Below are 56,676 nucleotides of genomic sequence, written 5' to 3'. Positions count from 1 at the left end.
TATTCACAAATATAGCATTTTTATGTTTAACTAAGTTCTTCATTGATTCTATATACGCAAGGAGCGAGAGATGGCCTTTAATCTTCGCAATCGTAACTTTCTAAAACTTCTCGACTTTACTCCTAAAGAGATTCAGTTTTTACTCGACCTGTCTGCTGACCTAAAAAAAGCTAAGTATGCAGGCACTGAGCAGAAGAAACTCAACGGCAAAAACATTGCTTTGATCTTCGAGAAAGCATCAACTCGAACACGATGTGCGTTTGAAGTGGCCGCCTTTGATCAAGGTGCTCAAGTCTCTTACCTTGGCCCTTCTGGTTCTCAGATTGGTCAAAAAGAATCAATGAAAGATACGGCGCGTGTATTGGGACGCATGTACGATGGCATTGAATATCGTGGCTTTGGCCAAAGTATCGTTGAAGACTTAGGCGCTTATGCGGGCGTGCCGGTTTGGAATGGTTTAACCGATGAGTTCCACCCTACTCAGATTTTGGCTGATTTCCTCACTATGCTTGAGCATGGTCGCGGAAAACATCTGCACCAAATCAGCTTTGCTTACCTAGGCGATGCACGCAATAACATGGGTAACTCTCTGTTAGTCGGAGCCGCGAAGATGGGCATGGATATTCGCCTTGTCGCGCCTAAAGCATTCTGGCCAGAAGAGCAGCTTGTTGAAGAGTGCCAAGCTATCGCGCAAAGCACAGGTGCCAACATCACGCTGACAGAAGACGTTGCTGAAGGTGTTCAAGGCTGTGATTTCCTTTATACCGATGTTTGGGTTTCAATGGGCGAGGCCCCTGAAGCTTGGGACGAACGTGTAGCGGTAATGAAACCATACCAAGTGAATATGGATGTCATTAAGCTCACTGGCAATCCTCAAGTGAAATTCATGCACTGCCTACCCGCTTTCCATAACAATGAAACCGTGATCGGCCAGCAAGTCGCAGATAAGTATGGAATGAACGGTTTAGAAGTTACTGATGAAGTGTTTGAATCGGATTACTCAATTGTGTTTGATGAAGCTGAAAATCGCATGCACACCATCAAGGCGGTGATGGTCGCGACGCTTGGTCAATAGACAATAATGAAAGTAAACAAAAGCTTGATGTAATCGCTTGCGCTCACAAATTGAAAGCGTATAATTCTCGGCAATTTGTCTGAGAGTAGTGAAAATGACGCCAACCAATATTGTGATAACACATAGTAATATTGTGAAAACACCAAATATTGCTCGTAAGCTAAGATGCTTACCAGGCCGTCTATTCTGCTTTTCAGCACTTTTTTAAAGCCTCCCATTATGGGGGGCTTTTTTATGGCCAATACATTATTGTGGAGAAGAAGATCATGGCGAATTCGCTCTATCAAAAGCACATCATCTCAATTCCAGAGCTTTCTCGTGAAGAGCTAGAATTAATTGTTCAAACGGCAGGTCAGCTAAAGGCTGAGCCAAACCCAGAACTCATCAAGAACAAAGTTGTTGCCAGCTGCTTCTTCGAACCTTCTACGCGAACTCGTCTCTCTTTTGAAACTGCGATTCAACGCATCGGTGGTGATGTGATTGGTTTCGACAGTGGTGGTAACACTTCTTTGGCAAAGAAAGGCGAAACGCTAGCGGACTCGGTACAGGTTATCTCTTCATACGTTGACGCTTACGTGATGCGTCACCCTCAAGAAGGCGCAGCGCGTCTGGCTTCTGAGTTCTCAAACGGTGTACCTGTTATTAACGCAGGTGACGGCGCAAACCAACACCCAACACAAACGTTACTAGACCTATTCTCTATCGCTGAGACACAAGGCCGCCTCGACAACCTAAACGTTGCATTCGTTGGTGACCTTAAGTACGGCCGTACGGTTCACTCATTGACTCAAGCACTAGCGAAGTTCGACAACATCTGTTTCTACTTCGTGGCTCCAGAAGCTCTAGCGATGCCAGACTACATTTGCGAAGAGCTTGATGAAGCGGGCATCAAGTACCAACTATTGACGGACATGGAAGATGTGATTCCTGAGCTCGATGTCTTGTACATGACTCGAGTTCAAAAAGAGCGCTTCGATGAGTCAGAATACGCGCACATAAAATCCGCATACATCCTGACCGCTTCGATGCTGGAAAATGCACGCGATAACCTGAAGGTTCTGCACCCTCTTCCTCGCGTTGATGAAATTACTGTCGATGTCGATAAAACACCTTACGCTTACTACTTCCAGCAAGCAGAGAATGGTGTTTACGCCCGTGAAGCATTGCTAGCCCTTGTTCTTAACGAAACGCTGTAGAGGAGAGATATAATGTCTAAAGAGACTCAATTAAAAGTTGAAGCAATCAGAAACGGTACTGTTATCGACCATATCCCAGCCAATATCGGGATCAAGGTTCTAAAACTGTTCGACATGCACAATTCTCATCAGCGCGTGACGATTGGCCTGAATCTACCGTCTTCTGCACTAGGCGGAAAAGACCTGCTCAAGATTGAGAATGTGTTTATCACAGAAGAACAGGCGAGCAAGCTGGCACTTTATGCGCCTCACGCAACAGTGAATCAAATCGAAGATTACGAAGTGGTTAAGAAACTACCACTAGAACTTCCTGAGCAAATCAACGATGTGTTCGAGTGTCCAAACACCAACTGTATTACTCACAATGAACCGGTTGAAAGTAGCTTTAAGATCTTTGAAAAGAAAGAAGATATTCGATTGAAGTGTAAGTATTGCGAAAAAGTCTTCTCTCGCGAGATCGTAACAGAAAGATAACGTCATACGGCAAAGCAGACCGAATGTAAAAACTATCAAATACCTCGCCTGTGCGGGGTATTTTGCGCTTTACCTATCCAAAGTTTGAAGGCACACTGAAAATTGATTTTTATCTAATAACTGATGGAATAAACCAATGACTAAAGTACTTCACACAGAATCTGCTCCAGCTGCAATCGGCCCATACGTACAAGGCGTTGACCTTGGCAACATGGTACTGACTTCTGGTCAAATCCCAGTAAACCCAGCAACTGGTGAAGTATCTGCTGATATCGCAGAGCAAGCTCGCCAATCTCTAGACAACGTTCAAGCGGTTGTTGAAGCTTCAGGCCTGACTGTAAAAGACATCGTAAAACTAACGGTATTCGTTAAAGACCTAAACGACTTCGGCACAGTAAACGAGGTTTACGGCAAATTCTTCGATGAGCACGGCGTTGCAAACTACCCTGCACGTTCATGTGTTGAAGTAGCTCGTCTACCAAAAGATGTAGGTATCGAGATCGAAGCTATTGCGGTTCGCAAATAGCTTTTAATCTCTAGATTAAACACCTTCGGATAAACGACTTAGCGTAATGCTGAGTGTTTATTAGATACAAAAAAGGTTGCCCCGTTGGCAACCTTTTTTATTGTTCATCGTTTCGCTTAGATAATTACTTTTTATTAAGCTCAACCACTTCTTTGTCTAACTCTTCAAGTTTCGCAGCCATCTGCTCACGAGCTAGGTTAGCCAGTTCACGAACATTAGACTTGTCGTAGCCTTCAGTGCTGATTGGTGGCAGCATTTCAACAATCACGTGACCATTGTTCCAACGGTTTAGCTTCACGCCACCTGTTGAGCTACACACGATAGGGATGATAGGCAAGCCAGCACCAATCGCAGCATGGAATGCACCTGTTTTGAATGGCAGCAGACCACGGCCACGAGAACGAGTGCCTTCAGGGAACATCCAAACTGAAACATCGCTCTCTTTTAGACTCGTCACGACCTGATCAATCGTACCTACCGCTTTGCTACGGTTAGCACGGTCAATTAGGATGTTACCCGTCAACCAGTAAAGCTGACCAAATAGAGGCATCCACACTAGGCTTTTCTTACCAACAGTTACCACTTTTGGCGTTACCGCTGATGAAATCGTGAATAGATCCCAGCTGTTTTGGTGGTTCGCCACATAAACATGTTGGCCGCGAGAGTAGGCATCTTCTGGGATGCGAAGCTCTAACTTCATGCCGAAGATCTTCGACATGCGACCGAAATAACGGCCAAAGGTAAATACGTGTTTCGGGTTGCGTGGACTTAATAGGCAGTAACCACAACCAAATACAAACATAAGAATCGCAAATATCGCCACTGCGAAAATACGTAATATTGCTATCATTTTGTTCCTCACCGACCGCCAAGTTGATTCATCTATTCGCGCAAAAATGAGCAATAGATTTACTCGCGGTAAATACAACTATAAAAAAGCCGAAACCAAGGTTCCGACTTTTATGTTTTCATCTTACTGATTCATGAATCCACTAACCTAGGTTAGTTCGACTCACTAAATCGTGTAATGTTTGCGCCTAAGGCTGACAATTTATCTTCAATCTTATCGTAGCCACGATCGATGTGATAAATACGGTCAACGATGGTTTCACCTTGAGCAATACAGCCAGCAATAACAAGGCTCGCAGATGCGCGAAGGTCCGTTGCCATTACTTGAGCTCCGCTCAGTTTTTCCGTTTCACCACAGATAGCCGTGTTACCTTCGATTTCCGCTTTTGCACCCATTCGCTGTAACTCAGGAATGTGCATAAAACGGTTTTCAAAGATAGTCTCAGTGATAACACCACTGCCCTTCGCCATCATGTTAAGCAGAGTAAACTGTGCTTGCATGTCGGTTGGGAAACCAGGGTGAGGTGCCGTTACGATTTTCACCGCTTTCAGTTCACGACCCGTCATATCAAGACTGATCCAGTCTTCGCCCGTTTCAACCTTCGCACCCGCTTCTTCAAGCTTCGCTAAGGCAGCTTCAAGAAGATGAGCGTTGGTGTTGCGACAAACCACTTTACCGCCAGAAACAGCAGCAGCAACCAGAAAAGTACCTGTTTCAATACGGTCAGCAACCACAGAGTGTTGGCCACCACCAAGACGTTCAACGCCTTCGATAGTAATCGTATCTGTACCTGCGCCAGAAATTTTAGCACCCAGTTTGTTTAGGAAGTCAGCCGTATCAACAATCTCAGGCTCACGCGCTGAGTTATCGAGTACTGTTGTTCCTTCCGCTAGCGTTGCTGCACACATGATAGTAATGGTGGCACCCACACTTACTTTATCCATCACGATGTGCGCGCCTTTCAGACGGCCATCAACACTTGCTTTCACATAACCATCTTCCAACTTAATGGTCGCACCTAGTTGCTCTAGGCCGTGGATATGCAGATCAACAGGTCGAGCACCAATTGCACAACCGCCTGGAAGTGACACTTGGCCTTCACCAAAACGAGCGACTAGAGGACCTAAAGCCCAGATAGAAGCACGCATTGTTTTCACTAAATCGTAAGGCGCACAAAATTCATTAATTTCGCTGCCATCAACATGAACACTACCATTACGCGATACTTTTGCGCCTAAACGCTTAAGCAGTTCCATCGTAGTATCGATGTCACGTAGGTGAGGAACGTTACTTACTTCCACTGGCTCTTCAGCAAGAATTGAAGCAAATAAGATAGGTAGCGCTGCATTTTTTGCGCCTGAGATCGTCACTTCACCGCTTAGCGGCTTATCCGATCCAATAACTCGAAACTTTTCCATCATAAACCTTAAAGTGACATCAGTTTCTTATCACGTTCCCACTCTTCCGGCGTGAAAGCCTTAATAGAAAGAGCATGGATGTCATTGCGTTGAATGTATTCCATTAGTGGGCCGTAGATTAGTTGCTGCTTCTTAACTCGATTCATGCCGTCAAAACATGGATCAACCGCAACAACTTCGTAATGACTGCCTTCCCCTTTCACGAAAATTTCCTGAAGGTTCAGTGCTTCTGCTAATAATTCTTGTACTTTTGTGCTGTCCACAAATAGCTCCTGCCTAATTTTTTATGTGTTCTGCCATCATTGGCTGGATATTGCTCAATTGGAACAACGTTCGTAATTGTTCTGGCACGAAACTGAGCATTATATGACAGTTTTGATTTTTTGCATGCTCTAATAAGTGAATTAGCATCACCATTCCTGCTGAATCGACTCGATTTATATGGCTAAGGTCAATTTCAACGCTCGATTCCGTCGTTTGCCACTTTTCCAATATACGCCAGATTGCAGGGACACTGTCTCGGTCTAAATCACCGAACAGTTGATACTCTTTAGAGCTTAGTGCTTGCCATTGAGAATGGCTCATTATTTGTTACTCTCAAAACGAATCGGTTGTGCGGCTAATTTCTCTAGTTCGTCTGCAACTTGTAAGATGCCTTCTTGACGAATCTTAGTATTCCACTCCGATTGCTTGCTCGACAACAAGCTAATACCTTCGGCAACCATATCAAATGCTTTCCACTCGCCAGATTTCTTGTCTTTGCGAAGCTTAAATTCAAGCTTAATGTTTGGTCGCGGCGTATCGATGATGTCGACCTTGATACTGGTAATGCGGCTATCCGCTTTGATTTTTGGTTCTGGACCAAATTCAATCGTCTGATCTGTGTATTGAGTCAGCACTTGGGCATAAGAAGAAACAAGGTATTTACGGAATGAATCGATAAACACGCCCACGTCTTTTCTATCCGCGCCTTTCAAGTTTGGTCCAAGTAACTTAAGAGCTGCATATTGTGCATTCACATAAGGCATCAACTCTTCTTCCACGATGACCTTCAATAACTCTGGATCTTGGTGGATGTTGTCTTGTTCACTCTTCAAACGCTCAAATGCCACTTCGGCAACTTGAGTCATCATCTGGTAAGGCTGAGTACGGTCAATCGATTCTGCAGCAAAGGCTTGGGTAGAAATAAGCAACGCCATTGCCGCCATAAACATTGATTTCAAGTAACCAATAGCTTTTAAATAACTAATAGTTTTCAACATTATCTTATTCCTTAGCTTCGCTGTCATTAGAACCACCAACGCTATACAGCACTTGGCCAATCAAATCTTCTAGTACCAATGCTGACTTAGTGTCTTCAATTGAATCACCATCGACCAACATCTCTTCATCATCAAAAATGAAGCCTGGAACCAGACTAATGTACTGCTCACCAATTAAGCCAGATGTTAAAATTTGAGCACTAGAGGTATCTGGAAATTGTGAGTACTTCCCGTCAATAGACAGTTCAACGACAGGAAGGTAGCTCTCGGTATCAAGCTCAATGCTTTTAACTCGTCCAACAACGACGCCACCCACTTTCACTGGAGAACGAACTTTTAGGCTGCCAATGTTGTCAAAGGTCGCTTTTAGATTGTAAGTATGGTTCGAACCTATGCCTTTTACGTCAGCGACTTGAAAGATCATGATTAAGATTGCGCAAATTCCGGCAATAACAAAGGTGCCGACCCATAATTCTAATTTTCGAGTTTGTTGCATGATTAATTCCCAAACATCAATGCGGTAAGAACAAAATCTAGCCCTAGTACCGCTAGAGAAGAGTGCACTACAGTGCGTGTGGTTGCCTGACTGATACCTTCTGAAGTCGGTACTGCGTCATAACCATTGAAAAGTGCGATCCAAGTTACGGTGATAGCGAAGACCATGCATTTGATCATGCTGTTACCAATATCTCGGCCAAGTTCTACTGAAGACTGCATCGCAGACCAGAAACTGCCGTGATCAATGCCTTTCCAATCAACACCAACCAGTTGACCGCCCCAAATACCTACCGCCATAAAAATCATAGCAAGCAATGGCATTGAGATAAGCCCGGCCCAAAGACGTGGTGCAATAATGCGTTTAAGAGGGTCAACGGCCATCATCTCAAGGCTTGAGATCTGCTCTGTTGCCTTCATTAACCCAATCTCTGCCGTGAGTGCTGAACCGGCTCGACCTGCAAATAATAACGCAGTCACCACAGGCCCCAACTCACGCAACAGTGAAAGCGCGACCATTTGACCAAGGTTTCCCTCAGCGCCGTAGTCAATTAACACGACATAGCCCTGCAGGCTGAGCACCATGCCGATAAACAGACCCGAAACTAAAATAATAGCCAATGACTGAACGCCAACGCTATAAAGTTGTTTTACTAATAAGGGGAAGTTTTTTAGTCGCGGGATGCCAAACAAAGCCCCAAATAACATCAGGCTTGCTCGACCAAATGACTCACAGCTCGCAAGTGTACGCTTACCGACACCCGCAATAGTTTTAACAATCATATTAAAACAAATCCTTTTCTAAGCTCTTCGCAGGGAATCTAAATGGTACTGGACCATCGGCTTCGCCTTGCAAAAATTGCTGCACTCTCGGATCGCTATTGTTGTACAACTCATCAGGTGTTCCAGCGGCAATAATCTTGCTATCTGCCATGAGGTAAACCCAATCAGCAATACTCATCACCTCTGGCACATCGTGAGAAACAACAATCGAGGTTAAGCCCAAGGCTTGATTGAGATTTCGTATCAATTCAACCAATACGCCCATGGTGATGGGATCTTGGCCAACAAACGGCTCATCGTACATGATAAGTTCTGGATCCAGTGCGATTGCGCGCGCCAGTGCGGCACGCCTAGCCATTCCGCCAGACAACTCACTCGGCATCAATTGCGCAGCACCACGTAATCCTACCGCTTCAAGCTTAAGTAATACGATGGTACGAATGAATTTTTCATTAAGTTCAGTGTGCTCTCGCAGCGGAAACGCCACATTATCAAAGACATTGAGATCCGTAAAAAGCGCACCCGATTGGAATAGCATGCTCATTTTCTTACGTGCTTGATATAGCTTTCGACGTGATAATGCAGGGATATTGTCACCATCAAACCAAACTTCGCCTTCATCTGGCGGCAGTTGCCCACCGATCAAACGCAGTAAAGTCGTTTTGCCGATCCCAGACGGCCCCATGATGGCGGTTATCTTGCCTTGAGGCACCTCTAAACTGATGTCATCAAAGATAACGCGGTCACCGCGTGAGAAGCTGAGGTTCTTAACTTTCACAAGCTCAGTGTTCAACATATTTTTGTTGTTTCCTTGCTTTAAAAAACGCCAATTATGGCTGCAATAATAATGAGTCTACTTTAGAATTAAAAGCACTGTTCAATTAATTCATATTAAACAGGAATCTATGCAGGGATTTGAAAGCATTAGGAAATTATCTATTGATCTCTCTTTCTTGCCTGCTAACTGGTAATTAATTTGCCGAGTGACTTCCCTTTTATCTAGCAACAGGTCAAAATTAGCGGTTAATTCTCCGTTTTTATTAATTTTTTAGGAATCATCATGCTTGAAGCGATTGCGTTTCTTATTATCGGTCTAGGTTTTTTGGTGTGGAGTGCAGATAAGCTGGTTTACGGTGCCGCTGCTCTTGCTCGCAACTTCGGTATTTCACCACTAGTTATCGGTATGACGATCTTAGCAATGGGGTCTTCGGCTCCTGAAATGATGGTTTCTGCGACAGCAGCCCTTGATGGCAAAACAGATACAGCTGTAGGCAACGTACTGGGCTCTAACATCGCCAACATCGCGCTGATTTTAGGTATTACAGCCCTTATCAAGCCGTTATCGATTAGCTCAGGCGTGATTCGTCGTGAACTACCATTAATGATCGGTGTCACTCTGCTAGCGGGCGCCCTATTGTGGGATAACCATTTAGGCTTCTATGAAGGCGTGTTGTTGTTTGTTCTTTTTGCCGCGTTTTTGTTTGCTATGTTGCAAATCAGCCGCAGCGAGAAAAAGAACGGCGATGCTTTCCTTGATGAGCAAGAATCAGAGATCCCTGAAGGCGTAAGTAACCCTAAGGCTGCAATGTGGGTCGTGATTGGTCTAATCGTCCTACCTTTAGCTGCTGATATGCTGGTAGATAACGCTGTGATCATCGCGAAGTTCTTCGGCATGAGCGACCTTGTCATTGGTTTAACCATCATTGCTGTTGGTACTAGCCTTCCTGAACTTGCAGCATCACTAGCCGGCGTTATGAAGGGTGAAGATGATATGGCTGTAGGTAATATCATTGGTTCAAACGTATTCAACATCCTTGCTGTTATGGGTATCCCGGGCATCCTAAACCCTTCGATCTTGAGCGAGTTCGCTATGGGTCGTGACTTCTGGGTAATGCTAGGCGTATCGCTACTACTTGTTGTGATGGCACTAGGAAAATCTCGTAGTGTGAATCGTATTGAAGGCGGCGTGTTAATTGTGACGTTCGTGGCCTACCAAAGTTACCTATTAATGAACATGTCGGCTTAATTGTTGATTTAACTTCCCGTACTTGGAGTATTTGATGTCTCAGCCATTTGATTACCGCAGCGTTGCAAAACAAGTTTTGGAAACCGAAGTTGCAGGTCTCACTCAATTAGACCAATATTTTAATGATGATTTTTGTAAAGCTTGCGACCTTATCCTGAACAACAAAGGCAAAGTCGTTGTGATGGGCATGGGTAAATCAGGCCACATTGGCAACAAAATCGCAGCAACATTGGCAAGTACCGGGACATCGGCTTTCTTTGTTCACCCAGGCGAAGCGGCGCATGGCGACTTAGGCATGATCGAACCTGGTGATATTGTGATTGCAATATCCAACTCCGGCGAATCGGGAGAAATCCTCAGCCTATTTCCTGTGTTAAAGCGTCTGAGCATCAAGATCATCAGCATGACAGGCAAGCCAGCATCAAACATGGCAACCCTGTCTGATATCCATTTACAAATTTCAGTACCGGAAGAAGCTTGTCCGCTGGGCTTAGCACCAACAACAAGCACCACGGCGACTTTGGTCATGGGTGATGCATTAGCCGTTGCACTTTTGCAGGCTCGAGGCTTCACCGCTCAAGACTTTGCCCTGTCTCATCCTGGTGGCGCTTTAGGTCGTCAGTTGCTGTTGAAGCTCGACGACATCATGCACACAGGCGATTCACTTCCTGTTGTAGCACCCGACGCACTAGTAAGAGACGCTCTACTAGAGATATCTCAGAAAGGCTTAGGCATGACAGCAATCGTTGGTGAAGATGGCCAAATGGCCGGTATTTTTACCGATGGTGATTTACGCCGTATCTTAGACAAACGCGTTGATATCCATAACACGCAGATCGGTGATGTGATGACGCTAAACCCGACGGTAGCCGAGCCAAACATGCTCGCGGTTGAGGGCTTAAACTTGATGCAAGCGAAGAGCATCAATGGCCTGATGTTATGCCAAGAAGGTAAATTAGTCGGAGCGTTAAACATGCATGACTTACTGAAAGCAGGAGTAATGTAATGACACAGACAGTCGAAACTCTATACGGCACTGTTAATTCAGATGTATTTGCAATTGCAAAAGAGATCAAACTGCTGATTTGCGATGTCGATGGTGTCTTCTCTGATGGTCGCATCTACATGGGCAACAACGGTGAAGAGCTGAAAACCTTCCACACTCGTGACGGTTACGGTATCAAATCACTGATGAACGCAGGCATTGAAATCGCGATCATCACGGGTCGCAAATCTCAAATTGTTGAGAATCGTATGACCGCTCTAGGCATTAAGCTGATTTATCAAGGTCAAGACGATAAAGTTAAGGCATACCAAGATATTTGCGATAAGCTTTCTGTAAACCCTGAAAATACAGGTTACATCGGAGACGATCTGATTGACTGGCCTGTAATGGAAAAAGTTGGCTTGAAGGTCTGTGTGGCAGATGGGCACCCGCTACTTGCAAAGCGTGCAAACTACGTGACAACCATTAACGGTGGTCATGGCGCGGTACGTGAAGTCTGTGACCTTATTTTACAAGCAAGAAATGAACTCGACGTGCATAAAGGTTTAAGCATATGAGTTTTACTCGTATTATCTATTTAATACTCATATTTATTGCCTCTTGGTCGACCTATTACTTGTACGACAAAGAGCAAACATCAACGATACAAGTGGCTCCAAATTTGGAGCTGCCCGCGTTTAGTGGCAAAAGCCTGAACAACATTAGCTACGACGAAAGCGGTATTCGCAGCTATCAGGTTGAATCGACGTATTTAGAACACTACTCAGTAGTTGGCGATACGCACTTTCAAAACCCAGTTCTTTCGGTATTCCGTGAAGGGCACACGATTGAATGGCAAGTCACCGCTGATCGCGCGATTATGGATGAGAATCAAGTTGTCACGTTTTATGACAACGTCGTGGCAAAGAACCTGTTGCCAGAAGCCAGCTTCGATACAATGACCACAGATAAAATGGTTGTTGAGCTGCCTAGCCGAGATTTTTATTCAGAGACTCCGGTCCATATGATCGGTACATTTTTTGAAACTGAGGGACAAGCAATGAAAGGTAACTTCGGTACCAACAATGCAACCCTCTTTAATTCTGTTCAAGGTAGATATGAAACTCTTACACCTTAGTTTATTCGCTTTGACCCTTGCGGCACCTAATGTCTATGCTCTGTCTTCGGATAGTGAGCAACCTGTCTACATTGACTCAGACAGCCAGCAATTGGATATGAAAAGTAACCAAGTGACTTTCCTTGGTGATGTGAACCTTAAACAAGGCAGCATCAATATCAATGCCGATAAGGTTATTGTTACTCGTAACGCCGTAAACGGTGAGATTGAAGAAATTCAAGGCTTCGGTAAGCCAGCAACCTTCTCTCAGCTTACTGACGACGGTAAGACACTCTACGGTGAAGCTGACGACCTGCACTACCAGCTTGTTGCCGACCGACTGATCATGACTAAGAATGCGATGTTATCTCAAGATGGCAGCATCATTCGCGGTTCTAAGATCACTTACCAGATCGGTTCTCAGAAATTAGTCGCTGACAGTGGTGAAAACAAACGAGTGTCAACGGTTTTACAACCAACGGAAGTGAATAAGTAACGATGGCTGTTCTTAAAGCAAAAAACCTAGCGAAAACCTACAGTAAACGTAAGGTTGTTACCGATGTAAGCTTACAGGTAGAGTCAGGCCAGATCGTCGGTCTGCTTGGGCCTAACGGTGCAGGTAAAACCACATCTTTCTATATGATTGTTGGTTTGGTGGCGCGTGATGAAGGTACCATCAGCATTGATGACCGAGACATCAGTATCTTACCAATGCACAGCCGCTCTCGTCTTGGTATCGGTTACCTGCCTCAAGAAGCATCGATTTTCCGTAAGTTGTCCGTAGAGAACAACATCATGGCGGTTTTACAAACCCGTGATGAAATGACCAACGAACAACGCCAAGATAAGCTGGAAGACCTGCTAGAAGAGTTCCACATCCAACATATCCGCACCAGCAATGGTATGGCTCTGTCGGGTGGTGAGCGTCGTCGTGTAGAGATTGCTCGTGCACTAGCAGCAAACCCGCAGTTCATTCTATTGGATGAACCATTCGCCGGTGTTGACCCGATCTCAGTAATCGATATCAAAAAAATCATTGTTCACCTGCGTGATCGCGGCTTGGGCGTTTTGATTACCGACCACAACGTTCGTGAAACATTAGACGTGTGTGAAAAAGCTTACATCGTAAGCCAAGGACACCTGATCGCTGAGGGTACTCCTGAAGATGTTCTCAATAACGAACAAGTTAAACAAGTTTATCTAGGCGAACAATTCCGTCTATGATTATATAGAGAGTATCGAGAGTTCTAAGAATAATAACTAGGTAAGTCACACTGAATGAAACCCTCATTACAACTTAAGCTAGGCCAACAGTTAGCAATGACTCCTCAATTGCAGCAAGCGATTCGTTTGTTGCAATTGTCTACTTTAGATTTGCAGCAAGAGATTCAAGAAGCACTTGAATCTAACCCACTACTCGATGTCGAAGAAGGCAATGAAGATACGCCAACATCGGAAGAAAAACCTAGCAGTGACGAAAAAGAAACTGTTGAAGCCACAGAGCAAGACTTACCTGATAGCTCAGACTTAATCGAAAAATCAGAGATTGGCAACGAACTAGAAATCGACACAACTTGGGAAGACGTCTACAGCGCGAACACCGGTAACACGGGTATTGCGATTGATGACGACATGCCGGTTTATCAAGGCGAAACCACTCAAAGCCTGCACGATTACCTACTTTGGCAACTCGACTTAACGCCATTCACTGACACCGACCGAAGCATCGCTTTTGCATTAATCGATGCCATCGACGACTACGGCTACCTCACTGTAACTTGTGAAGACATCCTTGAAAACTTCGACAATGAAGAGATCGAGCTTGATGAAATTGAAGCGGTACGTAAACGAATTCAGCAGTTTGATCCGCTAGGTGTCGGTTCAGTCAACCTGCAAGATTGCTTGTTACTGCAACTGGCAACCTTTCCCCAAGATACGCCTTGGCTTAACGAAGCTAAGTTAGTACTTACTAGCCATATCGACCAACTCGGCAATCGCGATTACAAACTGGTTATCAAAGAGACCAAGTTGAAAGAAGCAGAACTACGTGAAGTTTTGCAACTGATTCAACAGCTGGACCCTCGTCCTGGCAGTAAGATTACTCCGGATGAAACTGAGTATGTGGTTCCAGATGTATCTGTCTTCAAAGACCTTGGCAAATGGTTAGTGACCATTAACCCTGATAGCGTGCCTAAGTTGAAAGTGAATCAGCAGTACGCTGATCTGGGCAGTAAAGGCAACAGCGCCGACAATCAATACATCCGCTCAAATTTGCAAGAAGCAAAGTGGTTAATTAAAAGCCTAGAGAGCCGAAATGAGACGCTACTCAAAGTTGCGCGATGCATTGTTGAACATCAGCGTGATTTCTTCGAACATGGCGAAGAAGCGATGAAGCCAATGGTTCTTAATGATGTTGCGTTAGCTGTTGATATGCACGAATCCACGATCTCTCGTGTGACGACTCAAAAATTCATGCATACGCCACGTGGCATCTTCGAGCTCAAATACTTTTTCTCAAGCCATGTCAGCACTGACAATGGCGGTGAATGTTCATCTACAGCAATTCGCGCACTCATCAAGAAGCTTGTCGCAGCGGAAAATACCGCGAAGCCTCTAAGTGATAGTAAGATTGCTGCTTTACTGGCTGACCAAGGAATTCAGGTAGCTAGACGTACCATAGCGAAATACCGTGAGTCTCTGGGCATTGCCCCATCGAGTCAGCGTAAACGCCTGCTATAAGCTCATTTAGTCGCTAGTTACTTAGCAACTATGATCAGGCAACCAACTGAAAAGGAAAGTCTATGCAAATCAATATTCAAGGCCATCACGTTGATCTTACCGATTCAATGCAAGACTATGTTCACACCAAATTCGACAAACTTGAGCGCTTCTTTGATCATATCAATAGCGTTCAGGTTGTTTTAAAAGTTGAGAAAATCAATCAAATCGCAGAAGCTACCCTGCATATAAATCAGGGGGAAATCCATGCGACAGCAACAGATGAAAGCATGTATGCCGCGATTGATTCATTGGTTGATAAACTCGTCCGCCAACTCAACAAGCACAAAGAAAAGCTAAGTAGTCACTAACATGCAATTAAGCGAAGTACTTTCATTGGACTGCACCAAAAGTGCAGTCCAATGCACAAGCAAAAAAAGAGCCCTTGAGCTCATCAGCCAGATAGCAGCTGAGAGCTGCGGTCAAGATTCAACAGAGCTATTTGAGTGTATGTTGAGCCGTGAGAAGATGGGCAGTACCGGTATTGGTAATGGTATCGCGATTCCCCATGCTCGTATGAATGTCAGTGATAAAGCGATAGCTGTATTACTGCAATGCCAAGATCCTATCGAATTTGATGCGATTGATAATCGTCCTGTCGACCTACTATTTGCCCTGCTTGTTCCTAGCGAACAATGCAAAGAGCATCTAAAAACCCTTTCTTGTATGGCAGAACGACTAAACGACAAGCAGACTCTTAAACAGCTGCGTAATGCTCAGAGCGATCAAGAGCTTTACGACATCATGATTCAAGTGCCAACTTGCGAGCAATAACATGCGATTAATCGTGGTTAGTGGCCAATCAGGGGCCGGTAAAAGTGTTGCGTTACGAGTCCTAGAAGACTTGGGGTATTACTGTGTCGATAATCTACCAGTAAACCTGCTCAACAACTTTGTCGAATCGGTACGCGAAAGCAACCAAAACGTTGCGGTAAGTATTGATATACGTAACCTACCGAAAGAGCCTCAGTTAGTCACCGACACGCTCGAGCAACTCGAGTCAGCTACAAACATCGATGTTGATGTATTGTTCCTCGATGCCAGCAAGCAGACACTCCTTAAGCGCTACAGCGAAACCCGCAGAATCCACCCTTTATCAATTGGCCAAGAAAAGCTATCTCTTGAGCAAGCGATTGATTTAGAGAAGACACTTCTGACACCTCTCGCAGAGCACGCCAGCATTGTGATCGACAGCAGTGACTGCAACCTCTACGAATTGAGTGAAAAGGTTCGATTTAAAGTTGAAGGCAAAGAGAAGCAAGAGCTGATCATCGTCTTTCAATCTTTCGGTTTTAAGTATGGCTTGCCAAGTGATGCCGACTACGTGTTTGATGTTCGCTTTTTGCCGAACCCTCACTGGGAACCTGCACTACGACCACTAACCGGGCTAGATGCACCAATTCACTCCTTTCTAGAAGAACACTCAGAAGTTCTGGAACTCAAGCAACAGATCCAAGGCTTTGTTGAACAGTGGTTACCAATGTTAGAGAAGAACAATCGCAGTTACCTAACGGTCGCGATTGGCTGTACTGGCGGCAAACACCGCTCGGTTTATCTAACCCAGAAAATTGGTGAGTACTTTGAGCAACTTGGCCATCAAGTTCAAATCAGACACGCCTCCCTAGAGAAGCACCAACAGGGCTAACCATGGAATTAACTCGAACTGTACTGATCCAAAATCGCTTGGGTCTTCACGCTAGAGCAGCCGTAAAGTTGGTTGAGCTTGCACAAAGCTTTGATGCAACCATCACTATCCATAGCGAAGAAGATAAAACAGCAACAGCAGACAGCGTAATGGGGTTACTTATGCTGGAATCAGCGCAAGGGCAACATATTACGATTCAAGCTGCAGGTACCGATTCACAGCAAGCACTGGATGCCGTCTGTCATCTCATTGAAGACAAGTTTGATGAGGGTGAGTAGCGAAAACGCTTCACTCACAACGCCTAAGACTCAAACAACGAACCAACCAATATTAAATCTTAGTTCTATCTAAGTTTATGATTTAAATAAGCCCCAGAATTAAGTTACTATTCCAACCATTGTTAGAATAATGAGATAGGAGGAAAATATGGCAGAGCAATTAGAATTCGACCAAGCTCACCAAACCCTCCAAGAAGTCAGCGAAGCCCTAGAAAACGGCCGATTTGTTCACGTACGCCGACAACTTCAGGACATGGAGCCTGAAGATATTGCACACCTTTTAGAAGCCTCCCCTCGCAAAAGTCGTGACGTACTCTGGCAACTCACCGATCCTGAAGACTACGGTGAAATTCTTGATGAACTAAACGAAGACGTCAAAGATGCTCTTGTGTCGAAAATGGCACCTGAGACCTTGGCAGAAGCAACCGAAGGTATGGAAACCGATGACGTCGCGTACGTACTTCGAAGCCTACCCGACGATGTTTCTCGCGAAGTCCTTTCTCAAATGGACTCCGTCGATCGTGCATTAGTTGAAACTGCCCTGTCGTACCCTGAAGATTCAGCGGGTGCGATCATGAACACCGACGTAATCACGATTCGTGGTGATGTCGATGTTGACGTTGTATTGCGCTACATGCGTATGCGTGGCGAACTGCCGGATGCAACTGATGCTCTGTATGTTATTGATGAAGAAGAACGTCTTATCGGTAACCTATCACTTACCACGCTAGTAACGACTCAACCTGATGTCCCTGTTTCAGAAGTGATGGATGATGCCGACGAAGCGATCGCGGTAGAAACCAGTGCGTCAGATATCGCGAGCCTGTTTGAACGTCGTAACTGGGTTTCTGCGCCTGTCATCGATAGTAACCAGCACCTTGTTGGTCGTATCACCATCGATGACGTGGTTGATGTTATCCGTGAAGATGCCGAACACTCAATGATGAGTATGGCGGGTATGGACGATGACGAAGATACCTTCGCACCGGTCGTAAAATCTGCTCGTCGTCGTAGTGTGTGGCTTGGTGCTAACGTACTCGCAGCACTGGCGGCAGCATCTGTATCAAACATGTTTGAAGCAACGCTCGATCAAATGGCAGCGATTGCGGTTCTGATGACTATCGTGCCTTCGATGGGGGGTGTTGCGGGTAACCAAACCGTTGCTCTGGTGATTCGTGGTTTGGCACTCGGTCATATCGGTGACAGTAACAAACGCGAACTGCTACTCAAAGAGGCAGCCATCGGCTTCCTAAACGGCGTTCTATGGGCCGTTATCATTGGTGGTATCGTGGTGGCTTGGAAAGGTAACTGGATACTGGGAGGCATCATCTCAGCGGCGATGATGACCAACTTGATTGTCGCAGGTATTGCTGGTGTAACTATCCCAGTGATGTTGAAGAAGATGAATATCGATCCAGCCCTTGCTGGCGGTATGGCACTGACCACAGTAACCGATGTTATTGGCCTATCGGTGTTCCTAGGCTTAGCGACCATACTGATCTAGTTAGCATAAGCAGTTAGCCAATTTTTGGCGAAATACAGAAAACAAAAAGGGAGCCACGGCTCCCTTTTTTAATTCATCAGATTCGCTTTAATTGAATTACTCACCCGCGACTTTCATCGACTCAAGCAGGATAGAACCCGTTTGAATTTGCGAACGTGTTTCTACGTCGTTACCCACAGCAACAATCTGAGTAAACATGTCTTTTAGGTTACCTGCGATTGTTACTTCTGATACTGGGTATTGGATCTCTCCGTTTTCAACCCAGAAACCTGCAGCGCCACGTGAATAATCACCCGTTACGGTGTTTACGCCTTGGCCCATCACTTCAGTGACTAGGAAGCCAGTACCCAACTCTTTTAGCATCTGCTCAAAGTTTTGACCGGTCGATTTAACGAACCAGTTATGAATACCACCAGCATGACCGGTTGGCGTCATATCCATCTTACGTGCGGCATAGCTCGTTAGTAGGTAAGTTGCTAGCACACCGTCAGTGATGATTTCACGATCTTGAGTGAACACACCTTCGCTATCGAATGGGCTTGAAGCCAAACCACGCAAGATATGTGGTCGCTCAGAAATGTTAAACCAGTCAGGTAGGATTTTCTGACCGAGATGATCCAATAGGAATGACGACTTGCGGTAAAGGTTACCGCCACTGATCGCCATAACAAGGTGACCAATCAAGCCAGTTGCCACATCATTAGCGAACATAATTGGGTACTGGCCTGTTGGTAGCTTTTTCGCATCCAAACGGCTAATGGTCTTTTCTGCAGCTTCTTGACCTACACGCTCAGGCGTCCACAGCTCGTCACGGTGACGTGCAACGGTGTAGCTGTAGTCACGTTCCATTTCACCGTTAGCGCCTTGCCCAATCACGCAGCAGCTCGTGCTATGGCGACTTGAAGCGTAGCTTGCTAGTAAGCCATGGCTGTTACCATAAACCTTAACGCCATAGTGGCTATCGTAGCTTGCGCCATCACTCTGTTTGATCTTGTCGCTATAAGCTAACGCTTGCTTCTCAGCAGCAATCGCAATCTCAGCGGCATAGTCAGGGTTTGGTTCATCAGGGTGAAAAAGATCCAAGTCTGGAATTTCTTTTACCATGTATTCTTTTGCTGCAGGACCTGCAAATGGGTCTTCAGACGTGTACTGAGCGATATCAAGCGCAGCCGCGACTGTTTGAGCAATAGCCTTTTCACTCAGATCAGATGTAGATGCGCTGCCTTTTTTCTGGCCGCGATAAACAGTAATACCTAGCGCACCATCACTATTAAATTCAACGTTTTCCACTTCACACATACGTGTTGAAACACTTAAACCCGTTGACTTAGTAATAGCGACCTCAGCTGCGTCTGCACTCACTGATGCCATATCCAACGCTTTAGCTACTGCGGCTTCTAGCTCAACTCTTTGCTGGGCGACTTGCTGTTTTACATCCATATCTATTCTAATTTTTTAGGTCAATATTACGTAGGATAACAAGAATTTCGCTTTCTCCCCAAGATTCTTGCTAAAATAGGCAATATATTCGTTTGAGATAGTGACATAGGCAGAAAAGATGGCTCGCAAAAACCAAAAAGCCCCATGGGAACCAGAAGAAGAAATCATCTGGGTAAGTAAGACAGAAATGAAAACCGACATGGATGCCCTGCAAAAGCTGGGAGAAGAGCTTGTTGGTCTAAAGCCTTCTGTATTAGACAAATTTCCGCTGTCTGAAGATTTGGCACAAGCGATTAAAGATGCACAACGCTTTAAAAATGAAGCGAAGCGTCGTCAACTTCAATACATTGGTAAAGTAATGCGCAATGTCGATCCTGAGCCAATTCAAGCGGCTTTGGATAAAGTACGTAACAAACACTCACAAGCAACAGCTGAGCTACACAAGCTTGAGCAACTGCGTGATCGTGTTGTTGCTGAAGGTGATGCGGCTATTTCAGAAGTAATGGAAATGTACCCTGAAGCAGACCGTCAGCGTCTTCGTCAGCTAGCTCGCCAAGCTAACAAAGAGAAATCAGCGAACAAGCCTGCAAAGTCTTCTCGTGAGATCTTCCAAATCTTAAAAGAGCTAAAGCTAGAAGACTAATCGTTATCTCGCTTTACTCATAGAGTGAATAAAAGACCTAGCGCATGCTAGGTCTTTTTGTTTTCTACGTACTCAATATCAGAGAGATTAAACAAAAGTGATGAGTCGTCACTCACCCGCTTTAACAAATGAGCTTAATTCTACCTGTGGATGATCCGCCGTCAGTGCCTCTATCGAGTCTTCAACCAACACCTGACCTAGCGCCACAAACACAAACTTATTCGCGATACTGCGTGCGTCACCTAAATGGTGAGTCACCATCAAGACCGTAATATTTCGCTCTGCCGCTAATCGCTTCACTAAGCTAAGCATCTCTTCGCGAAGCAAAGGGTCAAGCGCAGAGAAAGGTTCATCAAGCAGCCAAATGTCATGTGGCTGAACAAAACAACGCGCTAACGCGACACGCTGGCGTTGACCACCGGATAAGTGCTCAGGCAATCTATCCAAATACTCTGCAACACCTACTTGTGCGGCTGCTTGCTCAACTTTGAGCTTTTGGGTTGCAGTAAGCTTTAAACCTGGATGCAGACCTAAACCAATATTTTCTCGCACCGTAAGGTGAGCAAACAGGTTGTGCTCTTGAAACAACATCGCCAACGGACGCTGATGTGCTTCTTTACCAATAAGCGACTGCCCAGCCACTGATATCTCACCCGATGTAGGCTCGATGAAACCAGCAACTAGCGCCAACAGTGTAGACTTACCCGCACCACTCGGCCCCATAAGCGCAACAATATCGCCCTGCTCAGCTTGAAAATCAAAGCTAAACAACTCTCTGTGATAGTGGTAATCCACATCTTTCATCACTAACATCATCGGTTCCTTAATTCTTTAGCATCGAGCTTAGATCTTCGAGTAAATAAGAATTCTATTAAGCTAAAGCTGCCGACACTCAATAACAGTAAGCTCACAGAAACTACCGCCGCCGCTTCCATTTGATAGCTGCCTAACAATTGGAATAGGTACAAAGGCAGAGTTCTAAAATCTTGGCTACCAAACAAAGCAATCGCGCTTAAATCACCCATCGCCAACATAAAGCTGATCGAGAAGGCTTGCGCCATCGGCTTACGCAATGCGCGCCATTCCACGAGCCTGAATCGAGTGAAGCCAGTCATCCCTAAACTCGCACACACATACTGATACTGCTGAGACAGGTGCAGCATAGGTTGAGCCAAGGTTTTAATTACGTAAGGCAGCGCCATTAAACTGTTGACGGCAATCACGACAAAGAAAGCTAAACTGAATACATCGGTGAATGAACGCAGTAATAAGAAGATACCCGTACTGATCACCAGCCCCGGAGTCACTAAGATAATAGTGCCAATCAGCTCGATTTTATCGGCTCGAAAATTCTTGTTCTGTAAACGCCATGCTCGGCTAGTCAGCAGTATGGCGATACCAATACCAACTGCGATAACACTTGCTAATGACGCGACTTTAACCGAGGTCATTAACGCCGCCCAAAACGGCTCGCTGCTGAGTACGGTTAATGCCTGTGAGTTAATTCCACTGACGATAACCATAGCTAATGGCGGCAATACCAGCATTGAGACTATGATGATCCAAAAGCTATCCCAAGCTTTTGACCACCAGCTGTCCTTAACCAAATATTTCTCTTCCGACAGCTGACTGGCCGTCACTGAAATAGGCTTCGATAGGCGTTGAATGCTCACCGCTAGCACACCACACAGCAGCATTTGCCATATCGCGAGCAAGGCACCAGCTTGAAGGTCAAAGTCGAATTTAATCGCCTGATAAATAGCGAGCTCGATAGTGGTTGATTTAGGTCCACCGCCTAGCGCCATCACGGTAGCAAAGCTGGTAAAACACAACATGAAGACTAAGCCACACACATGTGGTAATTGCTGCCTTAAGCGAGGCCATTCAACCCATCTGAATTTGTTCCAATGACTCATACCCAAGTGAGCACAAAGCTTGTGTTGCTCGGCAGGCACGGTATCTAACGCTTGCAGAAGTAAGCGACTGGCATAAGGCAAGTTGAAGAAAACGTGCGCCAGCAAAATACCATTCAATCCGTATATGGAAAATGGCAATTCAATATCGAAGTTCGCCAAAAACTTAGCTAACCAACCACTATTGCCATAGATCGCAAGTAAGCCAAATACACCCACTAACACTGGCAGGACTAAGGTCGACGCGAACAGCCTTAACAACAAAGCGCGTCCAAAAAATTGTCTACGACACAGCGCATGAGCAATAGGTATAGCAAAGCCAACACTCAGCACCGTTGAGAGTGTCGCCTGATAAAAACTGAATTTCGTTACATGCCAATAGTAGGGATCGGACCATACTTGGCTGATATCAAGAGAAGGGGCATTGCTAAGCAATGCCCCAACTGCTGAAACCACGAAGGCGGTAATGAGTATCGCTACCCAAATCCCAACCTTAGGTGTTTTCTTTATCATAGATTGATTTTTTACCGTAAATGATTCGCTCAGTTAACATCGAACAAACCTTTAAATACAGAAAGTTAGAAAGCTAATTTTTTAAAAGCAAATTAAAAAGTAAGTGCACTCTGCCATTCACGAATCCATGGCTTACGCTTAGCTGCAATTTCTTCGGGCGTAAAGCTTAGCGCTTTCTGAGGAACCGTAAGTTGCTCGAACCCTTTTGGAAGCTCAATATCGGTCACTGGGTACATCCAGTTGCCTGTTGGCATCGCCGATTGGAATTCATCACTTAGGATAAACGCCATAAACTCATCAGCAAGCTTTTCGTTCTTGCTGCCTTTAACCTTAGCGGCCACTTCCACTTGAGTGTAATGCCCTTCTTCGAAGCTTGCTGCTGCATACTTAGAATCGCTTTCAGCAATAATGTGGTAAGCCGGAGACGTTGTATAAGACAACACTAAATCCGACTCGCCTTCTAGGAACATAGAGTAAGCTTCAGACCAGCCTTTGGTTACAGTCACTGTTTTCTGAGCAAGCTTCTTCCATGCTGCTGTCGCTTCATCACCGTATACTGATTTCATCCAAAGCATCATGCCTTGGCCTGGTGTTGATGTACGTGGATCTTGGTAGATGACCTTAAGTTCATCACGCTGCTCAACCAGTTCTTTCAAGCTCTTCGGCGGGTTTTCCAGTTTCTCTTTATTGTAAACAAAAGCAAAGTAGCCAAAGTCATAGGGTACAAAAGTGCTGTCGTTCCAACCATTAGGAAGCGTTACCGATGACGTATCAACATTATGCTCAGCCAATAAGCCCGTCGCTTTCGCTTCAGCCATCAGGTTGTTGTCGAGACCTAGCAAGATATCGGCTTTGCTGTTGCCGCCCTCAAGACGTAAACGGTTCAGAATAGACACGCCATCTTCTAGAGCGACAAAATTCACATCACAACCACACTTCTCTTCGAATGCTTTTTCAACGGCAGGACGAGGGCCCCAATCCGCAGCAAAAGAGTCATAGGTGTATACAGTCAAAGTGTTGTCTGCAGCAAAGGCAGAAAAAGAAATAGCTGTAGTAACAGCAAGGGTAGTTAATGTGAATTTCACTGGACGCTCTCCATGGTCTGAGCGGCACAGGTTTGAGGGAGGAGAACGGTAGAGGTTGTTCCTAACTCAATTCCTACGCCAGCATTATCTGGTTCAGGTTTACGGGTCCCAAGCACCTGCTTGATCTCAGCTCGCATTCATTATTTGAATGGTTCGCTCCCCGATGAGTGTTCAGAATTGTAATTTGATTTTTAACAATAAGCTATCAAGTTTGGATCAATTACGTTGATCGTAACCCCAACGTGGCACTAAACCTTGTTCGATACCAAGGTGATCTAGAATACGCGCCACCATAAAGTCGACCAGATCTTCAATTGACTTGGGTTGATGATAAAAACCCGGAGCTGCAGGCATGATCGTTACGCCCATGGTCGAAAGTTTGTGCATGTTCTCGAGATGAAGCGTCGAAAATGGCGTCTCGCGAACCACCAACAACAATTGGCCTCGCTCTTTCATGACTACGTCTGCTGCTCGCTCAATCAGGTTATCTGATAGACCATGAGCAATCGAAGCCAAGCTTCCCGCTGAACATGGACAAACGACCATCTGTTTAGGTGCTGCTGAACCAGAGGCAACCGGCGAGAACCAATCATCTTTGCCACACACCACCAGCTTTTCAGGGTCGCAGCCAAGATGTTTAACCAAAGCTTGTTTCGCCGCATCTGGCCCAGCAGGTAACTTAAGTTCATGCTCGGTCGCCAATACCACTCGCGCTGCCGATGAAATCAGCAAGTAGACCTGATAGTCGGCTGCCAAAAGGCATTCAAGTAAACGCAGGCCATAAGGCGCACCAGATGCGCCAGTGAAAGCAAGGGTTATCGCTTTATCGTGTTTTGTCATGTTCTCAATTACTTCAAATTATAAGGTCGTGGATGCCGTTAGCCTTTGAGTGCCAATCCATCCAACAGTTTTTGATGAATGCCACCAAAGCCACCATTACTCATTACCAAAATTTGGTCGCCAGCTTGTGCCTCTGAGACAATTTTAGCAACGAATGCATCCATGTCATCACTCACGTGTGCCGGTTGGTGACAAGCGTCTGCAACATCTTGAACTGACCAATCAATGTTATCCGGTTGGAATAAGTAGGTAGAATCCGCCTGCTTCAACGAATCAGCCAGTATTTCTTTGTGCACACCACGTTTCATGGTGGCAGAACGAGGCTCTAAAACGGCAATGATTTTCTTAGTGTCGACCTTATTACGTAATCCCCCGAGCGTAAGTTCAATCGCCGTTGGATGATGAGCAAAATCGTCATAAACAGACACACCTGCCACCTCGCCTTTAAACTCCAAACGGCGCTTAGTATTAATAAAGGTAGCTAGTGATTCACAAGCAAGGTCAGGTGTCACGCCCACATGACGTGCAGCTGCAATCGCCATCAAAGCATTATTTACGTTGTGGTCGCCCACTAAATCCCAATTTACGGTTCCAACACATTCATTTTGGAAGTAAACCTCAAATTGAGAGCCATCTTTGACCAGTTTCTTGGCATCCCAGTCGCCTTGCTCGCCACTCGATTCAGTTTCACTCCAGCAACCGCGAGCTAGAACATCTTCAATAGCGCTGTCTTGCTTAGGTGAGAAAATGCGACCATTGCTTGGCACAGTACGCACCAAATGATGAAATTGTCGCTTAATCGCTTCAAGATCGTCAAAGATGTCCGCATGATCAAACTCTAGGTTATTCATCACTAAGGTTCTTGGGTGGTAATGAACGAACTTAGATCGTTTATCGAAAAAAGCACTGTCGTATTCGTCGGCTTCTACCACGAAGAACATGCTTTCACCAAGGCGAGCAGAGATACCAAAGTTACCCAACACTCCGCCAACTAAGAAGCCCGGTGCATAGCCACAGTCTTCCAAGATCCAAGCCAACATGCTTGATGTCGTGGTCTTACCGTGCGTTCCCGATACCGCTAACACCCAACGGTCATGCAGTAAGAACTCTTGCAACCACTGAGGACCAGAGGTGTATCTAAGGTTGTTATCCAACACATACTCAACACACGGATTACCGCGGCTCATTGCGTTACCGATAACCACGAGATCTGGCCTTGGTTCTAATTGGCTAGGGTCGAACCCTTCAATAATTTCAATCCCTTGTGATTCCAACAAGGTGCTCATTGGTGGGTAAACATTCGCGTCACTACCCGTAACCTTGTGACCTAATTGACGAGCCAATACCGCAGCACCACCCATGAAGGTGCCACAAATTCCTAAGATATGAATATGCATAAATTGCTTCCAAACGCTTGGCTAAATAAACAGTGCCTAATTAAAACGGCTTGCACTCATTATCATTAAATGGCGATTAAAAGCGAGCGGCAATGCAAAACAAATTGAGTCGACATAGTAAGTGAGATCTGTGTCGCTTAGTTCATTACCATTAAAAAGATCTAACCTTTAGAATTTAGGTAAGCGTCTAGATGAATAAAGCCCACTCAAGAGGCCGAATCTACAGTGCTCAAATCCCCCCTAATATTGAGAGAAGTTTAAGGAAATAACATGTCTGAGATGCGCACCCTTGGTGAGTTCATTGTTGAGAAACAGAGTGACTTCCCCCATGCAAGCGGTGATCTATCATCCCTTTTGTCGTCTATTCGACTTGCTGCAAAAATTGTTAACCGTGAGATCAACAAGGCTGGCCTAGTCGACATCACTGGCGCTGTTGGTACAGACAACGTGCAAGGTGAAGAGCAGCAAAAGCTAGACCTTTACGCGAACGACAAATTTAAAGCGGCTCTAGAAGCCCGTGACCAAGTTTGTGGTGTTGCAAGTGAAGAAGAAGACGAAGCTGTCGCCTTCAATAAAGAGCTCAACAAAAACGCAAAATACGTTGTACTGATGGATCCACTAGATGGCTCATCAAACATCGATGTAAATGTATCGGTTGGTACAATTTTCTCTATCTACCGTCGAGTATCACCGATCGGTACACCACCAACACAAGAAGATTTCTTACAGCCCGGACACAAGCAAGTAGCCGCGGGTTACGTGATTTACGGTTCTTCAACCATGCTTGTATACACAACTGGTGCTGGCGTAAATGGTTTCACCTACGATCCATCTCTGGGTACTTTCTGTCTATCTCATGAAAACATGATGATTCCAGACGAAGGCAAGATCTACTCGATCAACGAAGGTAACTACATCCGCTTCCCAACCGGTGTTAAGAAGTACATCAAATACTGTCAGGAAAGCGAGCCAAGCGATAACCGCCCTTACACGTCACGTTACATTGGTTCTCTTGTGTCTGATTTCCACCGTAACTTGCTAAAAGGCGGCATCTACTTATACCCAAGTACAGAGAGCCACCCTCAAGGTAAATTGCGTTTGCTTTATGAATGCAACCCTATTGCTTTCCTTATGGAGCAAGCTGGCGGTATTGCATCAGACGGTGCACAGCGTATCATGGATATCAAACCAACTGAGCTACACCAACGTGTGCCTTTCTTCGTTGGTTCAACAAAAATGGTACGTAAAGTAGAAGAGTTTCTTGAGCTGAACCCTGAGTAACCCTCTCATTTCATTCTCAAACTAACGCTATTAAAAAGCCAGCACCTCAGTGCTGGCTTTTTGTTGTCTCGTAAGGTGATTAACTAGTTAGGAATCATTGTTCCGCTGACACCAGTTACCCGAAAGTATTTCTTTATTAGCTGTTAGATCAAGCTGATACAAATATACCCATGCTAATCCAAATATAGTCTCTATTTGCTCGCGACGATACTCAACAGGAACATCTTCTAGCCGATCGAGCGACTCTAAAATTTCGTCGTTAATGATATAGACCTCACCAGCGACACTTTTCTTTCCCAAAATCATCGCCGGATAGGCACCTAAATCAAAAAGTGCGTATTCCTTAGGTGTATCAAACTGCCCTAATAAATCGCAGCCCTGCAAATAATGGTGATTGGACTGACCTTGCCTCAAGGTTCCATAGACAAAAACAAGATGCTGCATATGCCCTCCCATACGGCTCTACTCGAACTCAAATTGATAGAGAAGATCCACAGCACTGTCTAGGCCAGAAACAGCTTCAACATAGAGATCCTGCATCAATCTATAACGAACGGTAAACTCACCTAACGAGTTAAAGATACCCACACCATACTTCACCTGTAAGCCAGGCAGGATGTAACCACTTACCGTCACTTGAGAGTCATCGCCAGAGCCTGCAGTATCCAGTTGCAAGTCCTTTACACCAAAGGCTTCACCGATTTCACCAACAACCTTACCACTCTTCGCTAAACTCAAACCGATTAAAGTCGTTGTCATCGAACCGCTCGACTCACCGTCGATATCTTGGCCACGCAAAATATAAGACAGTGCGTTCGCTTGTGGCATCGCTGGGTCAGAATAAATCTCGATGGTAGGCTCTGTCGCAGGGCCAGTCACTCGAATACCAGCGGTCACGTCATCCTGAGTATTATCAGGATTACGAATCGCGTTGATGGCTACGTATGGCTGATCCGGTGGTCCATTCATTAGGATCTTACCCTCTTCGATCAAGAGGTCTTGCCCGAATGATTGATAAGTACCATCGACGATGTTCACTTCACCTGTAATAAATGGACCTTGGTCTTTTTGAGCCACGTTGAGCTTACCGACCAAATCACCTTCAAGACCGAAGGCAGACAGTTTAAAGTCATCACCAATGGAGATATTAATATTCGTCATCACATTGAATGGAATCGTATCTTCGTTTTCTGGCTCTAGATCTTTATTCAAAATAACCTGATCAGAAGAGACGCCAACCGCTGACGGTGGTAAATCTTCAACAACAATTCGTCCCCATGGTAATGCAATATCACCGGTGATTTTCGCCAGATCTGGTGTGACATCAATAGTCATATCAGGTACGACCTTCACCTTAACCATCGGTGGGATATCAACCATCAACTCATCAGCGAAAACTCTAACGTTCGAATGCCATGCTTTAAGATCTTGCCAATCTCCGGTTCCCTCAATATCAAGGTGACCATCAGGTGTTTCGACATTCGCATCCAGTTTTGCACTATAACCATCAAAGTCGAGGTCGATGCGGCCATCTTTCACATCAACAGGCGTAACATCGCCTTTGACTTGAATACCATCAACAGAGAATTGACCAAAGACTTGAGGGTGCATCAGAGAGCCTTTAACTTGAAGATCACTCTCAAGGTCGGCTTTCAATAAGCTGTATTCACCTAGAATTGGTTGTAAGAAATCAAGATGGAACGTGGTCAGCTTAATTGCCGCATCGACCATTTTGTCTTCGGCAAGAATATCCGGTAACGACACCGTGCCAGACAGGTCACCATTGTCGGAAACATCCAACTTAAAATCGGCATCCAGTTTGTTGTCTTTCAGTTGGGCATTCAATGCAACGCTTTCCCAACCCAGTGTGATTGGCTCACCCACTTGTTGAACAACCTGACCTTTCGGCATATCAACGCTTACCGTGACTTCAGGCTCATCTTGTTCAGACCACTTTGCATGAGCAGTCGCATTGACTAAGCCCTGTAATTGCGTCTCTTTAGGCACAAAGGCTTTAATCTGCTCGAAATCGAATTGATTGATGGCTACCTTGGCCTCACCCGATTTTCCGACACGAACGTCTTCATCCAAACACACGCTCGAACCCGATTGTTTCCAACAGTGCGCTTGAACATCGGCAAACTGTTTATCAACATCCGCATTTATCGCGACAGGTTGATCTAACACCCAAGGACCTTGCTGAGTGGTGATTTTGACTCTGTCTAACGATCCATACCAAATAAGAGAAGGCTTTTGAATCAACTCTCCGGAAATAGCTAAGCTTGTAGACACGATGTCGGATATCACATCAAGTGTCACTGTGTGTTTCTTCTCACCACCACTCACCGTGAGATCAATGCTTTTTACGCTCTGATCTTGATAGGTTAGGTTGTTAGCTTTTAATTCAAGATCAGCTTGAGCTTCAGGCAATGGCAGAGGAACCACAGAACCATTAAGCGACAAGGATTCTAGTGTTGCTTCGTTATTCCAATCTACCTTATCCACATTTAGAGCGAGATCGACTTCAGGCTTTTTCGTTGGACCACTGAGCTGGATGTTACCAATCACTTTACCTTTCAAATCAGGGACGCTTTTTACAAGCTCAGGGAAGTGAATCTCAACACCCATGTCCCATTTCTTATCAAGCTCACCCTGAGCCTTAATCGAGTTAACACCGTGAGCTAAGCTCAAACCACTGGTTTTCAGTTTTGGTTCACCGCTCGCGCTGCGATCCGACGCTGACAACTGACCTTCGATATCCAGAGGGTATTCTCGCAAGATCCCTTCAATATCCAATTTAGGCAGTTCAATCGCCCAGCCGCCCGCTTCCGTCAACTCACCTGAGGTGACGATGTTTCCACTAATGTTGCCCTCAGCTTCTGGCCACTGCAGACCCGGTTGAATATCTTTGAGTGTCACGTCAGCTTGCCAGTTAACGAGACTCTTCCAGTTCGCTTTAACGACACCGTTAAGCTCACCGCCTAGCGTGTTGAGCTTTAGACGCTCGAGAACAATTTGTTCCGTCGTGCCTTTACCCTGTAGATCGATGGCTAATTCAGGGATTTCCTTACCATCGGCTTCACCTTTAAGAAGAACATTAAAACCATCTAGTGAGCCATCAGCTTTAAATTGCTCAATTGTCGCTTGGTAATCGCTTTTTCCGGTAAGGGGCCACTGTGCTTGTCCGCCCTCTAAAAGAAGGTCAAATGGCAGAGTCGGTTCTAAGGGTTGAATATCCCCAGACAACTTTGCCTCAATCAGCTCAGAAAATTGGGAGTCTAGGTTTAGCTTAGCCACGCTGCCTTGTGCTTTCAGGGACAACTTCTGCCCAACAAGGTCGGTTTCTTTCACCAACGCATCCAAAGAAAGTTCTAGCGGGTAACCGCCCTTGAGCTCAACCTTCGTGGTTAGATTGGCGCTTGCTTGTGGCATATCGAGTTCGAGAGTTGAAACATCAACCGTGTGTTTGCCCGCGCGAGCTTCTAGCCCAAGGTGGTTAACAACGATTGGTGTTTCTTGTTCTAAGGTGAAACGGTTGAGGTCAAAACGCTCCAATACAACCTGCAGAGGAATCCAGACTTCCGGCAATTCGATAGCCGTTTTAACGGCAGCTTTTGGCTCAACCTTTTCTGCTTGCGGTTCTTCTGTCGACTCCGCGAGTTTAACCTTAAGATCATTGAATAAGGTTGGCGATACAGTTAGCTTTTCGCCCTGCATACTCAAAGCCGTAGAGAACAAGCTCCATTCAATTTCATGCCCTAAGATATTCAACTTGATATCAGACAAAGCGATACGGTTGATTACGATTGGCAACGGTGTTTTTACCGATGTTACGGGCGGAGTAGGTTCTGTTTCTTCTGTAGAGGCCGGAGGCAGTTCAGTAAATGCGAAGTCCAATCCTTGAATCGCTAAACGATCGACACACAACTTAGGGTCGAGCAGACAGCGAGGATTAATCGCCAAGTTCAGCTTTTGAACTTTGGTGTCTATATGCAGGCTGTCATCTTTAAACTGAACATTATTAAGCGTAAAGCTCGGGAACAGAGCCCCTTTAGTGCTTTCCACTTTAAGCTGTGGCAACGCTTTTTCAGCGCCCCACAACACAGTGTTCAACCCTGGATTGGTGAACAAAACAAAACCTAGCAAGGCTATCAACAACAGCAAAATAGACGTCAATGAGATCGACGTCCACTTGATGTACTTGCCCATCACTTTGATCATAATTCTGGCCCTAAACTAAAGTGTAACTGGAACTCATCACCTTTTTCTGCATCTAGACCCCAAGCAAAATCTAAACTCACTGGACCAACAGGTGACGCCCAACGAACACCGACGCCGGTGCCGTGTTTCCATTCGGGTTTGTCATTAAATGCATCACCAATGTCGTAGAATGCTGCGCCCCACCAGTTTCCAACCAAGCGGTATTGGTATTCAAACGAGCTGGTTGCAATGAATTTGGCACCCGTTAGTGCGCCACTTTCATCTCGAGGAGAGATCGACTCATAACCATAACCACGAATGCTATTGTCACCACCAGCAAAGAATCTTAGGGAGGGAGATAGCTTATCAAACTCGTCGGCAAAGTTGCCGCCAAATTGAAGTCGAGTTAAGCCTCGGTGATTGTCGCCAATGCTTCGAATCCAAGCGGTTTGACCTTGAAAACGAACAACCTTAGTTTCAGATAACAAGGTATCATCACCCGCTTCAACCATAATGGTTTGTTTATCGCCCCACATCGGCATCGAACCGCCTCGCGTTCGAGTGCGTGAGAAAGAGATACCCGGCAGCACAAATTGCGCTAAATCATCCTGCAAACCTTGCTCATAGTTTTCGACCAAGTATCGAATGAAGACCGTGCGTTGCCAACCGTTATCCAGTCGCCAATATCTTTCTAGCGCTAAGTTTGACTCCAAACTCTTGGTATCACGATTATCCAAGTTTTTCATACCGTACTTAACTTGATAGTAGTCGTTCAGCACGTCATCCAGAGGGATTTTATAGGTAGCGGTAATCGTCTGTTCAGGTTTAGAAATCGACAGGCTGCTATTGAAGCTATGGCCTTGTTCATTAACCCAAGGTTTTTTCCACTTCAGAGTGCCTTTTACGCCAAGGTCGGTGGATACACCGATACCCGTTTCGATTTGGTTACGAGCTTGCGGAGCAAGGCTAACCTTCATCGGGATCTCTCGGCCTTCGCCTAACTGGCTTAAATCTGGTTCAACAAATACCGAGGAGAACCAATCCGTATTGGACAGGTTTTGGTTGTACTCACCGACTTTGGTGATTGAGTAAGGTTCGCCATCCTCAAATGGTTTAAGTGACTGCACCTTATCTTCTTCTATCTGGCTACCAGTAACCTGAGTAGTACCAAAGTGATAGCGGATACCACTGTTATAATGAAGACGAACATAAGCGCGGTTCAATTCAGGAACGACTTCTAGCTTACTAAGATCATAAGCACCATCGAAGTAGCCTTTCGCTAAGCCAAGGTTGCGGATCGACGATTTCAAAGAGTCATAATTACCATGATTCAGAGTCGAACCTTTAGACAAGCTACTCTTCGCTATCAAGGCTAAAAAGTCTGGGTCATCCTTGGCTTCACCAGTTAGAACGATATCTGAAGTATAAATAACAACAGGCTCTCCCGGCTCAACCGTAACGGTCATTTCGGTATCATCTTCGGAGTGAGTAAATGTGATTTTAGGGTGGTAGTAGCCTAACGCATTCAGGGCTTCTTTAATCATAGATTCCAAGCGGGATTGGAATCTTAGTGAAACCGAATACTCTTCTTCAGGGATCGCACTCAGATAAGCATCAACATTATCCTCAAGCGCTCCATCTAGCCCTTTGATTTCAAGGGAAACGTCAGCGAAAGCAAGCGTCGATGACAATAGAGTGCCAATCAGAACTGGTAAAGTTTTTCTTATCATGTTTAATTGGTGAAGAAGTTATCAATACGTTAATAAGTGAAAAGAAATAATACCGCTAAATAGGCATTGAGTCTGTAATAAATCCTGGAATAACACGGTCTAATTTAAAGACTTATTCAATATTGACCAACAGTTAATATGAACCCACGTTAAATAAAAGCCAGCGCGGTAAACGTATGCGAAAAGGAATATAACATGCTAAACAAACAACAACTGGTTTCTGCAGCAACCGCACTACCGGGAAATGCTGACCCAATTCGAATCACTGAGCGCCATTTCGTCAATCAAACCGACCTGCTCGATGCACCCACGGGCTCTCAACAAGAAGTCCTGTTTGGTATGGGGTGCTTCTGGGGAGCTGAGCGTTTGTTTTGGCAATTGGATGGCGTTATTTCAACATCCGTTGGTTACGCTGGCGGATACACAGTTAATCCCACTTATGAACAAGTATGTACTGGGCAAACCGGCCATACCGAGGTCGTTCGTGTCATATTTGATAGTGAACAAACCTCTCTAGCTCGAATACTTGAAACCTTTTGGGAGCGTCATGACCCAACTCAAGGGATGCGCCAAGGCAACGATTTAGGGACTCAGTACCGTTCTGCGATTTACACCTTCAGTGAAGAACAACAATCTATCGCTGAGCACTCTAAACGTGAATATCAACGAGCAATGACTGAATCTTTAGGCAACGAGATCACGACGGAAGTTCTGCCTGCTGGAAAATATTTTTTCGCAGAAACCTACCACCAGCAATACCTAGCTAAAAATCCGAATGGGTATTGCGGGTTGGGCGGTACGGGTGTCTGCTTCCCTCCGCAATAATGTGCGTTAGGCATACAAGCTAGAACAACATCCATTAAAAAAAGGGCTTCCATCAGGAAGCCCTTTTCATTGTTAATCTATTCGGTGCAAGACAAATCGATAAAGCTCAGTTACACCGGCAACGCTGCAATGGTGCCGTTAACTTCTTTAAAAATAGTGAGCTTTTGTTTGTCTGAAACTTCAGGAAGTAGCACCTTGCCTTGGTCGAAGCGAAACTCTCCAACACCTTCAATAGCAAATTGGCCTTTGAACAGGACTTTAACGAAACGCGCCACCTGACGTGGACGGTAAGTAGAAAATTTTCTTAACATAATACAACCTCAATTCCATTTGAGTACTACAGTCACATACCTGAACAGCGTCGCTGTTCAAAGCACATTTAATCGCTAATTCCTTTAGCAAACAGCAAGATAATCTATTGTTCATCTTGATATTGATGCATTATACCTTTTGGTAACAAGCCTGCAACTTCTTTCTACGTCGTACGATAAAAAAGTTAAAGAGGCATTTTTCAAATTTCATATTATACTTCCTGTGCAAACCAATAAGCGGAACAAAAATATAATGAAAAACAAAACTCTACTGGCTTTTCTAGCCGCAGCCTCTCCACTCTTCGCCAATGCTCACAACCTATCAGTAGGCGCTACCCTGCCTGCCGTCGATGTAAGTAACTATGGTGAGATTGTTCTAAACGACGGAAATACTGGATATCAAGCTTGGGCAACCAATGATCTTCTAGGTAAAGTTCGCGTCGTTCAAGCTATCGCTGGCCGCAGCAGCTCTAAAGAGCTCAACGCACCACTGATGGCAGCCATTACCGCATCGAAATTCTCAGAAGACAGCTACCAAACCACCACTATCATCAACCAAGATGATGCGATTTGGGGTACTGGGTCTTTTGTTAAGTCCTCTGCCGAAAGCAGCAAAGAAGAATTTCCATGGTCTTCTATGGTCCTAGATGAAGACGGCGCCGTTGCGTCAACATGGGCTCTAAAAGAAGAAAGCTCTGCGATTATCGTTCAAGACAAGCAAGGTAAAATCTTGTTTGTAAAAGAAGGTGCATTAAACGAATCAGAAGTCACTCAAGTCATTGAGTTGATTAAAGCGAGCCTTTAATAAGATATTCGCGTCTTTTTCGAGACCTAACCAAAGGATATTGTTATATTATAACAGTATCCTTTTTTTAATTCTGTGGTTAATCATCCTGATGTGGCAAAACACACCCAACAATGTGAAACGCAAAACAGGCTTCTTGCTTGGGCTTATGCTCATGTTAAGCGTGTTAGCCGCAACACACATTGTGGATATCGCACCAGAGCACCACACTTCACACCATTGTGAGCTGTTTTCGCTTAATCAGTTCATCACAGCGCACTCACTACCACAGATTCCAGAGTTCCATTCGGAATTTACTGTCGCTATTACAGAGTCAGTAACTTCACTACAGCGGCTATATTTCGCTTATTTGGCACGCTCACCTCCTGTAAATATCGCTTAATTACCACTACTTTTTAATTAACCTTTATTCAGGAAAAAACATGAAACCTACTTTTTTAGCCGTTGTTATCGGCATGACTGTCTCTACAAATGCTCTAGCTAACGAAGAATTCCGCTCTCATGATGCACACGTACATGGCCAAGTTGAAGTAAACATCGCGCAAGATGGGCAAGAATTGCTTGTTGAAGTAACAGCTCCAGGCGCAGATGTGGTTGGGTTTGAACATGCTCCAAAAACTGCAGAACAGAAGAAAGTGTTTGAACAGGCTATCGCACAATTAAACAAGCCAGAAGAGCTGTTTAGTTTTAACAATGCGAGTTGTACTCTGAAGTTCAAGTCAGTAGCAAACACCTTAGAAGGCGGTCATGACGACCATGAAGGCCATGACCATGCGGAACACGGTTATGGCGACCACAAAGACCATGATCACGCTGAACACGATCATGACGACCACAAAGACCATGACCACGCTGAACACGATCATGATGACCACAAAGACCATGACCACGAAGGTCACGACCACCACGATCACTCAGAAGGTGGCCACGGTGAGTTCACTGTTGAGTACCACTATGAATGTTCAGATGTTGCTAAGCTAGACACAGTTAGCACTCAGTGGTTCTCTAAGTTCAGCAACACTGAAAAAATGACGGTGAACCTACTAACAGACACAGCTCAAGTACAAGAAGTGCTTAACGCAGAGCGTATTAGTTTCCGATTCTAATCACTCCTAGATCGGATTAAACGTAAAATAAACAGCCAGGTAAGTCATCGCTTACTTGGCTGTTCAAATCGGTGTGTTCCTGGGAATTTATGTTTCAAATTACTGTCCAGTAGATACACCGCTTTAATTATTGGAGCTAGCATGTCTTCTGACAGTTCATCACTTGTGGTCAAACTCGAAAATATCAGCTTTCGTTGGAAGCCTGAATTACCACCAACGCTAGAGATCCCCTCTCTTCACATCCAAGCCCAAGAGCACCTTTTTATTAAAGGGCCAAGTGGTTGTGGAAAATCAACTTTGTTAGGGCTACTGACCGGAATCAACCAAGCTGAGCAAGGAGAAGTCTCTATCCTTGATCAAGACCTCACTCAGCTTACACCTCGTCAAAGAGATAAATTCAGAGCCGATCATATTGGTTATATTTTCCAACAATTTAACCTGCTTCCTTATCTATCAGTTATCGATAACGTGACGCTTCCTTGCCAGTTTTCACAGATTCGTAAACAGCAAGTCGCTGAAAGCCAGAAAAGCTTACAAGAGACGGCTCGAGAGTTGTTACTCCGATTAAAGCTACCTCAAGCTTTAATGGACAAGCCCGTTACCGAGTTGAGCATCGGTCAACAACAACGTGTTGCTGCCGCTCGTGCTTTGATCGGCCAACCCAAAATCATTATTGCCGACGAGCCAACCTCGGCTTTGGATCATGACAACCGAGAAGCTTTTATCGAACTGTTGTTAGAACAAGCCAACCAGGCAGGTTCTACTCTTATCTTTGTTAGCCATGATCCAACACTAGAAAAGTTGTTCACTCGAACCATAGATTTAAAAACCGTTAACCAAGCTAAGGTTGTCGTATGAAAGTAATTACTCACTTAGCCTTAAAAAGCGTACTCAACCGTAAAGCCACAGCCATTCTAACTATTCTCACTGTGGCTGTATCCGTCATTCTATTACTCGGTGTGGAACGTGTAAGAACCGAAGCTAAGAGCAGCTTCGCCAATACGATTTCAGGTACTGACCTTATCGTCGGTGGCCGCTCTGGTCAGGTAAACCTGCTGCTTTATTCCGTATTTAGAATCGGTAATGCGACCAACAACATCGACTGGAAAAGCTATGAAGAATTTAGCCAGCACAACGCAGTAAAGTGGGCGATACCAATATCATTGGGCGATTCACACAAAGGCTTCCGTGTGATGGGTACAAATCATAGTTACTTTGAAAACTATCGCTATGGAAGTAAGCAATTACTTACTTTCCAACAAGGTAAAGAGTTTAATCAGCTATTTGACGTAGTGATTGGTGCCGACGTCGCGAAGAAGCTAGATTACAAAATAGGTGATCAAATCATTCTTGCGCACGGTATCAGTGATGTTGCGTTTAGCCGTCACGATAATCTGCCCTTCAAGATTGTGGGAATACTCGCGCCAACAGGAACACCAGTAGACAAAACCGTACACGTATCGCTAGAGGCAATCGAAGCAATTCATGTTGGCTGGGAATCAGGTGCCAACCTCGGGCACACACCGAATGCTGAAGCGCTAAAGCAACGTGACTTCCAACCGAAGCAGATTACCGCGATGATGGTTGGCCTTAAATCGAAGATCCAAACCTTCGCACTGCAACGAGAAATCAATAACTACCGCCAAGAACCTTTAAGCGCCATTATGCCGGGCATTGCGCTTCACGAATTGTGGGGAATGATGGCTGTAGCAGAACAAGCACTACTGATTGTTTCAGGGTTTGTTGTCGTCGCCGGTTTATTGGGCATGCTCAGTAGCCTACTCACTAGCTTGCAAGAAAGGCGCCGAGAGATGGCCATCCTACGTGCGATGGGCGCAAGACCTCATCATGTGTTTGGTTTACTGATCAGTGAAGCCAGTGCGCTAACCTTCCTTGGCATTACATTAGGTGTTGCAGTATTGTTTGCGCTGATCGCAGTGGTTGCTCCTATTGTGCAACAAAGTTATGGTATCAACATATCGATATCCGCAATCACACCGCATGAGTGGAAACTGCTTATGCTGGTACAAGTTGCTGGAATCATTATCGGCTTTATTCCCGCTTTCAGGGCTTACCGCCAGTCATTGTCTGATGGCATGACGATTCGAATCTAAAATAGGAACCTACGATGCAACGCAAATTCCTACTGATACTTGGGCTACTTCTGTTCCCATTTATCAGTACAGCTCACGCTGAAACCACTCAGAATGACGAATCGGTATTAACACTTGAATGGATTGATTTGATTCCAGAATCAGAACGTGCTCAGCTAGATTCATTTGGTATGCCGATGGTTGACCACAATAGTATGGACAAACCTCAACAATCGACACTTGGTGCTGTTCGCCCAGAGCTGAATGGCAGCACAGTGAAGATTCCTGGCTTTGTGATTCCATTGGAAGGTGATGAGAATATGATCACTGAGTTTCTGCTGGTACCGTACTTTGGCGCATGTATCCACGTGCCACCGCCGCCACCGAACCAAATCATCTACGTGAAGTTCCCGAAAGGTGCACCAATACAGCAGTTATGGGATGTGATCTATTTGGTCGGAACGCTGAAAACTGAGTCAATCAGCCATGACTTAGCGCAAACCGGTTATCTTATTGAAGGTACTGCGATTGAAGAGTATGACGACATGTAGTCATTAGAAGGGTGGCTCAAGGATGAGCTGCCGTCACTGAACGAGTGTGATCATTCAATAACAGTTTAATAACGATAATTTTCTTCTGAATTACGCGATGTAATTAGATAAGTAAGCTAGAACAGCGACATAAATCGCGAGTAATAACCCTATACTAAGCTGTTTCTTCAGCTTGTTATCATTGACTTGATTCATAACTCCTCCTTGAGAATTACAACAAATTTAACATTTTATTATCATTAACAAAAGTAAAATTTTGTTGAAACCTTCAACTATGCTCGCAAAATCTAGCCACCAATAAGATAAAGAGTTACATTTTAGACAGTTATACCAATCACAATAAGTAAGTGTTCAGAAATAGCGTAGGAAAAAGCCTTGAGAACAAGGCGGAGCTTTTTGATAAGTGGTTATTCTACAATCAAAAGTTCTAACGCAGTTATCAAGCGTTTTAACAAGCTAGGCTGAGCAATTATTTACTACGATTGGTTTTGAGTCGTCTCCTAACGGTACTCTTATGTCAAAAACCAAACAGCCAGTGATCATTGAGCATGCTAGCGACACACAGCATAAGCATGAGAAAAAGCCTCATATTGCCGACAGTGCCAGCAGAATGCTGCACATCGCACAAAGCTTCGGCCTCGATTCCTTAATTAGTCATAGTGCCAAGCCAAAGGATAAAGCTGAGAGTACGCTTATCGAACGGGCACTATTGCGAGAGAAAAAACGTAGAGAGCTTCGCCAAAAGAACCTAGAACAGATTCTAAAGTTGGCGCACTCTTCATGTAAGGATGAAGCGGCTGGAGACCCGGATCAGGACTGGTTATACCGTTTCTTCGACATGGCACAAGAGATCCACAATACATCGATGCAGAGGCTATGGGCTCAAGTACTGAAACGAGAAGTCACCAACCCAGGCTCGACGTCGATGAAGGCACTGCAAATCTTAAAAGACATGACACCAAAAGAAGCGTTAACCCTACAAAGGGCAGCATCACTGGGTTGTAGCTTTGGTAGCGATAACAGCAGAAAGCTCTTACTCGGCTTTAAATCTCATGCTGGGCTATTCAACTTTGGCAAAAGGGACACCACCAACACCATCAACCTTGGTGGGCACAACCTGCCCTACTCCAGCTTGCTCCACTTGATAGAGCTCGGGATTATTCTGGGCACAGAATTAGAATCCGGAGAGATTGATTTCGATCCAGCCCTGCACCTAACCTATCAAGGTAAGAGCATGTCACTGGCACCATTATCAAAAGGCGTGAAGCTGGTTTACTACCGATTCAGCCCTACAGGCAATGAGCTTTGTACCTTGCTCGGTAACAAGCCAAACACGCAGTATTACGATCAACTGATTGCACTATTGAGCCAGAAATTCACAGTACAGACAGAAGTGAAAAGCAGCGTGAATTACACCGTCTAGACACTCTACGGAGCTAAAATAGACGATGTAAGAAGTGAAGTATTAAGAGGAATAAAGAGAATCTAGGGGATAGGTTTCTTGTCTCGGTAAACCAAGGCTGTACTACTTATCAGTCATGAATAAGTCGATAAGTAAGTGAACAGCCTTAGTCGTACCAACGATCTCAATTGGCTAAAATATTTCGCTTCTCCAACGCATCAATACACAGTTCGACCAATTCATCGAGTGTCTTCTCACCTGCAGGTAGATCAATCTCAGGGCTCAGAGGCGCTTCGTACACTGAACTAATACCTGTGAAGTTCGGGATTTCTCCGGCACGTGCTTTCTTATACAGACCTTTAGGATCACGCTGTTCGCAAACCTCTAATGGCGTATTGACGAACACCTCAAGAAACTCACCTTCCGGCAATAAATCTCTCACGAGTTGCCTTTCAGCTTGATGCGGAGAAATAAAGGCTGACAACACGATCAAACCCGCATCTGCCATCAATTTAGCAAGCTCACCAATACGACGGATGTTCTCTCGACGATCTTGCTCAGAGAAGCCAAGGTCGCTACATAAGCCATGACGCACATTGTCACCATCCAATAAATAAGTATGGTAACCAAGCTGTGCCAAACGATTTTCTAATGCTCCAGCGACTGTCGATTTACCAGAACCAGACAACCCCGTGAACCAGAGCACGGCTGGCTTTTGTGATTTCAGATCCGCGCGAAATGTTTTATCAATCGAGTGTTGATGCCACACAACATTCTCATCTTTGGGTTTGAGTACTGCGGTCATAATTAGTCCTTTAAATAAACAGCATTAAAATGGGAAAAAATAAGGAATTAGGGTCAGCACCAAGCCCGAATATACAATCGAGATTGGAATGCCGATACGCAGATAATCCGTTAAATGGTAATTACCTACGCTATAAACAAGTAAGTTGGTTTGGTAGCCGTATGGAGAGATAAAACTGGCACTGGCACCAAACAGTACCGCCATGATGAACGGCATAGGGTCAACGCCATAACCTACTGCCATACTGTAGCCAATCGGAAATGAGAGTGCTGCAGCCGCATTATTGGTCACCAGCTCTGTCAAAACCAAAGTCATAAAGTAGGTAGCAACTAACGCACCGAATACGCCCCAGCCATTAAACGCCTCCATAAACATCAGCCCCATCCGCTCAGATAAACCCGATGAAATCATCAGTTGAGCAATAGAAAGTGCAGAGCCCACGATCACCACAATATCGACTGGGAAACGGCGGCGGAGCTCACCCAGTTGCACCACGCCAAATGCCACCAGCAACAGTAGAAAACCAGCTAAGCCTTTGATAATAGGTACTGCATCGATAAGGGCTAAACCAATCACGCTAGCAAAGCCGAGCAACACGAACGTCGATTTGTCGGCATCAAGCTTGGCACTCGAATCTAAGTCATTCATCAACACAAACTCTTTGTTGTGTTGTTGGCGCTGTTCTTCAAAGCGTTTACCTGGAACCAAAATCAAGGTATCACCAGCGGTCAATGTGATATTCCCTAGCCCACCTTCTAGGCGTTCATGGCCACGACGAATAGCAACCACAACCGCATCGAAACGATCTCTAAATTGGCTGGTTTTTAGGGTTTTGTTACAGAAGCTTGCCGACGAACTCACCACCACTTCAACAAAGCTCTGGCCATTCAAATGATGCTGACCAAACAGAGTCAGTCCTTGAATTTCTTGCAGTGTCGCCACGCTCTCAACATCACCACAAAACAGCAATCGGTCACGAGCTTGAAGAATAAAATCAGGGTCAATCGACGCGGTGGTTTTACCGTCTCGAATCACTTCGGCTAAGAACAGTTTTCTAAGAGCTCTAAGATTATTTTCACTGACGCTACGGCCAACTAATGGAGAACCTGGCTCAACTCGCGCCTCGAGAAAGTAAGGCAGATCATCTTGAGAACCATCATCGTAGCTGGGTAGAAAATAGCTAAGAGGAATAAGGATCAATACCCCACCGACCAAAACCGCTAAACCGATCAAGGTAGGTGTGAAAAAGTTTAAGCTCGGTAAACCTGCATCTTCAACAAAACTATTGATGATCAAATTGGTAGAGGTGCCGATCAATGTCAGGGTGCCACCTAAGATGGCAGCGTATGACAAAGGGATAAGTAACTTAGACGGCGCGTGCTGTTGATTACGTTTGATCGCCCCGATCAAAGAAACAACCACCGCGGTGTTATTAGTAAAAGAAGAAAGTAACGCTGTAGAAATACCCAACTTCGCAACCACGGTACCTAGCCTACCTTCAGAGATATTGCGGCTAACCCAGCTGATTAAGCGAGTTTTCTCCAACGCACTTGATGCGAGGATCAGAAGAATTAAAGTCAGTAACGAGGAGTTAGTGAAGTTATTAGCCAAGCTCGACAAGTCGATCATGCCAGCCATAAAAGCAATAAACGCCGCGCCAGCAAAGATAAAGCTTGGCTTAATACGGGTAACGAGCAGGCAAGTAATGATGCCGAGCAAAATCGCTAATACAAATCCTTGTTGCCACATATACTCGTCCTTTATGGCGGAAACGATCGGTTTCCGCCTGATTCAATAAGCTGTTACTTGGTCGTTTATGACTTCAGTAGTTGGCTTAGATCTTTGGCATCCCAATGAGGGAAATGTTTGCGAACCAATGCGTTGAACTCAAGTTCAAATGCAGAGAAGTTACCGACTTGCTGTTCAACAGAGTCCAAACGGTCTCGAATCAAACCCGCACCAACCGTCACGTTGGTTAGACGGTCGATAACGATGAAGCCACCGGTATCCGCACTCTCACGGTATTTATCCAATGCAACAGTCTCGTTCAAAGACCATTCACACAAGCCAATACCATTCAGTGGTAACTCATCGACAGCGTGGGTCGACAGGTTGTTGATGTCATATTGGTGGCGAACTATTTCAACCTGACCGACGGTTTTCTTGCCTGCGATCTTGATGTCGTAAGCTTTGCCCGGTTGCAATGGTTGCTCTGTCATCCACACGATGTCAGCCAATACGTGGTTAGTGGATTCAATCTGCGCGTTTTCTAGCACAATCAAATCACCACGACTGATATCAATCTCATCTTCAAGGGTCAGTGTTACTGCCAAGCCCGCTTGCGCAGACTCCAAATCACCATCAAAAGTTACAATGCGTGCAACCTTAGAGGTTTTACCCGACGGCAGCGCCTTGATTTCATCACCGACACTGACACGGCCAGAGGCAACGGTGCCAGCAAAACCGCGGAAGTCTAAGTTAGGACGATTGACGTACTGAACTGGGAATCGGAATTCACCTGCCGAACGCTTTTGGTCAATGTCGACGTTCTCTAACACTTCTAGCAGAGATGGGCCTTCGAACCATGCAAGCTCTTTACTTGGTGCAGCAACGTTGATGCCTTCAAGCGCCGATACTGGCAAGATCTGAATATTGGTTTCGCCTTCTAGGTTTTCTGCAAACTCTAGGTATTCATCGCGAATTTCTTCAAAACGATCTTGCGCGTAATCCACGAGATCCATCTTGTTTACAGCAACGATGAAATGCTTCAAACCAAGCAGGTTAGAGATAAACGAGTGACGACGTGTTTGATCCAGAACGCCCTTACGAGCATCAATCAAGATCACCGCCAGATCACACGTTGAAGCGCCTGTTGCCATGTTGCGCGTATACTGCTCATGCCCAGGAGTATCAGCAATAATGAACTTACGTTTTTGAGTCGAGAAGTAGCGGTAAGCCACATCGATCGTGATCCCTTGCTCACGCTCAGCCTGCAGACCATCAACAAGCAGTGCCAAATCAGGTTTCTCACCTGTCGTTCCCACTCGTTGGCTATCCGAGTGAACCGCCGCTAGCTGATCTTCATAAATCTGTTTTGTATCATGGAGTAAGCGACCGATTAGCGTACTTTTACCGTCATCTACCGAGCCACAAGTTAAAAATCTAAGCATAGATTTATGCTGATGCTGACTTAGATAACCTTCAATCCCTAGTTCAGCCAATTCGGCTTCTACTGCACTATTCATTTTTCTTTCCTTAGATTCTTAGAAATAACCTTGGCGCTTTTTCAGCTCCATAGAGCCCGACTGATCATGGTCAATCGCTCGACCTTGACGCTCACTAGACGTCGCCACCAGCATCTCTTCAATAATGCCCGTTAGCGTATTCGCCTCAGATTCAACCGCTCCGGTTAATGGGTAACAGCCTAAAGTACGAAAACGAACGCTTTTCTCTTCAATCACTTCACCTTCTTGCAGCTCCATACGGTCATCATCAACCATGATCAGCATGCCATCACGCTCAACTACAGGGCGTTTGTCTGAAAGGTAAAGTGGAACAATATCGATGCTCTCTAGATAGATGTATTGCCAGATATCGAGCTCAGTCCAATTAGATAGCGGGAAGACACGAATGCTTTCGCCCTTATTAACCTGACCGTTGTAGGTGTGCCAAAGCTCTGGACGCTGGTTTTTTGGATCCCACGTATGGTTCTTATCACGGAAAGAATAAACACGTTCTTTCGCACGAGATTTTTCTTCATCACGACGCGCACCACCAAAAGCCGCATCGAACCCATACTTGTTTAACGCCTGCTTAAGGCCCTGTGTTTTCATGATGTCAGTGTGCTTCGAAGAACCATGTACAAATGGGCTACAACCCATCTCAATACCTTCTGGGTTCTTATGTACTAAAAGGTCGAAGCCGTACTTTTTAGCCGTACGATCACGAAACTCAATCATCTCGCGGAATTTCCAATCCGTATCTACATGCAATAGCGGGAATGGAATCTTGCCTGGATAAAACGCTTTGCGAGCTAAATGAAGCATCACAGAAGAATCTTTTCCGATGGAGTACATCATCACTGGGTTATCAAACTCAGCCGCTACTTCACGGATAATATGAATACTTTCCGCTTCGAGCTGTTTTAGGTGGGTTAAACGTTCTTGGTCCATTTCAGTGCTTCCTTTAAGGCTCGCGTTACGAGCAATTCATTACTTGGTCTTGCCAAGCAAGGGATTTAACTCATCCACTTGAGTGAATGGGAGTATTGGCACTAGAAGAAAACAGAAGCTTCGTTTTGAGCTATCCTTGCTATTCATCTGCCTGATACGTCCTTGATATAGGCATTATGACGAGCCTCTCATATTACTGGAAATTCTAAAATTTCATTTTTTATTCGAAAAGCTGATAAGGGATTGGATTTATCGATAAGCAGGTGAAATGAATGGACTAATATTATCGATATCAGTTGCGCATCGATTGAGCAGCTTTGGGAGGCGTCTTGCAGAACACCATAAAGTAATCGATCTAAGTCACGAATTAACATTCGTTGTAATCATTGTTTCATTCGGTTTTGTTACATTACGCAACGAATTTTCTACTATCCACTTTGGAGCTACAAAATGAAAGTTGCAATGAAACCTTTGTCATTGGCTGTACTTGCGGGTCTTGGTTTGACTTTAGCAGGCTGCACAACAACACCAGATACCGATGAAGTGATTAAATTACGTGTCGTAGAAACGACGGATATCCATACCAACCTAATGGATTACGACTACTACAAAGACAAGCCATCGAAAAAAATCGGCTTAGCACGTACTGCAACTTTAGTAAAAGAAGCTCAAAGCGAAGTAACCAACAGCGTTTTAGTTGATAACGGTGACTTACTGCAAGGTAGCCCAATGGGTGACTACATGGCAGACAAAGGCATCGAAGCAGGCGAAGTTCACCCTGCATATAAAGCAATGAACCAACTAAGCTACGACGCTGCAAACCTAGGTAACCACGAATTCAACTACGGTCTTGAGTTCCTAGAAGAATCTATCAACGACGCTGATTTCCCATACATCAGTGCTAACGTTTACGACGCAGAAACCAAAAAACACTACTTCACGCCTTACATCATCAAGACACACACGTTCGAAGATACTGCTGGCGTAGAGCACGAAGTAAAAGTGGGTTACATCGGTTTTGTTCCACCACAAATCATGACGTGGGATAAGAAGAACCTTGAAGGTAAAGTGATCGCTCGCGATATCATTGAGACGGCTAACGAGCTAGTGCCTCAAATGAAAGCGGAAGGCGCTGAAGTTATCGTTGCTATCCCTCACTCAGGCGTATCAACTGACCCATACAAAAATGGCGAAGAAAACTCAACGTTCTACCTATCTGAAGTAGACGGCATCGATGCGATCGCATTCGGCCACTCTCACGCAGTTTTCCCAGGTAAAGGTTTTGATGACATTCAAGGCATCGACAACGAAACGGGCACAATGAACGGCGTTGCAGCAGTAATGCCTGGTCGTTGGGGTAGCCACGTTGGTGTTATGGATCTAACACTTGCACAAAAAGACGGTAAGTGGGAAGTGATTAAAGGCCAATCAGAAGCGCGCCCTATCTACGACAAAATCGAGAAGAAATCGCTTGCTGCAGCTGATGAAGGCATCGTAACAGCACTAGAAAAAGACCACGCTGGTACTCGTGAGTTTGTTAACCAACCGATTGGTAAAGCAGACGATGTGATGTACAGCTTCTTGTCTCTAGTACAAGACGATCCAACAGTTCAAATCGTTAACCTTGCACAGAAAGATTACGTTGAACAGTTCATCCAAGGTGACCCTGACCTAGATGGTACGCCAGTACTTTCCGCGGCTGCACCATTCAAAGCTGGTGGCCGTAAGAATGACCCAGCGAACTTCACTGAGGTTGAATCTGGTCAACTGACATTCCGTAACGCAGCTGACTTGTACCTTTACCCGAACACGCTAGTTGCGATGAAGGTAACAGGTCACGAAGTAAAAGAGTGGCTTGAGTGTTCTGCAGGTCAGTTCAACCAAGTGGATGTTAACTCAACAGCACCACAACAGTTGATTGAGTGGGATAACTTCCGTACTTACAACTTCGATGTTATCGACGGTGTTGATTACCAAATCGACGTAACTCAACCTGCTAAATACGATGCAAACTGTAAAGTGGTTAACCCTGACTCACAGCGTATTGTTGGCCTAACTTACCAAGGTAAGCCAATCGACATGAAGCAAGACTTCCTGATCGCAACCAACAACTACCGTGCATACAGCGCTAAGTTCCCAGGCACAGGTGAAGACTTCATCGCATTTGATGCACCAGATGAGAACCGTACTGTTCTTGCAAACTACATCTCTCGCGTAAGCAAAGAGCAAGGTCAAGTGAGCCCAAGCGCGGATAACAATTGGTCATTTTCACCAATCAAAACGGATAACAAGCTAGATATCCGCTTTGAAACATCTCCAAGCGACAAAGCAGCAGAGTTCATCAAAGAGAAGGGTCAATACCCGATGAAACGTGTTGCGACTGACGATGTTGGTTTTGCTGTTTACCAGATTGACCTAACTAAATAGATTGCTTAAGTAATCCATAGTTAACGTTCTGAAAGGCTGAGTTTTACGACTCAGCCTTTTTCTTTTCTTCTAAATGTTCAGCCCAAAGCCCTAATTTTCGAACGACAAACTCTCGTTCAACCCGCTTCCAAATGCCACGCCTTTAGCTTCAAAACAGCAGTCAAACAGCAGTCAAACAGCAGTCAAACAGCAGTCAAACAGCAGTCAAACAGCACGACTCAAACCACCAATTGAATGAATCCAACACAAAAAAACACTAATCAGCTGTAAGTTTTTATCTGCTCCTCCTGTCTATTTAATTTACTACACTCAATGAATGGTGGTTAAGCCATTCATTTATAGGATAGATAAGGACATTTGATGAGCACCGTCGAGAGCATTCAAGCATGGTTACATTCAGGGGAGGAGTCGCTGCTATGGCTGATGCTTGGCATCATCGCACTTTCTTACCTGCTTGAAGATCTTGCGATTGTTACGGCGGCAGGTATCGCGACTCAAGGTCTAATACTTCCTCAATATGCGCTGCTTGCTATTTTCATCGGTATTGCCACGGGTGATCTCGGTCTTTATTACTTAGGGAAGTCAGGACGTTATTTCCGAGGTGTTCGATATAAAGCCCTCACGAATAAGTACTTTCGTTCGCTTCGTACCAAATTACGTCAGAACGCATTCAGCAGCCTTTTTGTTATCCGATTTATTCCAGGGCTTCGCACCGTCGGCTTTACCTTAAGTGGCTTTTTCGCCATCCCACTGCCTACTTTCTTGTTTGCCGTGATTAGTGCCACTGCGCTCTGGACTGGCATTGTCTTCTCTGCCATCTACTATTTAGGGACATCAGCGTGGCTGCAAGCCTCTGAATATCAATGGATCGTTATCCCGTGTGCCATCGCTTTGCTGTTTATCGGCAATCGATTAATGAATAGAACCTACTCTAGAGGATTATCATGAGTTCACCGCAAGATATTCGCATCATTCCCGCACATCAAATCAATGCAGGCATGCCTTTGCTTGAAAAAGATACCGTGCGCAGCGTCTCTCCTTATGAGTTTCTTCCAACTTGGTTCTTCTACACGCCAGTGGTGATTCAAAGCCTGATGCAAGGGTTACGGCACTTTGACTGGGCGCTGCCGCTCATCGCCAATCCAAGCATTAAGTTAAGCGGCATGGTAGGCGAATCAAAACATGAGATATTGAGCCTTGCCGGATCTTCAAGTCAGCGTTGGATCTCTCCGTTTATAACCCTAACCAAAACGGATCTCGGCAGTAAAAAACAAGCCGAAGACGCACGCAGCGCACTCATACAAACGGATCTTGATTTCCCTATCGTGGCAAAGCCGGATCTTGGCTGTCGAGGTGTTGGCGTTAAGCTGATCAACAACCAAGATCAACTTGAGCAATATGTTGAATCTTTCCCAAATAATGCTCGCTTTCTATTGCAGAAAAAGGCGCCTTATCAAGCCGAAGCGGGTGTTTTCTATGTTCGTTACCCAAACAAAAAGCAAGGCGAGATCATCTCGATCACACTCAAATATGCGCCAATGGTGGTGGGTGATGGCAGCTCGACCCTCAAGCAGTTAATTGAAAATAGCCCGCGTGCAGGGCAGCTCAGCCACCTGTATCTGCCGAGACATGAAGATAAACTGGATCAAGTACTCGCAGAGGGCGAAGAGTTCCAACTCGCGTTCGCAGGTAGCCATAGCCGTGGCTGTATCTTCCGAGACGGCAACCAATACATCACTCAAGCTTTAACCGAACGCTTAGACGAGATATTTGACGACTTCGATGGCTTCCACTTTGGTCGACTCGACGTCAAATTCAAGGACATGCACAGCCTAATGAACGGTGAGGATTTCACTATCCTTGAGGTCAATGGCGCCAGCAGTGAGGCTGGGCATATCTGGGATCGCAACACGCCATTGCGAGAGATATTTTCTACGCTACTTCTGCAATACCGCATTCTTTTTGATATTGGCGCTCAGCAAAAACAACGAGGCTATAAGACTCCTTCTTTCAAGAGCTTATTCGCTGCGTGGCAAGAAGAGCGACGTCTTGTTCAACAATATCCGACCACTGACTAACTTTGTACGAGGACCATGAATGAACCCCATAGCCCAACCGAGCGCCCTCACTTCTTTCTCTCCTAGTATCAAAGGAGCGGTAGAGATATTGAATCAGGGTCTAGAGTTTTTGTTAGCGATATCTGACAGCGACTATCTGACACGAGCAAAGCCGCACGTCACAAGCTCTATTGGTGAGCATACTCGTCACACGCTCGATCTTTTTCACGCCTTAATCTTAAAAGAGAATGCGACCGTTGATTACAACACTCGTCGTCGTGGTCATCCTGTCGAATACGACCGCTCTATTGCAGTCAAAGAGATCCACTATGTGATCAACTGGCTTGAACGATTAGACCGTCGAGATCTCGAAGCGCCTATCATGATCCAAACCGAGGTTTCGATGGATGCTCAAGTGTTCGCAAGCCTGCCTTCAACGCTCGAAAGAGAGGTCACCTTTGCCGCACTGCATGCCAATCATCATTACGCGATGATCAAGGTGATCACCACCTTCCTAGACGTCGAGACCTGCAACACCTTTGGTTATGCCCCAACCACCAACAGCTATCTGAGGGAGCAATAATCATGTGTTCAGTATCTTGGCTGCTTGAAGAGAATGGTTATCAGGTCTTTTTTAATCGTGATGAACAAAAGACGCGAGCACTGGCAATGCCACCCAGACAATATCGAGTCAACGGTGTCGATATCATTATGCCACTCGACCCAACTGGCGGCGGTAGCTGGATAAGTATTAATGAGTTCGGGCTTTCGCTATGCCTACTCAATAACTATCAAGGCACAGTGCCCGTTGGTCCTTTAGTAAGCCGCGGTTTGCTACTTAAAAACCTATCATCGAGTCGTAATATCAGTCAGCTATCTGAAGCGTTTCACAAGCTAGACCTACACTCTTTTGCCCCATTTACCTTGCTAGCTTTCGCGCCCAATCTAACCCAACACAATGGTCTGGTTATCGCCTACATGTGGGATGGTATTCAACAGAAAATAGTCGACACTGATTCTCCACTCTTCTCATCCGGTGTTGATTTAGAGCGAGTGCAAGCCTACCGACAAGCAAAATATGATCAGCTCATGGCGGCAGGTAAGAATCAACAGAACTTACTGATGTTCCACTCTCACCATCACAATGAGCAACCTCATTTAGCGACCTGTATGCATCGCGAAGACGCACATACCGTGAGCTTTACACACTTACGTAACCTGCATGGTCAAGCCTCTATGTTTTATGCACCCGGCTCACCATGCGAACCCATTAAACCATGTCAGATAAATCAGCAGCGCTTTACCTTTGATTTATCACCCGCAATCAATCTATAGATGGAGTCCATCATGAGAAAACTATTCACCATGGTTCTGCTACTTGTTAGCCCGTACGTATTTGCCGCCGATGAAATCTATACCGGCTTCTTTAGCAGTAAGGCACTCGATGGCTACGATACCGTGGCTTATTTCACTTCCGGTAAGCCCATTGAAGGCAGTAAAAAATTCAGCACTGAGTACAAAGGGGCGGATTGGTATTTCTCTTCTGAAAAGAATCTGACTTTATTTGTTAATAATCCTGAAAAATATGCCCCTCAATATGGTGGCTATTGCGCTTGGGCAGTATCAGCGAAGAGCGACTTTGCACCGAGTGACCCACATCAATGGACGATTGTTGATAACAAGCTTTACCTCAACTACGACCAAGAGATTAAGCAGCGCTGGGAACAAGACCAAGCACAGCATATTCAACAAGCCGATAAAGTTTGGCCGCAACTGATTAAGTAAGGTAATTTCATTATGATTGATAGTCCTTTTCGTTTACCACGTTACACGCCTTTTGGTTTAGGTGAGTCTGTTGTCGAGTGGGCAACTGGGCTATCTAAGCTAGACCGACTCTACCAAGATCGTAAAAACGAGTTATCTAGCTTCGAATTCATGAATTACACTCTGTCGGCGCTCAATATCGACTACTCGGTTGCATCGGGAAGCACGGAAAACATCCCGGAAGAAGGGCCTGTCGTGATTGTGGCGAACCACCCGCTTGGCGCCATCGAAGGCGTGATCCTTGCCGATCTCGTAGGATCAGTAAGAAAGGATGTGAAGGTGCTGGCCAATGAGTTACTTAAGCGCCTGCCTGAACTGGATGATCTTTTCATCGGTGTCGATGTCTTTAACAGTAAAGAATCGAAACGCACCAATGCCAAAGCGATTCGAGATGCCAATCGTCATTTGGCTGATGGTGGACTATTGATTGTATTCCCAGCAGGTGAAGTATCAAGCTACCGTAAAGGGGCAAAAACACTGACAGACATCGAGTGGAGCAAGTCGGTAGCGAAATTCGTCAAACGTCACCAAGCCACCACGGTACCTATCTTTATCAATGGCAAGAACAGTGAGCTTTTCTATCAAGCGGGTCGTGTTCATCCACTGTTGAGAACCGCTCTACTCGGGCGTGAACTTCTTAATAAACAAGCGACAACTATCTCTATCTCGATTGGCTCATCGATTCCGTATTCAGAGATAAAATCGTTTGAAAAAGAGATGGATATCGTCAACTACCTACGACTTAATACCTATCTAATGAGTCAACAAGATAGTCCGAACACGCCAATCCACGCGCCCTCTTTCGATACCCAAGTGATAGCGCCTATTCCACCAGAAGTCTTATCAATAGAGATAGACTCACTCCCTGAAGAGATGAAACTGCTCGAGCAAGGGAACTTTGAGGTCTACTGCACACCAAGCCAATCTATTCCTAACTTAATGCGCGAGATTGGTCGAGTAAGAGAAGAAAGCTTTAGAGAAGTCGGAGAAGGCAGTGGGCTGGCCTGTGATTTAGATGAGTATGACCTTTACTACCATCAACTGTTTGTGTGGAATAAAACCAAGGCAGAACTGGTCGGGGCGTATCGACTCGGTATGGTCGACAAACTCATCGCAGAGCACGGGCTTGATCAGCTTTACTCTCGTAGCCTGTTTAACTACAACCAAGAATTCATTGATACGTTAGAAAACAGCATTGAACTAGGGCGATCGGTAGTAAGTAAACCTTACCAAAAGAGCCTGAACTCACTGTTACTATTGTGGAAAGGCATTGCGACCTTTGTGTCTCGTCACCCTCAATATACCCATCTGTTCGGCCCAGTCAGTATCAGCAATGATTACAGCCACAATGCGCGTCTGTTGATCGCGACCACGTTATCAATCCACCATTATGATGAGGAAAAGGCGAATTTGGTTTCACCTTCGTCACCACTCAATACCAGCAGTCATGTGTTCTGGCAAAATCACCTGCTCTCTTCACTGGCGAGTGTGCCTCTGCTCTCTAAAGTGTTAGCACGCATGGAGCAAGGTAAAGGCCTGCCGGTACTGCTGCGCCAATATCTAGGGATGAACGGTAAACTGGTGTGTTTTAATGTCGACCCATCGTTTAATGATGCCTTGGATGGCTTGATTGTGGTGAACCTTAAAAAGGTACCACTGAAGACTCTGGGTAAATACATGGGCAGAGAACTTGCTCAAGATTACCTAGAGCAACACGCACGCCTCTGATTTATCCTGCTCTGTACCTCTCTCCAAATAAGTGCGATGATTTCGGCACTTATTTGGGATAGGTTATTTTCATGCACACCTCTTTTATCGAACTACTGCAAAGCTTCGACTTCTCTGAAAGCCAGATTGAATCTCTACTCGCTGTCGCCAAGCCACTTGAGCTGCCAACCAGACACATCTTGATCAATCAAGGTGAGATGGCGAGTTCAATCTACTTTGTACTTGAAGGCTTGTGCCATGCCTGCTACCTCACTGATGATGGTAAGCAATACAGCAAAGAGTTCTATTGGGAACAAGATTGGATCATCGGCTTTGAGAGTCTGATAAAGAACCAAGCCTCTCCTTACCTATTAGAAACGCTGACACCCATCACCATGTTAGAGCTGCCAATGAATGCGGTTATCGAGTGGCGTGCATCAAATAATCCTTTGTATTTAAAGCTGTTAGAAACACAACTGATGCATAAGGAAAACAAAGAACGCTTCATGCTGCTCTATACACCAGAGCAACGTTATCAGCTGTTCTGCGAGCACTATCCCGACCTTGAGCAGCGCTTAAATGACAATCAAATTGCCGCTTATCTAGGAATCACCGCAATCAGCCTGAGCAGAATTAAAGGTCGAATTAACAATAGTTAATGCCAACAATCATCACGCATAGTACATTCAGGGCATCGATAATCTCTGGATGTAAACATGATCACTTGGCACTCAATTCCTTTTTCTGAACTCTCAACACAACAGCTTTATCAACTACTTAAATTAAGAGTCGATGTATTTGTGGTTGAGCAAACTTGTCCTTATCCAGAGCTCGACGGTAAAGATACACTCGCAGGTGTTGAGCACCTGCTTGGTTATTCTGATGATGAGTTGGTTGCGTGTGCACGTTTATTACCACCAGGTACCTCTTACGACAACACCAGCATCGGCCGAGTCGCAACCAAGCAATCAGCAAGAGGTGATGGCTTGGGGCATCAATTAATAAAAGAAGCATTAACACGCTGCGAGGCTCTTTGGCCAAATACGGCCATTGATATTGGCGCGCAGCAACACCTAGAAAACTTCTATGCGAGCCACGGCTTCAACACCATCTCGGATATGTACCTCGAAGATGACATTCCTCATATAGACATGAGATTAGAAAAATAATGACGAATATCACTGCCGGTATTCTATTGTTGGTTGCAGGTAACTTGTTTGCCTCGCTTTCCGACGTAGCGGTAAAGCTGTTAAATGGCGAAGTACCGCCCTTACAGTATATTTTTTTCCGACAGTTGATATCTCTGCTCATCATCACCCCTTTGTGGCTACAGCAGAAAAAAGAACAACGGTGCTTACAGCAGGCTAAGGTAACCTTCATTCGAGGTCAGTTAATTCTGATCGGCAGTGGGTGCATGGTGGTCGCGATCACTCACTTGTCTTTGGCAACCGCCAACGCAGTATTTTATGTCGCGCCTTTACTGATGTTGCCGCTCTCAATGTTGCTATTGAAAGAGCAACCGGCACTCGGCAAGGTGATCGGCACAACCATAGGTTTTATTGGTGCATTGATTGTCTTGAGGCCATCACAATTTCATTGGGCGGCACTGTTTGCTTTGGGGACAGCACTCACCCTAGCACTATTTAATGTACTCGTAAGAAAGCTTCCTAGTGAGCAAACGGTGGTCACTACGCTGTGGTGGACAACCTTATTCTCTATTCCAGCCTCATTAGTACTGTGCTTCTTATACTGGCAGCCGGTGTCTGTGGAGCATTTGGGATACATAGCCCTGAGTGCGACGCTAATCTTAAGTTACAACGGCCTTGCGGTTGCTGCCTATCAAAAAGCACACTCTAGCCAAATTGCCTTGGCTGAGTATTCAGGATTGGTGTTTGTCGCGCTAATAGGTGCAATATGGTTCGATGAGATTCCGGATACATTAACCTTTATCGGAATCATGCTTATCATCTTGCCACTCGCCCCTTTCAAGCGACCAAAAAAAAGAGCTAATGCTTAGCTCTTTTCTATCGTTTATCTGTGTCTGGTGAAGCGCTTTAACTCAGGCTCACTATTCATCTACTTACTGCGACCAAAGCCACCATCGGATAAGCGGAAGAACATCACCGAAGTGTCGCCTTTCTCTAGCTGAAGAATGTCCAACTGCCCAGTTTCAGCAAGTTTGAAACGAACCAGCTGGCCTTTACGAATCTGACTGAGCGGCTTATCTGCACCTTCAATTCGCACTAACGCATTCAAGTCAGACAATGGCAAATCGTTGTTTCGAAAAACCTGCGCTAACGTATCCCCTTGCTTAACAAGGTACTCCTGCCAATTTTTGTTACTCGGTTCTAATGAGCTGTTCTTGGCATTTTGCTGTTCGCTTAAGCCGACGGTGTTTATTTCAAGCTCAACGCGCGATGTTGTTGGAGCTGTGTCTACTTTAGGTTCTGGTAGCGGCACAAAAAGTAATATCAGTACGATCGGAGAAATCACCATCAACAGTCTTTGGTGTAACTTCGGCAATGAACCCCAAGTTTGCGCTGTCGAGGTTTTCATTTTCTTCACATCGATCGAACTCAATTTCTCTTTGACCTGATTCAGTCGATCCTTGAATTCTGCTAAGTGGTCAACTTTCTGTTTTTTCTTTTGACGACGATTCATACCACTGCGTCCTATACATTGAATAACTACAGTATAAAAACCAAAGTACCAACAGTATAGATCTTTCCGTCACAACAAGGCCCAAAGCGAGAAAATTGACATGGCTGTGATTTGGGCACGGTAAAGCGCAAGTGATCAGGGACTAGCCGTTTCTTCACGCTGCTAATACTGGTATTCTTACCCTTTTCGTACTGACAAAAAGAGTGACTTTTCATGTCTGAAGTAAAATTTGAAACTGTAGAGCAAAAAGCTAGCTACGGTATCGGTCTACAAATGGGCCAACAACTTGCTGGTTCTGGTCTTGAAGGCCTAAACGTTGACGCAATCGCTGCTGGTATCGCAACAGCTCTAGTTGGTGACATGCCAGCTATCGAAGTTGACGAAATCAACAACGCACTACAAGAGCTACACACTCGTGGTGAAGCTGCACGTCAAGAACTAGCTAAAGCAGCAGCAGCTGACGGCGAAGCTTTCCT

Annotated in this window: 60 protein-coding genes and 1 riboswitch (1 of these 61 running past the window's edge); of the genes, 37 read left to right on the top strand and 23 right to left on the bottom strand. The window is 45.2% G+C overall.

The window, feature by feature from the left end; genetic code table 11:
* Positions 1-70: 70 nt before the first annotated feature.
* The 4 genes from AB6D93_RS04895 to AB6D93_RS04880 all read left to right on the top strand — a co-directional run bounded on the left by AB6D93_RS04895 (position 71) and on the right by AB6D93_RS04880 (position 3,271).
* Positions 71-1,075, top strand: coding sequence for an ornithine carbamoyltransferase (locus AB6D93_RS04895; RefSeq protein ID WP_017066667.1), 1,005 nt, complete (start codon positions 71-73; stop codon positions 1,073-1,075).
* Positions 1,076-1,341: 266 nt separating this feature from the next.
* Positions 1,342-2,271 carry an aspartate carbamoyltransferase gene (gene pyrB / locus AB6D93_RS04890; RefSeq protein ID WP_012604860.1) on the top strand — a complete coding sequence of 310 codons (930 nt, stop codon included), beginning with the start codon at positions 1,342-1,344 and terminating at the stop codon, positions 2,269-2,271.
* Positions 2,272-2,283: 12 nt separating this feature from the next.
* Positions 2,284-2,745 (top strand): aspartate carbamoyltransferase regulatory subunit, encoded by a 462-nt coding sequence (gene pyrI, locus AB6D93_RS04885; RefSeq protein WP_017058927.1) that lies wholly within the window; start codon positions 2,284-2,286, stop codon positions 2,743-2,745.
* A gap of 136 nt (positions 2,746-2,881) precedes the next feature.
* Positions 2,882-3,271, top strand: a complete 390-nt coding sequence (locus AB6D93_RS04880; RefSeq protein ID WP_004735319.1) for a RidA family protein — start codon at positions 2,882-2,884, stop codon at positions 3,269-3,271.
* 124 nt (positions 3,272-3,395) lie between these two features.
* On the opposite strand, the gene AB6D93_RS04875 is transcribed toward AB6D93_RS04880, so the two are convergent.
* The 8 genes from AB6D93_RS04875 to mlaF form a co-directional block, all read right to left on the bottom strand.
* Complete coding sequence (locus AB6D93_RS04875; protein WP_017058926.1) at positions 3,396-4,121, bottom strand: 1-acylglycerol-3-phosphate O-acyltransferase; 726 nt, start codon at positions 4,119-4,121, stop codon at positions 3,396-3,398.
* A gap of 152 nt (positions 4,122-4,273) precedes the next feature.
* On the bottom strand, positions 4,274-5,539 hold the full coding sequence (gene murA, locus AB6D93_RS04870) for a UDP-N-acetylglucosamine 1-carboxyvinyltransferase (RefSeq protein WP_017058925.1): 1,266 nt from the start codon (positions 5,537-5,539) through the stop codon (positions 4,274-4,276).
* A gap of 8 nt (positions 5,540-5,547) precedes the next feature.
* Complete coding sequence (ibaG, locus tag AB6D93_RS04865; protein WP_017058924.1) at positions 5,548-5,802, bottom strand: BolA family iron metabolism protein IbaG; 255 nt, start codon at positions 5,800-5,802, stop codon at positions 5,548-5,550.
* Between the two features lie 13 nt (positions 5,803-5,815).
* A complete protein-coding gene (locus AB6D93_RS04860; protein ID WP_017058923.1) occupies positions 5,816-6,124 on the bottom strand; it encodes a lipid asymmetry maintenance protein MlaB in 309 nt (102 codons plus the stop codon).
* The gene (locus AB6D93_RS04855) at positions 6,124-6,753 is read right to left on the bottom strand and encodes a phospholipid-binding protein MlaC (RefSeq protein ID WP_120459707.1); all 630 of its coding nucleotides are present in this window, start codon (positions 6,751-6,753) and stop codon (positions 6,124-6,126) included. Before AB6D93_RS04855 ends, AB6D93_RS04860 begins: the two co-directional genes overlap by 1 nt.
* Before the next feature lie 52 nt (positions 6,754-6,805).
* Positions 6,806-7,297 (bottom strand): outer membrane lipid asymmetry maintenance protein MlaD, encoded by a 492-nt coding sequence (gene mlaD, locus AB6D93_RS04850; protein ID WP_017058921.1) that lies wholly within the window; start codon positions 7,295-7,297, stop codon positions 6,806-6,808.
* Positions 7,298-7,299: 2 nt separating this feature from the next.
* Positions 7,300-8,079, bottom strand: a complete 780-nt coding sequence (gene mlaE, locus AB6D93_RS04845; protein WP_017058920.1) for a lipid asymmetry maintenance ABC transporter permease subunit MlaE — start codon at positions 8,077-8,079, stop codon at positions 7,300-7,302.
* Position 8,080: 1 nt separating this feature from the next.
* Positions 8,081-8,875, bottom strand: coding sequence for a phospholipid ABC transporter ATP-binding protein MlaF (gene mlaF, locus AB6D93_RS04840; protein ID WP_017058919.1), 795 nt, complete (start codon positions 8,873-8,875; stop codon positions 8,081-8,083).
* Positions 8,876-9,139: 264 nt separating this feature from the next.
* On the opposite strand from mlaF, the gene AB6D93_RS04835 reads away from it, so the two are divergent.
* From AB6D93_RS04835 to mgtE, 12 genes are all read left to right on the top strand, one after another.
* The gene (locus AB6D93_RS04835; RefSeq protein ID WP_017063737.1) at positions 9,140-10,105 is read left to right on the top strand and encodes a calcium/sodium antiporter; all 966 of its coding nucleotides are present in this window, start codon (positions 9,140-9,142) and stop codon (positions 10,103-10,105) included.
* Positions 10,106-10,139: 34 nt separating this feature from the next.
* Positions 10,140-11,111 (top strand): arabinose-5-phosphate isomerase KdsD, encoded by a 972-nt coding sequence (gene kdsD, locus AB6D93_RS04830; protein WP_017058917.1) that lies wholly within the window; start codon positions 10,140-10,142, stop codon positions 11,109-11,111.
* Positions 11,111-11,668: a 3-deoxy-manno-octulosonate-8-phosphatase KdsC gene (gene kdsC, locus AB6D93_RS04825; protein ID WP_017058916.1), complete on the top strand. Its 558-nt coding sequence runs from the start codon at positions 11,111-11,113 to the stop codon at positions 11,666-11,668. The genes kdsD and kdsC overlap by 1 nt, the downstream gene beginning before the upstream one ends.
* Positions 11,665-12,228: an LPS export ABC transporter periplasmic protein LptC gene (lptC, locus tag AB6D93_RS04820; RefSeq protein WP_004735306.1), complete on the top strand. Its 564-nt coding sequence runs from the start codon at positions 11,665-11,667 to the stop codon at positions 12,226-12,228. The genes kdsC and lptC overlap by 4 nt, the downstream gene beginning before the upstream one ends.
* The gene (lptA, locus tag AB6D93_RS04815) at positions 12,209-12,703 is read left to right on the top strand and encodes a lipopolysaccharide transport periplasmic protein LptA (protein WP_017058914.1); all 495 of its coding nucleotides are present in this window, start codon (positions 12,209-12,211) and stop codon (positions 12,701-12,703) included. Before lptC ends, lptA begins: the two co-directional genes overlap by 20 nt.
* A 2-nt stretch (positions 12,704-12,705) precedes the next feature.
* Positions 12,706-13,431: an LPS export ABC transporter ATP-binding protein gene (lptB, locus tag AB6D93_RS04810; protein ID WP_004735304.1), complete on the top strand. Its 726-nt coding sequence runs from the start codon at positions 12,706-12,708 to the stop codon at positions 13,429-13,431.
* Between the two features lie 54 nt (positions 13,432-13,485).
* Positions 13,486-14,946 carry an RNA polymerase factor sigma-54 gene (locus tag AB6D93_RS04805; protein ID WP_017058913.1) on the top strand — a complete coding sequence of 487 codons (1,461 nt, stop codon included), beginning with the start codon at positions 13,486-13,488 and terminating at the stop codon, positions 14,944-14,946.
* Positions 14,947-15,008: 62 nt separating this feature from the next.
* Positions 15,009-15,296: a ribosome hibernation promoting factor gene (gene hpf / locus AB6D93_RS04800; protein WP_009847742.1), complete on the top strand. Its 288-nt coding sequence runs from the start codon at positions 15,009-15,011 to the stop codon at positions 15,294-15,296.
* A 1-nt stretch (position 15,297) separates the two neighbouring features.
* The gene (gene ptsN / locus AB6D93_RS04795; RefSeq protein ID WP_004738707.1) at positions 15,298-15,759 is read left to right on the top strand and encodes a PTS IIA-like nitrogen regulatory protein PtsN; all 462 of its coding nucleotides are present in this window, start codon (positions 15,298-15,300) and stop codon (positions 15,757-15,759) included.
* 1 nt (position 15,760) lies between these two features.
* Positions 15,761-16,630 carry an RNase adapter RapZ gene (gene rapZ / locus AB6D93_RS04790; protein ID WP_017063735.1) on the top strand — a complete coding sequence of 290 codons (870 nt, stop codon included), beginning with the start codon at positions 15,761-15,763 and terminating at the stop codon, positions 16,628-16,630.
* Positions 16,631-16,632: 2 nt separating this feature from the next.
* Positions 16,633-16,908 carry an HPr family phosphocarrier protein gene (locus tag AB6D93_RS04785; RefSeq protein ID WP_017066670.1) on the top strand — a complete coding sequence of 92 codons (276 nt, stop codon included), beginning with the start codon at positions 16,633-16,635 and terminating at the stop codon, positions 16,906-16,908.
* A gap of 148 nt (positions 16,909-17,056) precedes the next feature.
* Entirely contained in the window at positions 17,057-18,412 is a 1,356-nt protein-coding gene (gene mgtE / locus AB6D93_RS04780) for a magnesium transporter (RefSeq protein ID WP_017058911.1), read from the top strand.
* Positions 18,413-18,508: 96 nt separating this feature from the next.
* Here the strand turns inward: mgtE and pmbA are convergent, their stop codons facing one another.
* The gene (gene pmbA / locus AB6D93_RS04775) at positions 18,509-19,852 is read right to left on the bottom strand and encodes a metalloprotease PmbA (protein WP_017058910.1); all 1,344 of its coding nucleotides are present in this window, start codon (positions 19,850-19,852) and stop codon (positions 18,509-18,511) included.
* A 118-nt stretch (positions 19,853-19,970) separates the two neighbouring features.
* Between pmbA and yjgA the strand changes: the two genes are divergently transcribed.
* Entirely contained in the window at positions 19,971-20,495 is a 525-nt protein-coding gene (gene yjgA, locus AB6D93_RS04770; protein WP_017058909.1) for a ribosome biogenesis factor YjgA, read from the top strand.
* 108 nt (positions 20,496-20,603) lie between these two features.
* Here yjgA and thiQ read toward each other — a convergent pair whose 3' ends face one another.
* From thiQ to mpl, 5 genes are all read right to left on the bottom strand, one after another.
* The gene (gene thiQ, locus AB6D93_RS04765) at positions 20,604-21,308 is read right to left on the bottom strand and encodes a thiamine ABC transporter ATP-binding protein (RefSeq protein WP_102333029.1); all 705 of its coding nucleotides are present in this window, start codon (positions 21,306-21,308) and stop codon (positions 20,604-20,606) included.
* Entirely contained in the window at positions 21,308-22,921 is a 1,614-nt protein-coding gene (gene thiP, locus AB6D93_RS04760) for a thiamine/thiamine pyrophosphate ABC transporter permease ThiP (protein WP_170967441.1), read from the bottom strand. Before thiP ends, thiQ begins: the two co-directional genes overlap by 1 nt.
* Positions 22,922-23,013: 92 nt before the next feature.
* The gene (gene thiB / locus AB6D93_RS04755; RefSeq protein WP_102333028.1) at positions 23,014-24,006 is read right to left on the bottom strand and encodes a thiamine ABC transporter substrate binding subunit; all 993 of its coding nucleotides are present in this window, start codon (positions 24,004-24,006) and stop codon (positions 23,014-23,016) included.
* 53 nt (positions 24,007-24,059) lie between these two features.
* Positions 24,060-24,179: riboswitch (TPP riboswitch) on the bottom strand.
* A 43-nt stretch (positions 24,180-24,222) separates the two neighbouring features.
* Positions 24,223-24,846 (bottom strand): flavin prenyltransferase UbiX, encoded by a 624-nt coding sequence (locus tag AB6D93_RS04750; protein ID WP_016787846.1) that lies wholly within the window; start codon positions 24,844-24,846, stop codon positions 24,223-24,225.
* Positions 24,847-24,884: 38 nt separating this feature from the next.
* A complete protein-coding gene (mpl, locus tag AB6D93_RS04745; RefSeq protein WP_065584318.1) occupies positions 24,885-26,243 on the bottom strand; it encodes a UDP-N-acetylmuramate:L-alanyl-gamma-D-glutamyl-meso-diaminopimelate ligase in 1,359 nt (452 codons plus the stop codon).
* A gap of 270 nt (positions 26,244-26,513) precedes the next feature.
* Between mpl and fbp the strand changes: the two genes are divergently transcribed.
* Positions 26,514-27,524: a class 1 fructose-bisphosphatase gene (gene fbp, locus AB6D93_RS04740; protein ID WP_008220458.1), complete on the top strand. Its 1,011-nt coding sequence runs from the start codon at positions 26,514-26,516 to the stop codon at positions 27,522-27,524.
* 87 nt (positions 27,525-27,611) lie between these two features.
* On the opposite strand, the gene AB6D93_RS04735 is transcribed toward fbp, so the two are convergent.
* From AB6D93_RS04735 to AB6D93_RS04725, 3 genes are read right to left on the bottom strand one after another with little or no spacing between them, the layout of a single operon-like run.
* On the bottom strand, positions 27,612-27,968 hold the full coding sequence (locus AB6D93_RS04735) for a gamma-glutamylcyclotransferase (RefSeq protein ID WP_017069403.1): 357 nt from the start codon (positions 27,966-27,968) through the stop codon (positions 27,612-27,614).
* 18 nt (positions 27,969-27,986) lie between these two features.
* Positions 27,987-31,745: a translocation/assembly module TamB domain-containing protein gene (locus AB6D93_RS04730; RefSeq protein ID WP_102333027.1), complete on the bottom strand. Its 3,759-nt coding sequence runs from the start codon at positions 31,743-31,745 to the stop codon at positions 27,987-27,989.
* Positions 31,742-33,454 carry an autotransporter assembly complex family protein gene (locus tag AB6D93_RS04725; RefSeq protein WP_102333026.1) on the bottom strand — a complete coding sequence of 571 codons (1,713 nt, stop codon included), beginning with the start codon at positions 33,452-33,454 and terminating at the stop codon, positions 31,742-31,744. The genes AB6D93_RS04730 and AB6D93_RS04725 overlap by 4 nt, the downstream gene beginning before the upstream one ends.
* 195 nt (positions 33,455-33,649) lie before the next feature.
* On the opposite strand from AB6D93_RS04725, the gene msrA reads away from it, so the two are divergent.
* Positions 33,650-34,279 (top strand): peptide-methionine (S)-S-oxide reductase MsrA, encoded by a 630-nt coding sequence (msrA, locus tag AB6D93_RS04720; RefSeq protein WP_017058899.1) that lies wholly within the window; start codon positions 33,650-33,652, stop codon positions 34,277-34,279.
* Between the two features lie 110 nt (positions 34,280-34,389).
* Here the strand turns inward: msrA and AB6D93_RS04715 are convergent, their stop codons facing one another.
* On the bottom strand, positions 34,390-34,590 hold the full coding sequence (locus tag AB6D93_RS04715) for a DUF1107 family protein (protein ID WP_017058898.1): 201 nt from the start codon (positions 34,588-34,590) through the stop codon (positions 34,390-34,392).
* Positions 34,591-34,843: 253 nt separating this feature from the next.
* Between AB6D93_RS04715 and AB6D93_RS04710 the strand changes: the two genes are divergently transcribed.
* From AB6D93_RS04710 to AB6D93_RS04680, 7 genes are all read left to right on the top strand, one after another.
* Entirely contained in the window at positions 34,844-35,395 is a 552-nt protein-coding gene (locus tag AB6D93_RS04710; RefSeq protein ID WP_017063723.1) for a YtfJ family protein, read from the top strand.
* A 91-nt stretch (positions 35,396-35,486) separates the two neighbouring features.
* Positions 35,487-35,777 carry a DUF2607 family protein gene (locus tag AB6D93_RS04705; RefSeq protein ID WP_017063722.1) on the top strand — a complete coding sequence of 97 codons (291 nt, stop codon included), beginning with the start codon at positions 35,487-35,489 and terminating at the stop codon, positions 35,775-35,777.
* A 40-nt stretch (positions 35,778-35,817) separates the two neighbouring features.
* Positions 35,818-36,501, top strand: a complete 684-nt coding sequence (locus AB6D93_RS04700) for a DUF2796 domain-containing protein (protein ID WP_102333025.1) — start codon at positions 35,818-35,820, stop codon at positions 36,499-36,501.
* 141 nt (positions 36,502-36,642) lie between these two features.
* A complete protein-coding gene (locus AB6D93_RS04695; RefSeq protein WP_017058894.1) occupies positions 36,643-37,359 on the top strand; it encodes an ABC transporter ATP-binding protein in 717 nt (238 codons plus the stop codon).
* A complete protein-coding gene (locus AB6D93_RS04690; protein ID WP_102333024.1) occupies positions 37,356-38,615 on the top strand; it encodes an ABC transporter permease in 1,260 nt (419 codons plus the stop codon). Before AB6D93_RS04695 ends, AB6D93_RS04690 begins: the two co-directional genes overlap by 4 nt.
* Positions 38,616-38,629: 14 nt before the next feature.
* Positions 38,630-39,145, top strand: coding sequence for a DUF3299 domain-containing protein (locus AB6D93_RS04685; RefSeq protein WP_017058892.1), 516 nt, complete (start codon positions 38,630-38,632; stop codon positions 39,143-39,145).
* A gap of 514 nt (positions 39,146-39,659) precedes the next feature.
* The gene (locus AB6D93_RS04680) at positions 39,660-40,568 is read left to right on the top strand and encodes a TIGR03899 family protein (RefSeq protein WP_017069397.1); all 909 of its coding nucleotides are present in this window, start codon (positions 39,660-39,662) and stop codon (positions 40,566-40,568) included.
* Positions 40,569-40,731: 163 nt separating this feature from the next.
* Here the strand turns inward: AB6D93_RS04680 and cysC are convergent, their stop codons facing one another.
* From cysC to cysD, 4 genes are all read right to left on the bottom strand, one after another.
* Positions 40,732-41,352 (bottom strand): adenylyl-sulfate kinase, encoded by a 621-nt coding sequence (gene cysC / locus AB6D93_RS04675; RefSeq protein ID WP_102333023.1) that lies wholly within the window; start codon positions 41,350-41,352, stop codon positions 40,732-40,734.
* A 24-nt stretch (positions 41,353-41,376) separates the two neighbouring features.
* Positions 41,377-43,101, bottom strand: coding sequence for an SLC13 family permease (locus AB6D93_RS04670; protein WP_017067554.1), 1,725 nt, complete (start codon positions 43,099-43,101; stop codon positions 41,377-41,379).
* A gap of 65 nt (positions 43,102-43,166) precedes the next feature.
* Complete coding sequence (cysN, locus tag AB6D93_RS04665; protein ID WP_102333022.1) at positions 43,167-44,597, bottom strand: sulfate adenylyltransferase subunit CysN; 1,431 nt, start codon at positions 44,595-44,597, stop codon at positions 43,167-43,169.
* 18 nt (positions 44,598-44,615) lie between these two features.
* A complete protein-coding gene (cysD, locus tag AB6D93_RS04660) occupies positions 44,616-45,560 on the bottom strand; it encodes a sulfate adenylyltransferase subunit CysD (protein ID WP_226088532.1) in 945 nt (314 codons plus the stop codon).
* Positions 45,561-45,974: 414 nt separating this feature from the next.
* On the opposite strand from cysD, the gene AB6D93_RS04655 reads away from it, so the two are divergent.
* From AB6D93_RS04655 to AB6D93_RS04610, 10 genes are all read left to right on the top strand, one after another.
* Positions 45,975-47,951, top strand: coding sequence for a bifunctional 2',3'-cyclic-nucleotide 2'-phosphodiesterase/3'-nucleotidase (locus AB6D93_RS04655; RefSeq protein ID WP_102333021.1), 1,977 nt, complete (start codon positions 45,975-45,977; stop codon positions 47,949-47,951).
* A 360-nt stretch (positions 47,952-48,311) separates the two neighbouring features.
* Positions 48,312-48,899, top strand: coding sequence for a DedA family protein (locus AB6D93_RS04650; RefSeq protein ID WP_102333020.1), 588 nt, complete (start codon positions 48,312-48,314; stop codon positions 48,897-48,899).
* A complete protein-coding gene (locus AB6D93_RS04645; protein ID WP_102333019.1) occupies positions 48,896-50,029 on the top strand; it encodes an ATP-grasp domain-containing protein in 1,134 nt (377 codons plus the stop codon). Before AB6D93_RS04650 ends, AB6D93_RS04645 begins: the two co-directional genes overlap by 4 nt.
* 19 nt (positions 50,030-50,048) lie before the next feature.
* Positions 50,049-50,591, top strand: a complete 543-nt coding sequence (locus AB6D93_RS04640) for a hypothetical protein (protein ID WP_032546798.1) — start codon at positions 50,049-50,051, stop codon at positions 50,589-50,591.
* Positions 50,592-50,593: 2 nt separating this feature from the next.
* The gene (locus AB6D93_RS04635; RefSeq protein WP_017058882.1) at positions 50,594-51,343 is read left to right on the top strand and encodes an NRDE family protein; all 750 of its coding nucleotides are present in this window, start codon (positions 50,594-50,596) and stop codon (positions 51,341-51,343) included.
* Between the two features lie 12 nt (positions 51,344-51,355).
* Positions 51,356-51,793, top strand: coding sequence for a YHS domain-containing (seleno)protein (locus AB6D93_RS04630; protein ID WP_102333018.1), 438 nt, complete (start codon positions 51,356-51,358; stop codon positions 51,791-51,793).
* Positions 51,794-51,805: 12 nt separating this feature from the next.
* Complete coding sequence (locus AB6D93_RS04625; protein WP_102333017.1) at positions 51,806-53,560, top strand: lysophospholipid acyltransferase family protein; 1,755 nt, start codon at positions 51,806-51,808, stop codon at positions 53,558-53,560.
* A 71-nt stretch (positions 53,561-53,631) separates the two neighbouring features.
* Positions 53,632-54,198 (top strand): Crp/Fnr family transcriptional regulator, encoded by a 567-nt coding sequence (locus tag AB6D93_RS04620; RefSeq protein ID WP_102333016.1) that lies wholly within the window; start codon positions 53,632-53,634, stop codon positions 54,196-54,198.
* A gap of 57 nt (positions 54,199-54,255) precedes the next feature.
* Positions 54,256-54,708 carry a GNAT family N-acetyltransferase gene (locus AB6D93_RS04615; protein WP_017068023.1) on the top strand — a complete coding sequence of 151 codons (453 nt, stop codon included), beginning with the start codon at positions 54,256-54,258 and terminating at the stop codon, positions 54,706-54,708.
* Positions 54,708-55,556, top strand: coding sequence for a DMT family transporter (locus tag AB6D93_RS04610; protein ID WP_102333015.1), 849 nt, complete (start codon positions 54,708-54,710; stop codon positions 55,554-55,556). Before AB6D93_RS04615 ends, AB6D93_RS04610 begins: the two co-directional genes overlap by 1 nt.
* A gap of 59 nt (positions 55,557-55,615) precedes the next feature.
* Here AB6D93_RS04610 and AB6D93_RS04605 read toward each other — a convergent pair whose 3' ends face one another.
* Positions 55,616-56,200 (bottom strand): LysM-like peptidoglycan-binding domain-containing protein, encoded by a 585-nt coding sequence (locus AB6D93_RS04605; protein WP_017068022.1) that lies wholly within the window; start codon positions 56,198-56,200, stop codon positions 55,616-55,618.
* Between the two features lie 213 nt (positions 56,201-56,413).
* Here AB6D93_RS04605 and AB6D93_RS04600 point away from each other — a divergent pair, with 213 nt between their 5' ends.
* A protein-coding gene (locus AB6D93_RS04600) for an FKBP-type peptidyl-prolyl cis-trans isomerase (RefSeq protein WP_017078817.1) crosses the window boundary here: on the top strand, positions 56,414-56,676 show its start. The gene runs 358 nt beyond the window's last position; only the first 263 of its 621 coding nucleotides appear in the window; the start codon lies at positions 56,414-56,416; its stop codon lies beyond the right edge, outside the window.

This window comes from Vibrio sp. 10N.247.310.23 (assembly GCF_041467155.1).
In the GTDB taxonomy this organism is placed as follows: domain Bacteria; phylum Pseudomonadota; class Gammaproteobacteria; order Enterobacterales; family Vibrionaceae; genus Vibrio; species Vibrio crassostreae_C.
Note: the sequence above shows the minus strand (reverse complement) of the source record. Positions and strands in the feature narration are given on the sequence as shown.

Excerpts from the sequence above, each read along its gene's own strand:
- AB6D93_RS04895 (WP_017066667.1), top strand. The coding sequence starts at position 71 with ATGGCCTTTAATCTTCGCAATCGTAACTTTCTAAAACTTCTCGACTTT.
- pyrB (WP_012604860.1), top strand. The coding sequence starts at position 1,342 with ATGGCGAATTCGCTCTATCAAAAGCACATCATCTCAATTCCAGAGCTT.
- pyrI (WP_017058927.1), top strand. The coding sequence starts at position 2,284 with ATGTCTAAAGAGACTCAATTAAAAGTTGAAGCAATCAGAAACGGTACT.
- AB6D93_RS04880 (WP_004735319.1), top strand. The coding sequence starts at position 2,882 with ATGACTAAAGTACTTCACACAGAATCTGCTCCAGCTGCAATCGGCCCA.
- AB6D93_RS04875 (WP_017058926.1), bottom strand. The coding sequence starts at position 4,121 with ATGATAGCAATATTACGTATTTTCGCAGTGGCGATATTTGCGATTCTT.
- murA (WP_017058925.1), bottom strand. The coding sequence starts at position 5,539 with ATGGAAAAGTTTCGAGTTATTGGATCGGATAAGCCGCTAAGCGGTGAA.
- AB6D93_RS04860 (WP_017058923.1), bottom strand. The coding sequence starts at position 6,124 with ATGAGCCATTCTCAATGGCAAGCACTAAGCTCTAAAGAGTATCAACTG.
- AB6D93_RS04855 (WP_120459707.1), bottom strand. The coding sequence starts at position 6,753 with ATGTTTATGGCGGCAATGGCGTTGCTTATTTCTACCCAAGCCTTTGCT.
- mlaD (WP_017058921.1), bottom strand. The coding sequence starts at position 7,297 with ATGCAACAAACTCGAAAATTAGAATTATGGGTCGGCACCTTTGTTATT.
- mlaE (WP_017058920.1), bottom strand. The coding sequence starts at position 8,079 with ATGATTGTTAAAACTATTGCGGGTGTCGGTAAGCGTACACTTGCGAGC.
- mlaF (WP_017058919.1), bottom strand. The coding sequence starts at position 8,875 with ATGTTGAACACTGAGCTTGTGAAAGTTAAGAACCTCAGCTTCTCACGC.
- AB6D93_RS04835 (WP_017063737.1), top strand. The coding sequence starts at position 9,140 with ATGCTTGAAGCGATTGCGTTTCTTATTATCGGTCTAGGTTTTTTGGTG.
- kdsD (WP_017058917.1), top strand. The coding sequence starts at position 10,140 with ATGTCTCAGCCATTTGATTACCGCAGCGTTGCAAAACAAGTTTTGGAA.
- kdsC (WP_017058916.1), top strand. The coding sequence starts at position 11,111 with ATGACACAGACAGTCGAAACTCTATACGGCACTGTTAATTCAGATGTA.
- lptC (WP_004735306.1), top strand. The coding sequence starts at position 11,665 with ATGAGTTTTACTCGTATTATCTATTTAATACTCATATTTATTGCCTCT.
- lptA (WP_017058914.1), top strand. The coding sequence starts at position 12,209 with ATGAAACTCTTACACCTTAGTTTATTCGCTTTGACCCTTGCGGCACCT.
- lptB (WP_004735304.1), top strand. The coding sequence starts at position 12,706 with ATGGCTGTTCTTAAAGCAAAAAACCTAGCGAAAACCTACAGTAAACGT.
- AB6D93_RS04805 (WP_017058913.1), top strand. The coding sequence starts at position 13,486 with ATGAAACCCTCATTACAACTTAAGCTAGGCCAACAGTTAGCAATGACT.
- hpf (WP_009847742.1), top strand. The coding sequence starts at position 15,009 with ATGCAAATCAATATTCAAGGCCATCACGTTGATCTTACCGATTCAATG.
- ptsN (WP_004738707.1), top strand. The coding sequence starts at position 15,298 with ATGCAATTAAGCGAAGTACTTTCATTGGACTGCACCAAAAGTGCAGTC.
- rapZ (WP_017063735.1), top strand. The coding sequence starts at position 15,761 with ATGCGATTAATCGTGGTTAGTGGCCAATCAGGGGCCGGTAAAAGTGTT.
- AB6D93_RS04785 (WP_017066670.1), top strand. The coding sequence starts at position 16,633 with ATGGAATTAACTCGAACTGTACTGATCCAAAATCGCTTGGGTCTTCAC.
- mgtE (WP_017058911.1), top strand. The coding sequence starts at position 17,057 with ATGGCAGAGCAATTAGAATTCGACCAAGCTCACCAAACCCTCCAAGAA.
- pmbA (WP_017058910.1), bottom strand. The coding sequence starts at position 19,852 with ATGGATGTAAAACAGCAAGTCGCCCAGCAAAGAGTTGAGCTAGAAGCC.
- yjgA (WP_017058909.1), top strand. The coding sequence starts at position 19,971 with ATGGCTCGCAAAAACCAAAAAGCCCCATGGGAACCAGAAGAAGAAATC.
- thiQ (WP_102333029.1), bottom strand. The coding sequence starts at position 21,308 with ATGTTAGTGATGAAAGATGTGGATTACCACTATCACAGAGAGTTGTTT.
- thiP (WP_170967441.1), bottom strand. The coding sequence starts at position 22,921 with ATGATAAAGAAAACACCTAAGGTTGGGATTTGGGTAGCGATACTCATT.
- AB6D93_RS04750 (WP_016787846.1), bottom strand. The coding sequence starts at position 24,846 with ATGACAAAACACGATAAAGCGATAACCCTTGCTTTCACTGGCGCATCT.
- mpl (WP_065584318.1), bottom strand. The coding sequence starts at position 26,243 with ATGCATATTCATATCTTAGGAATTTGTGGCACCTTCATGGGTGGTGCT.
- fbp (WP_008220458.1), top strand. The coding sequence starts at position 26,514 with ATGTCTGAGATGCGCACCCTTGGTGAGTTCATTGTTGAGAAACAGAGT.
- AB6D93_RS04735 (WP_017069403.1), bottom strand. The coding sequence starts at position 27,968 with ATGCAGCATCTTGTTTTTGTCTATGGAACCTTGAGGCAAGGTCAGTCC.
- AB6D93_RS04730 (WP_102333027.1), bottom strand. The coding sequence starts at position 31,745 with ATGATCAAAGTGATGGGCAAGTACATCAAGTGGACGTCGATCTCATTG.
- AB6D93_RS04725 (WP_102333026.1), bottom strand. The coding sequence starts at position 33,454 with ATGATAAGAAAAACTTTACCAGTTCTGATTGGCACTCTATTGTCATCG.
- msrA (WP_017058899.1), top strand. The coding sequence starts at position 33,650 with ATGCTAAACAAACAACAACTGGTTTCTGCAGCAACCGCACTACCGGGA.
- AB6D93_RS04715 (WP_017058898.1), bottom strand. The coding sequence starts at position 34,590 with ATGTTAAGAAAATTTTCTACTTACCGTCCACGTCAGGTGGCGCGTTTC.
- AB6D93_RS04710 (WP_017063723.1), top strand. The coding sequence starts at position 34,844 with ATGAAAAACAAAACTCTACTGGCTTTTCTAGCCGCAGCCTCTCCACTC.
- AB6D93_RS04705 (WP_017063722.1), top strand. The coding sequence starts at position 35,487 with ATGTGGCAAAACACACCCAACAATGTGAAACGCAAAACAGGCTTCTTG.
- AB6D93_RS04700 (WP_102333025.1), top strand. The coding sequence starts at position 35,818 with ATGAAACCTACTTTTTTAGCCGTTGTTATCGGCATGACTGTCTCTACA.
- AB6D93_RS04695 (WP_017058894.1), top strand. The coding sequence starts at position 36,643 with ATGTCTTCTGACAGTTCATCACTTGTGGTCAAACTCGAAAATATCAGC.
- AB6D93_RS04690 (WP_102333024.1), top strand. The coding sequence starts at position 37,356 with ATGAAAGTAATTACTCACTTAGCCTTAAAAAGCGTACTCAACCGTAAA.
- AB6D93_RS04685 (WP_017058892.1), top strand. The coding sequence starts at position 38,630 with ATGCAACGCAAATTCCTACTGATACTTGGGCTACTTCTGTTCCCATTT.
- AB6D93_RS04680 (WP_017069397.1), top strand. The coding sequence starts at position 39,660 with ATGTCAAAAACCAAACAGCCAGTGATCATTGAGCATGCTAGCGACACA.
- cysC (WP_102333023.1), bottom strand. The coding sequence starts at position 41,352 with ATGACCGCAGTACTCAAACCCAAAGATGAGAATGTTGTGTGGCATCAA.
- AB6D93_RS04670 (WP_017067554.1), bottom strand. The coding sequence starts at position 43,101 with ATGTGGCAACAAGGATTTGTATTAGCGATTTTGCTCGGCATCATTACT.
- cysN (WP_102333022.1), bottom strand. The coding sequence starts at position 44,597 with ATGAATAGTGCAGTAGAAGCCGAATTGGCTGAACTAGGGATTGAAGGT.
- AB6D93_RS04655 (WP_102333021.1), top strand. The coding sequence starts at position 45,975 with ATGAAAGTTGCAATGAAACCTTTGTCATTGGCTGTACTTGCGGGTCTT.
- AB6D93_RS04650 (WP_102333020.1), top strand. The coding sequence starts at position 48,312 with ATGAGCACCGTCGAGAGCATTCAAGCATGGTTACATTCAGGGGAGGAG.
- AB6D93_RS04645 (WP_102333019.1), top strand. The coding sequence starts at position 48,896 with ATGAGTTCACCGCAAGATATTCGCATCATTCCCGCACATCAAATCAAT.
- AB6D93_RS04640 (WP_032546798.1), top strand. The coding sequence starts at position 50,049 with ATGAACCCCATAGCCCAACCGAGCGCCCTCACTTCTTTCTCTCCTAGT.
- AB6D93_RS04635 (WP_017058882.1), top strand. The coding sequence starts at position 50,594 with ATGTGTTCAGTATCTTGGCTGCTTGAAGAGAATGGTTATCAGGTCTTT.
- AB6D93_RS04630 (WP_102333018.1), top strand. The coding sequence starts at position 51,356 with ATGAGAAAACTATTCACCATGGTTCTGCTACTTGTTAGCCCGTACGTA.
- AB6D93_RS04625 (WP_102333017.1), top strand. The coding sequence starts at position 51,806 with ATGATTGATAGTCCTTTTCGTTTACCACGTTACACGCCTTTTGGTTTA.
- AB6D93_RS04620 (WP_102333016.1), top strand. The coding sequence starts at position 53,632 with ATGCACACCTCTTTTATCGAACTACTGCAAAGCTTCGACTTCTCTGAA.
- AB6D93_RS04615 (WP_017068023.1), top strand. The coding sequence starts at position 54,256 with ATGATCACTTGGCACTCAATTCCTTTTTCTGAACTCTCAACACAACAG.
- AB6D93_RS04610 (WP_102333015.1), top strand. The coding sequence starts at position 54,708 with ATGACGAATATCACTGCCGGTATTCTATTGTTGGTTGCAGGTAACTTG.
- AB6D93_RS04605 (WP_017068022.1), bottom strand. The coding sequence starts at position 56,200 with ATGAATCGTCGTCAAAAGAAAAAACAGAAAGTTGACCACTTAGCAGAA.